Source organism: Cellulomonas chitinilytica, from assembly GCF_016862675.1.
GTDB classification, from domain to species: Bacteria; Actinomycetota; Actinomycetes; order Actinomycetales; family Cellulomonadaceae; genus Cellulomonas; species Cellulomonas chitinilytica.
This window is the reverse complement of the sequence record NZ_BONK01000001.1, coordinates 225,965-281,317: the sequence shown is the minus strand read 5'-3', so window position 1 is coordinate 281,317 and position 55,353 is coordinate 225,965. Positions and strand designations below refer to the sequence as shown.

The window sequence follows — 55,353 nt, the reverse complement described above, 5'->3', positions numbered from 1 at the left end:
GGACGTCGGCCTCGGCGGCCGCGACCCGCTCGGCCGCCTCGGACGCACCGCCGAAGTAGAGGGTCGGATGCGGCCGCCCGTCGCGCGGCTCGATGCGCGGGACGACGGTCGACCCGGTGACCTGGAAGTGCTCGCCCGCGTAGTCGACGTGCTCCTGCGTCCAGAGACGTCGGACGAGCTGGAGGAACTCCTGCGTGCGGTCGTAGCGCTGCGCCTGGTCGCCCTCGCTGTCGCCGTAGGCGCCGAGGTCGTCCTTGCCGGACACGACGTTCACGCGGACGCGGCCGCCGGTGAGGTGGTCCAGCGTGGCGGCGGCGGACGCGAAGTTCGCGGGCCGCCAGTAGCCGGGCCGGACCGCGACGAGCGGCTCGAAGGTGGTGGTGCGGGCGGCCAGCGCGGCGGCGACCGTGAACGTGTCGGGCCGTCCCCAGCCGGTGCCGAGCAGCGCACCGGTCCAGCCGTGGTCCTCGAGCGCGACGGCCTGCTCGGTGAGCGTGCGGAGGCTGTTGTGGTCCGCGGACACGGGCTCGCCGCGGTGCCCGGGGGTGACCTGGTTGGGGATGTACCAGAGGAACTCGGGGTTGCTCACGGGTCGTCCTTCGGTGGTGTGGGTCGACGGGCCGGTCAACGGGCCGGTCGACGGGCCGGTCAACGGGCCAGGTGGGCGAGCTGCGCGTGCCGGACGTCGGCGCTCTGCCCCTGCACCAGCACGAACAGGGCCGACCGGGCGTGCAGCTGGGCGGTGTCGTCGTCGGCCAGGCCGCGGCCCGAGCGGGCGACGACGAGGGCCCGGGTGAGCGTGGTGAGCGCGTCGCCGCTGGCGACCTTCGTGGCGAGCCGCTCGTCGAGGCGGTGGCGGCCACCGCCGGCGGCGGCCGCCTCGTCGGTCAGCGCGTACGCCCGGGCGCGGATCTCGGCGACCCGCGGCCGCCACGTGTCCGCGACGGCGTGCGCGAGGGCGTGCGGTGAGCGCTCCAGCTCGTCGAGCACGGTGGCGGCGAGACCGAAGTGGTGGCTGCGCGCGTCGCTGGCGGTGCCGAGGTCCTCGAACCGGGTCTGCTCGAGGGACTTCGTCGAGAGCACGTGGTCGTCGGGCACGAACACGTCGTCGAGCAGGACGCGCTCGGTCCGGCTGCCGCCGACGGCGGCCAGGGTCAGCGGTGCCGCGACCCGGGTGCGCTCGCCGACGACGACGAGCGCGGTGACGACCTGCTCGGTGCGGCGCTCCACGGCGGCGACGGTGAGCGCCGAGCTGAGGCCCCAGCCGCTCACCCAGGAGATCGTCCCGCTGAACGTCCAGCCGCCGGGGACCCGGGTGGCCGCGACGTAGTGCTCGGGGAAGCGGCGTACGTCGCTGATCCCCGCGCCGAGCAGGACCTCGCCGCGCAGGACGCGCTCGGCGATCTCGGGCAGAGGCCGGTCCTGCGTGAGGGGGTCGGCCAGCCGGCCGGCGAGCGGGGCGTGCTGCGCCCAGACGAGCCACGTGTTGAAGCAGGCACCGGCGACGATCTCGTGCAGCCGCCGGTCCGTGGCTCGGTCGACGGCGAGCCCGCCGTACCGGGCCGGTGCCAGGTGGTGGAGCAGGCCGAGCGCGGCGAGCTCGTCGACCCGCTGCGCCGTGACGCCCTCGCGGTCGGTCCGCAGGGCCGTCGGTCGCAGGACCTCGTCGGCGTACCGGCGGACCCGGACCACCAGCGGGTGCGCGTCCGCGGCGTCGACGTCGTCGGCCGGCGCCGTCGTTTCCGTGCTTGATACAGCCATCGCCTGGTGTCCCCCCGCTGGTCGCCCCGCGGCCCGTCCATCCGTCGAACGGCTCCGCCCGCATGTCGGGACACCGTACTAAAGCCGATAGACATACTCCACATTTCCTGTCACTCTCCGTGCCCCGCCGGACGACCCCTCCGGACGGCCACCGGACGACCCCTCCAGACAGGACGTGGAACCGCGATGAGAAGCACCCGACTCCGTTCGCTGCTGGCCTCCGCCGCAGCCGTCACCGCCCTCGCGACGGGTCTGGCCGGGTGTGGGGGCTCGACGCCCGAGGCGGCGACCGAGACCACGGGCGAGCCCGTCTCCGGCGGCACCCTCACGTTCTACGACCCCGTCGAGTACACCGCGTGGGCGCCGACGAACTCGATCTGGTCCAACTCGCAGGTGAGCGGCAACCTCGCCGAGCGCCTCGTGTGGCAGGACCCGAAGACCGGCGACTTCAAGCCGTGGCTCGCCGCGTCGTGGGAGATCAGCGACGACCACCTGACGTACACGTTCACGCTCAAGGACGGCATCACCTTCAGCAACGGCGACCCGCTCGACGCCGAGACCGTCAAGCTCAACTTCGACCAGCACGGCCTCGGCGACAAGGCGCTCGGCATCCCGGTCGACCCGTTCTGGGGCGACTACGCGGGCACCGACGTGGTCGACGCCCTCCACCTGCAGGTCCGGCTCACCAAGCCGAACGCTGGCTTCCTGCAGATCCTGTCGAACTACCGGGCCAGCTCGATCCTGGGCAAGCCGTTCCTCGCGCTCGACCTCAACGGCCAGGGCAAGCTCGAGAACTGGGTCGGCACCGGGCCGTTCGTCGTCGAGTCGGTCTCGGGGACGACGGGCGTGACGCTGACGCGCCGGGCCGACTACGACTGGGCGCCCGAGGGCTCGGCGCACCAGGGCGAGGCGTACCTGGAGAAGGTCGTCTTCAAGACCGTGCCCGAGGCCAGCACCCGCGTCGGCGCCCTGCAGTCGGGGGAGGCGCAGGTCTCGCGCAACATCGCGCCGTACGACGAGGAGACGGTGACCTCGGGCGGCGGCCAGCTCGTCGCGATCCCGATCCAGGGCCAGACGAACGCCCTCACGGTCCAGCTCGACGCGCACGCGCCGACGCTCGAGAAGGACGTGCGGCTCGCGCTGCAGGCGGCCACCGACCGTGAGGAGATCAACGCGACGGTGCTCTCGCCGAGCTACCCCGTGCCGACGAGCCTGCTCGTGCAGGGGACACCGCTGCGCGGCGAGTCGAGCGACCACCTCACCTACGACCTCGACAAGGCGAAGTCGCTGCTGGACAAGGCCGGCTGGAAGGCGGGGACAGACGGGATCCGCGAGAAGGACGGCCAGCGCCTGCACTTCGAGATCTGGGTGGCCCCGTACTACCAGGTCTCCCAGGCGGTGCTGGAGCTGCTCCAGTCGCAGTGGAAGAAGGCCGGCGTCGAGCTGCACATCAACAGCGCGTCGCTCACCGAGTACGAGGCCGTGCAGGCGGCCCGCGGCGACACGTGGACGTTCGCGCAGGGCCAGTCGTCGACCGCCGACCCGAGCGTCCTGCGTGCCGCGTACGCCAGCTACCGGCAGAACTCCACGCACAACCCCACGCCCGACGCGACCCTCGACGAGCTGCTCGGCGCCCAGGCGCTCGAGTTCGACCCGGAGAAGCGCAAGGCCGCCGTCCAGGACATCGAGGACTACGTCCTCGAGCAGGGCTACTCGATCCCGCTGTACGACGAGACGCAGGTCTTCGGCCTCGCCCCCGACGTGCACGGGTTCGCCACCGAGTCGACGGGCCGCTCGTGGCTGTACGACACGTGGATCGGGCAGTAGTCGTGGGCCGCTACCTCGCCCGGCGCGGCGCGCAGGCGGTACTCGTCCTCTGGGCCGCCTACACCCTGTCGTTCGTGCTGCTCAGCGCCCTCCCCGGGGACGCCGTCACCAACCGGATCCAGAACCCCGAGGCGAACATCTCGCCCGAGGGCGCCCGGACCCTGCTGGCGTACTACGGCCTCGACCGGCCGCTGTGGGAGCAGTACGCGCACAGCCTCGTCGGGGCGTCCCGCGGGGACCTCGGCTACTCGCTGACGACCGCGCAGCCCGTGCGGGAGCTCCTCGCGAGCGCGCTGCCGTCGACCCTGCAGCTGACGTCGCTGGGCCTGGTCTTCGGCGTGCTGATCGCCGCCGTGGTCGCGGTGGCGACGAACTACGCGCCGTGGCGGTGGCTGCGCACCCTGACGGCGTCCGGTCCTGCGCTGTTCGCCTCGGTGCCGACGTTCGTCGCCGGCATCGTGGCCCTGCAGTACCTCTCCTTCCGGTACGGGCTGATCCCGTCGGTCGACGACGGCACGTTCCGGGCGCTCGTGGCCCCCGCGGCGACCCTCGGGCTCGTCGTCGCGGCACCGCTGTCCCAGGTGTTCGCCACATCGATCCGCACCACCCGGAGCCAGCCGTTCGTGCACGTCCTGCACGCCAAGGGTGCGCGGGAGGGCTACATCTTCCGCAAGGACGTGCTGCGCAACTCCTCGCTGCCGGTGCTCACCCTGCTCGGGCTGGCCTTCGGCGAGCTGATCGCCGGCTCGGTGGTCACCGAGTCCGTGTACGCCCGCAGCGGCGTCGGGCAGCTCGTCGTGGGGGCGGTCAACACGCAGGACCTGCCCGTCGTGCAGGGCGTCGTGCTGCTGTCGACGGCCGCGTACGTGCTGATCAACCTGGTCGTGGACCTCGCGTACCCGTTCGTCGACCCGCGGATCCTCGTCGACGGCGCCCCGCGGGGCGCGACCCGCCGACGCGCCCGGCAGCGCAGCGTCGTCGTCGAGCCGGCCGCCCCGCGGCTGCTCCCGGCCGAGGTGGTGATGCCATGACCACGGTCGTCGACACCGGCAGCGTCACCCGCCCGGGCACGGACCCGGCACCGGCCCTCGAGCAGCCGGCCGCACGGGAGCGCCCGCTCCCCGTGCGGGCGCTGGCCTGGCTCGGCGGCCACTGGACGCTCGTGCTCGCGGTCGCCGTCGTCGCGCTCGTGCTCGCGTGGGCCGTCGTGCCCGGGGCGTTCGCGAGCCACGACCCGCTCGCCGTCGACCCGGCCGGCAAGCTCCGGGCCCCGTCGGCCGAGCACTGGTTCGGCACCGACCAGCTCGGGCGCGACCTGTACTCCCGGGTCGTCCACGGGGCGCGCGCGTCGCTCAGCGGCTCCGCGATCGCGGTCGCCGTCGGGGCCGTCGTCGGGTCGCTGCTCGGTGCGCTCGCGGGCTGGTTCGGGGGCGTCCTGGACGCGGCGATCGGCCGGGGGATCGACGTCCTGCTGTCGATCCCGGGCTTCCTGCTCGCCATCACGATCGTCGTGCTGCTGGGCTTCGGGATCGTGCAGGCGGCGGTCGCGGTGGGACTCACGATGACCGCGACGTTCGCCCGCCTGATCCGCTCCGAGGTGCTCCGGGCCCGGACCAGCACGTACGTCGAGGCGGCCACCACGAGCGGCGCGTCCACGTGGGACATCCTGCGCCGGCACGTGGTGCCCAACTCGATCGCGCCGACGCTCTCGCTGGTCACCGTCCAGCTCGGCATCGCGATCATCTGGATCGCGTCGCTGAGCTTCCTCGGGCTCGGGGCGCAGCCGCCGGACCCGGAGTGGGGCCGGCTCGTCTCCGACGGCCGGAACTACATCGCGAGCCGCGGCTGGCTGACGCTGTGGCCCGGGCTGACCGTCGTGGCCGTCGTCCTCGCGACCAACCACATCTCGCACCACCTCACCCGCAGGGACGCGTCATGACCGCCGTGCTGTCCGTCGAGAACCTCACCGTCGGCTACCGGACCCGCGGCACCCTCGTCCCGGTCGTGCACGACGTCTCCTTCGAGGTCGAGCCCGGCCAGGTGCTGGCGCTCGTCGGGGAGTCGGGCTCCGGGAAGACGACGACGGGCCACGCCGTGCTCGGCCTGCTGCCGGGCAACGGGCAGGTGACCGGTGGCCGGATCCGGTTCCGCGACCAGGTGCTCACCGAGCTCGGGCCGCGGGGCTGGCGCGACGTGCGGGGCCGGGCCGTCAGCCTGATCCCGCAGGACCCGGGGGTCTCGCTGGACCCCGTGCGGCGGGTCGGGCACCAGGTGGAGGACGTGCTGCGCCTGCACACCGACCTCGACGCCCGGGCCCGCCGGGACCGGGTCCTCGAGCTGTTCGAGCTCGTGGGCTTCACCGACGTCGAGCGTCGCTACCGGCAGTACCCGGGCGAGCTGTCCGGGGGGATGCGCCAGCGCGTCCTCATCGCCTCCGCCATCGCCGTCGAGCCCGACCTGATCATCGCGGACGAGCCGACGTCGGGCCTGGATGCGACGGTGCAGAAGCAGGTGCTCGACCTCATCGACGACCTGCGCGCCCGCAGCGGCACGAGCGTGGTGCTCGTGACGCACGACCTCGGGGTCGCGGCCGACCGGTCGGACCTCCTCGGGGTCATGCAGCACGGCCGTCTCGTCGAGACGGGCCCGACGGCGCAGGTGCTCGCCGACCCGCAGCACGACTACACGCGGCGCCTGCTCGACAGCGTCCCGGCCCGGCTCGCGTCCGCGCGCGAGCGGGTGGAGGTCCCGGCGAGCCGGGAGGTCGTGGTCGAGGTCGAGGACCTGCGCAAGGTGTACGGGGACGTCGCGGCGGTCGACGGCACGTCGTTCGAGGTCAGGCGCGGCGAGACGTTCTCGATCGTGGGGGAGTCCGGCAGCGGCAAGTCGACGACGGCGCGCGTCCTGACGGGCCTCACGCAGGCGACGTCGGGCCGCGTGCGGCTGCTCGGGACGGACGTCACCGGCCTCGGCCGACGTGGGTTCCGCCCGCTGCGCCGGGACGTGCAGATCGTCTACCAGAACCCGTACGCGTCGTTCGACCCCCGCTTCGACGTCTACCAGGTCGTCGAGGAGCCGCTGCGCTCGCTGCGGGACCGCCCGCCCGGGTCCGGCGGGCGGTTCAGTGGGCGGTTCAGTGGGCAGTTCAGCGGGCGGCTCGGCGGGCGCCGGCCGCACGAGGACGAGGTCGTCGCGGCGCTGGAGGCGGCGGCGCTGCCCGCCGACGTCGTCCACCGCCACCCGCGGGAGCTGTCCGGCGGGCAGCGGCAGCGCGTGGCGATCGCCCGCGCGCTCGTGCTGGAGCCGAAGATCGTGGTGCTCGACGAGCCGATCTCGGCGCTCGACGTGTCGGTCGCGGCCCAGATCCTCGAGCTGCTGCGCACGTTGCAGGCCGAGCGGGACCTCACGTACGTGTTCATCTCGCACGACCTGGCCGTCGTGCGCGCGATCTCCGACCGGGTCGCGGTCATGCGCGAGGGCCGCATCGTGGAGCACGGGCCCGTGGAGCGGGTGTTCTCCGCGCCCGAGACGGACTACACGGTGCAGCTGCTCGACGCGATCGCCGGCCGACGCCTCACGGCCGGGGTGCCCTGACGCGACGACGACGGCGGGGCACCCGTGGTGGGTGCCCCGCCGTCGGTGGGCGAGCGGTCGGGTGTCAGGAGGAGGTGGCGCAGGTGTACGTGCCCTGCGTCACCGAGATCGTGCCCTCGAAGAGGGTGTCGAACTTGCCGGCGTCCTCGGCGGTCGCGAACGCGACGCCGACGCCGAGCGGGTCCGCGTAGCCGGTGAGGCCGGCGAGCTGCTCCTCGGCCCCGCTCTGGCAGGACGGGTCCCACGGCAGGGTGTCGTAGCCGACCTCGCCGAGCTTCTCGATCGTCGGCTGGACCTTCTGCGTCGCGCCGTCGCCGTTCTCGACGACGTCGGTCCACACGACCCAGAACGCGTCGGTGGTGGTGGCCGGGTCGATGGCCGTCGGCCACTCGACGGTCGTGCCGGCGGCGGTGGGGCTGCTCGGCGGTGCGTCGTCGGCGTCGTCACCGCCTCCGGTGCAGGCGGCGGTCGCGAGGACGAGCGAGGCGGAGAGCAGGAGGGCAGCAGCGGTGCTGCGTCTGTGCGGGCGCATGGGCGGGATCGTGACATGTCGGACACGCGGCGAGCGACGACGCGAAACGATTAGGCAACCGGCTCTCACCGGGCCCTCACGCGAGCGGGTGACGCCCGACCGGCGCGCGATCATCGGCTTCGGGCCGGTCGCTCGGGCTCGATTTCGCAGCGACCCCAGGGCCCGTGTAACCTTGCTCGCGCTGCCCCGATAGCTCAGTCGGCAGAGCGTCTCCATGGTAAGGAGAAGGTCAAGGGTTCGATTCCCTTTCGGGGCTCTGTGGTGTGACGCGGTTCCCGTTCCCCTCCGGGGGGCGGGGCCGGCACATCGACAGTGGCGGGGTAGCTCAGGTGGTTAGAGCACACGGCTCATAATCGTGGTGTCGCGGGTTCGAGTCCCGCTCCCGCTACCGCCAGGTGAACACGGTGCGTCGGCCGGCGCGCTGCAACAAGATCGCAAGCGCCGCAGCGGCGCGAGAGGTGGCAAGACCATGGCCAGCAAGAGCGCGGACGTCCGCCCGAAGATCACGCTCGCGTGCACGGAGTGCAAGGAGCGGAACTACATCACGAAGAAGAACCGTCGGAACGACCCCGACCGTCTCGAGATGAAGAAGTTCTGCCCGCGCGACGGCCGTCACACGGTGCACCGCGAGACCCGCTGACGTCGGTCAGCACGAGTCAGCGGCGAGTCGTCGAGGATGCCCGTCGACACGAGCTACGCGGGGCGTGAGTACCCGCCGAACGCCGCCTACGACGTAGGCCGGGAGAAGCTCCGGGAGTTCGCGAGCGCCGTCGGTGCGACGCACCCGGCGCACCTCGACCCCGAGGCGGCGCGGGCGTTCGGCCACCCGGACGTCGTCGCACCGCCGACGTTCGCCGTCGTGGTCGCGCAGCGCGCCGAGGCCCAGCTCTTCGAGGACCCGGCCGCCGGGATCGACTTCAGCCGGGTCGTGCACGCCGACGAGCGGTTCACGCACCACCGGCCGATCCACGCCGGCGACCGCCTCGTCACCGTGCTCCACGTCGACTCGATCGTCGAGCGTGCGGGCCTCGCGATGATCACGACCCGCGCCGAGATCGCGTCGCAGGACGGCGAGGCCGTCGCGACCGTCGTCTCGACGCTCGCCGTCCGCCCGGAGGAGTCCTGATGGGCGACCGCCCGCAGCCGGCCGACCTCGAGGTCGGCCAGGAGGTCGGCCGCCGCGAGGTCACCGTCGACCGCGCCCGGCTCGTCCGGTACGCCGGGGCGAGCGGCGACTTCAACCCGATCCACTGGAACGACCGCGTCGCGCGCTCGGTCGGCCTGCCCGACGTCATCGCCCACGGCATGTGGACCATGGGGGCGGCCGTTTCGGTCGTCGTCGACTGGGCCGGCGACCCGGGCGCCGTCGTCGACTACCAGGTCCGTTTCACGCGCCCGGTGCCCGTGCCCGACCCGGGGAGCGCCACCGTCGAGGTCGTCGCGGTCGTCGGGGCGCTCGACGCCGAGGCCGGGACGGCGCGGATCGACCTCACGGTCACGCTCGACGGCGTCCGGGTGCTGGGCAAGGCGCAGGCGGTCGTCCGGCTGGGCTGAGCCCGCCCGCACGGACCAGCGGCTAGGCCGGCACCGGTCCGGTCGTCGTCCCGATCCGCAGGCTCACGGGAAGCTCCCGGTAGGGCGGCATCTCGCCCGCCAGCAGGTCCTCCACCGCGTGCGCGACGGCCGCGCCCTTCTCGGCGAGCGGCTGCGCGACGGTGGTGAGGACGTCGGGCGCCAGCCACGGCAGGTCGAGCCCGTCGAAGCCGAGCACGGAGACGTCCTCGGGGACGCGCAGGCCGAGCTCCCGGGCGGCGAGGACGACCCCGCCGGCCAGCAGGTCGGACTGGCACACGATCGCGGTCGGCCGGTCGGGTGCGGACAGCAGCGCACGTCCGGCGTCGGCTCCGTGCTCGACGAGCGACGCGGGGGTCTCGTAGACGGCGACGGGGGTCACGCCCGCGTCGGTGATCCCGGCGAGGCGCCGGCTGGTGATCTCCCAGTCGAGCGCGGTCATCCGCTCCTCGTCGGCGACGCCCTCGCGGCGCTCCCGGTTGAAGGGGAGCGTCACGGTCGCGATCCGGGTGTGCCCGAGCTCGAGCAGGTGCCGGGTCGCCGTCGCGACGCCGCCGCGGTCGTCGATCCCGACGGTCGCCATGTCGGTGAACTGCTTGCCCTCGACGAGGACGGTGGGGATGCCGCGGCGTCGCAGGGACGCGAGCACGGGGTCGTCGGTGGTGCCGCCCCAGAGCAGCACGGCGACGTCCATCGCCGCCGACTCGACGAGCGGGTCGACCGTCGCGGCGGTGAGCTCGTCCGCACCGGGGATGAGCAGCACGCCCAGGCCGAGCGGGCCGATGGTGCCGACGAGGCCGTCGAGCACCTGGACGGACACCGGGTCACGGAACGAGCGGCGCAGGGCGTCGCCCACGACGACGCCGACGATCCCCGAGCGGCCCTGGCGGAGCTGGCGTCCGAGGGGGTTCGGGCCGGAGTAGTCGAGCTCGGTCGCGGCGTCGAGGACGCGCTGCCGGGTGGCGGCGGCGATCGGTCCGGCGCCGGAGAAGGCCAGGGAGGCGGTCGAGACGGAGACCTTCGCGGCGGCGGCGACGTCCGCGAGGGTCGGGCGCTGGGTCGACAGGGTGCACCTCCGGGTCGGCGCTCCCGGCGTCGCGCGGTCGCTCGGGGCGACCGGGGGCCGGGTGCGGCGTGCTCTTGCTCTGGGGCGTCGGGACGCGGGTCGCGCTGCCGGGCGCGACGGAGTGCGCGTGTTTGACGCGACGGCCAGCGTACCCGCAGTATGGACGCCTCCATCAAAACGATTCGACATCCCGTTCAAACCCTGCTCGAATCGATTCGACCCTCTCTGTCACGTCACGTCCCGACCGGAGCCTGCGTTGTCCCACCCCGCCCTCGCCGGGCACGTCCCCGCCATCGCCCGCGCCCGCTGGCTCCTCATGGGCCTGTTCGCGCTCACCGGCATCACGTTCTCGAGCTGGCTCGCGCGCATCCCGACCGTCCGCGACGCCCTCGACCTCTCGACGGCCGAGCTCGGCGGGATCCTGCTCATCGGCTCGCTCGGCGCGCTCGTCACCGTGACGTTCTCCGGGATGATCGTGCAGCGCTGGGGCAGCCGCACCGGCATGCTCGCCGCGACGTTCGTGCTCGCCGCCGCGTACGTCCTCATGGGCGTCGGACCGACCGTGGGCTCCGTCGCGGTGCTGTCCGCGGGCATCTTCCTCAACGGCGTCGCGATCGCGCTCGGCAACGTGCCGCTCAACGTCGAGTCGTCGCGCATCGAGCGCGCGATGGGCCGGACCGTGATCCCGCAGTTCCACGCCGGGTTCTCGATCGGTGCCGTCCTCGGTTCCGCGCTCGGGGCCGCCGCGTCGCACGCGGACATCTCCGTCGCGCTCCAGTTCTCCGTGGTCGCCGCCGTCGCCGTGGTGTGGCGGCTCGCGTCGCTGCGCGGTGTCGTGCTCGACGACGCGATCACCCCGCGCCCGGTCCGGCAGGCGGCGACCCCGCTGGACGGGCAGGCCCGGGTGGGCCGCCGCCGCCGGATCGCGACCGCCCTCGACTCCTGGCGGGAGCCCCGCACGCTCCTCATCGGCGTCGTCATCATGGCCGCCGCCCTGTCCGAGGGCTCGGCCAACGACTGGCTGTCGCTCGCGGTCGTGGACGGGTTCGGCCGGTCGGAGGCCGTCGGGGGTGCCGTCCTCGGCGTCTTCGTCGGGGCGATGACCGTCGTCCGCCTCCTCGGCACCCGGCTCATCGACCGGTTCGGGCGGGTCGTCGTCCTGCGGGCGTCCGGCGCCGTCTCGATCGTCGGGCTCCTGCTGTTCGGGTTCGCCCCCTCGCTGACGCTCGCCGGGGTCGGTGTCGTCGCCTGGGGCTTCGGCGCCGCCCTCGCCGTGCCGATCGGCATCGCCGCCGCGTCCGACGACCCGCTGCGCGCCGCCGGGCGCGTCGCCGTCGTCTCGTCGTTCGCGTCCGTCGCGTCGATCGCCGCCCCGCCGCTGCTGGGGATCGCCGCCGGGGTGACCGGTGCCCGGCACGCGCTCGTGCTGATCGTCGTCGCGATGCTCGCGAGCGTGCTGCTCTCGCGCAGCGTCGCGCACCGGACCGAGCAGGCGGAGGCCATCCCGGCTCCGGTGCTCGACGACCTGCCTGCCCTCGTCCCCGCCGAGCCCGACAGCCTCGCGGTGCTCGTCGCCCGACGCGCGGCCGTCCGCCCGGGGGAGCACGCACCCGACGAGCGGGCGCACGCCGCGCACGCCTGCTGACCCCGCCCGCACGCCGCAACCCTGACATCCTCGAGGGGGACACCGATGACCGAGCCGCACGCCGGAGGGCCGATGACGACCGACGACCGGTCGGTACCGAGCCCAGGCCCGTCGCGACTGGTGCAGCGCGCGTCGCTGGCCGTGTTCGTGGTGTTCATCCTCAACGGGTTCAACTTCGCGACCTGGGCATCGCGGCTGCCGGCCATCCGTGACGGGCTGGGGTTCAGCCCGGGGGAGATGGGCGTGCTGCTGCTCGTCGCGTCGGTCGGGTCGCTCCTGTCGCTGCCCGTGTCCGGGCTCGTCGTCGAGCGTCTGGGCGCTCGCCGCACCGTGCTCGGCTTCGCGGTGCTCAACGCGACCGGGCTGGTCGTCGCGTCCGTCGGGGTGGCCATGGACCAGGTGGTCGTCGTCGGTCTCGGGCTCGTGCTGTTCGGCGTGGGCACCGGCGTGTGGGACGCCGCGATGAACCTCGAGGGCGCGGCCGTCGAGCAGGGCCTCGGTCGCACCGTCATGCCGCGGTACCACGCCGGCTTCTCGTTCGGCACGGTGGCCGCCGCCGCGATCGCCGCGGTCGCCGCCGGGCTGCACGTCCCCGTCGTGGTGCACATCCCGATCGCCGTGGTGCTCTCCGTCATCGGCGTCGCCTTCGCGGTCCGGTCCTTCCTGCCCGCCGACGACGAGCACCCCCACGCCGTCGCCGCCCCCAGCACGGGCACCACGGCCGACCCGTCCACCACGACGCCGCGCGGCGCGCGCGGGGCGCTCGCGGCGTGGCTCGAGCCGCGGACGCTGCTCATCGGGCTCGTCGTGCTCGCCGCCGCCCTCACCGAGGGGGCCGCGAACGACTGGGTGAGCCTCGCGGTCGTCGACGGCTTCGACACCGGCCACGCGCTCGGCGCCCTCGCGTTCGGCGTCTTCGTCGCCGCGATGACGGGGATGCGCTGGTTCGGCACCGCGCTGCTCGACCGGTTCGGGCGGGTCGCCGTGCTGCGCCTGTGCGCGGTCCTCGCGATCGTCGGCCTGCTCGTGTTCGGCCTGTCGGGCCAGCTGTGGGTCGCGCTGCTCGGCGTCGTCGCGTGGGGTGCCGGTGCGGCGCTCGGCTTCCCGGTCGGCATGAGCGCGGCGTCCGACGACCCGGCGCGTGCGGCGGCGCGGGTGAGCGTCGTGTCGACGATCGGGTACAGCGCGTTCCTCGCGGGGCCGCCGCTGCTCGGGCTGCTCGCCCAGCACGTCGGGTACCGCCACGCGCTGCTCGCGATCCTGGTGCCGATCGTGCTGGGCCTGCTCGTCGTGAACGCCGCCGCGCCGCTCAAGCGCCCCGCGACGGAGCAGGCGACGGCCGAGGACGGCGAGCCCGCGGTCTAGCCTGGTCCGGTGCAGCCCACGGCGACGAACTCGGTGACGACCTCGGTGACGACCTCGGTGACGACCTCGACGTCCACCCCCGCGCTCGCGGACCTCACCACCTTCCGGGTCGGTGGCCCCGCGTCGCGGTACGTGGAGACGACGACCGAGCGCGAGCTCGTCGAGGCGGTCCGGGCGGCGGACGACGCGGGCGAGCCGCTGCTCGTCGTCGGCGGCGGCTCGAACCTGCTCGTGTCGGACGCCGGGTTCGACGGGGTCGTGGTGCGGGACGTCCGCACGGGCATCGACGTCCCGGACCACTCGGCGTGCGCCGGCGTGACGTACACGGTCCCGGCGGGCACGCCGTGGGACGAGGTCGTCGAGCAGGCGGTGACGCACCGGCTGGTCGGCCTCGAGGCGCTGTCCGGCATCCCGGGCTCGACGGGCGCGACGCCCGTGCAGAACGTCGGCGCGTACGGCCAGGAGGTCGCGCAGACGATCTCGACCGTCCGCGTGTGGGACCGGGCGCGCGGCCGCGTGCGGACCCTGCCGCTCGTCGACCTGAAGTTCGGATACCGCACCTCGCTGCTCAAGCGGTCGATGCGCACGGTGGACCCGGCCGACCCGCGCTCGCCGTGGCACCCCACCCCGCGGTACGTCGTCCTCGACGTGACGTTCCAGCTCCGCCAGGGCACGCACACCCGGTCGATCGACTACCCGGAGCTCGCCCGGACGCTGGGCGTCGGCGTCGGGGAGCGAGCCCCGATCCTCGACGTGCGGGCCGCGGTGCTCGAGCTGCGCGGCCGCAAGGGCATGGTGCTCGACCCCGCCGACCACGACACCTGGAGCGCCGGGTCGTTCTTCACCAACCCCGTGCTGGCCGCGGAGTCGGTGCCGGAGGGCGCACCCCGGTTCCCCGCGACGGACGGGCTGGTCAAGACGAGCGCCGCCTGGCTCATCGAGCACGCGGGGTTCTCGCGCGGCTTCGGTGCCCCGGGGCCTGCCGCGCTCTCGGCCAAGCACACGCTCGCGCTGACCAACCGCGGGGGAGCGGACGCCGCCGACCTCGTCGCGCTCGCGCGTCAGGTGCGCGACGGGGTCCGCGAGGCGTTCGGCGTGGTCCTGGAGCCCGAGCCGGTGCTGGTGGGCGTCACGCTCTGAGGCGCGACGTCCTCGGGGCCGAGCAGCGCACCGCGGACGAGCGCGACCGCCTCGGCGTCGTCCAGCCCGGCGGCCCGCACAGCCGCGACGTACACCTGTGCCGCCCGACGGGCGACGTCCGTTGGCACGGACGCGCCCGCCGCCACCACCGTGCCCGCCCGGCGGCGCGTCTCGACGACCCCGTCGGCCTCCAGCTCGTGGAAGGCGCGGGCGACGGTGCCGGGGGCGAGGCCGAGATCGGTGGCGAGCGCCCGGATCGTCGGGAGCCGGTCGCCCGCGACGAGCCGCCCGGCGGCGACGTGCGCGACGACCTGCGCGCGGATCTGCTCGTACGCGGGGACGCCCGACGTCAGGTCGACCTCGAGCTGCGCCGTCATGAGACGCGCGGCCGCGCCGCGGCGGCGACGGCGGGACCGAGGCGGGGCGGGGCGTCGAGGCGTGGGGTGCGCGACGCACCGACCGCGACGACGACGGCGACGACCGGGATCGCCAGGGCGACCAGCAGCCCGGCGAGCGCGACGCCGGCCGAGCCGCCCAGGGCCTGCGTCCAGCGCGGCTCCACGCCGCGTACGCAGTTCGCCGCGAAGAACAGGCACCCGGCGAGGGTCCACGCGACGACGAGCTGCCCGCCCGCGAGGACCCGCCGGGCCGAGACGCGGCGCAGCGCCCAGTCGTCGGCGGGGTCCGTGTCGGCGACGGCGGCGCGCCGGACGACGAGGGCCAGCACGGCGACGCACAGCAGCACGACGACCGCGGTCGCCACGGCGATGACCTGCCCGTAGTACCAGCCGGGGAACGGGCCCCCCGTCGACCTCGAACCGTCGGCGTGCACCGCGGACAGCGACCGCCCGTCGGCCTCGGCGGCAGCGGCGCTGGTCGCGAGGAGCGCCGCCAGCAGGACCGTCCACGTGGCCGTCAGCGCGGTGAGCGCCCGCGGCGCGACGTCGCGGAACCCGCGCCGGACGAGCGGTGCCCGCCGGACCGCCCCGTGCGGGCGCGGCCAGGTGAGCTCGCCGACGAGATGGACGAGCAGGAACGCGGTGCCGGCGACGGCAGGGACGGTGCCGAGGAAGGCGCCGGTCGCGATCCCGTGGAGGTGGGGCGTCGTGGTCTTCGCCACCAGCACGGGGACGGGCACGAGCACGGCCCAGGCAACCACCGTGACCCGGTGGGCGTGCCGCTCGGCCGTCCCGAACGCCTCCGAGCGGGTGGCGGGCCCGGCCGTGCGGACCGGCCGGAGCACGACGGCGACACCGAGCAGGAGGACGAGCACGAGCAGCAGGGGCAGTGCGCCGGACATCGTCGCTCCTTGTGTCAATGAATCAACTGATTGACACAATCGCGCGCACGGCGGCCCGCCGTCAAGCGCTCAGCCAGTCGTTCACCCCGGCGAGCAGCCGCGCCCGCACGTCGTCCGACGCGCGGCTCGCTCGGATCGACGACCGCGCCAGGTCCGCGAGCAGCTCGTCCGTGAACCCGTGCACGTCCCGGGCGAGCTCGTACTGCGCGAGCAGCCGGGACCGGAACAGCAGCGGGTCGTCGGCCCCGAGAGCCACCTGCGCCCCCGCCTCGACGAGCACCGCGAGAGGGACCTCGTCGGCCGACCGGTACACGCCCAGCGAGACGTTCGACGCGGGGCACACCTCCAGCGCGACCCCCTCGTCCACGACCCGCCCCAGCACCCGCGGGTCCTCGACCGACCGCACCCCGTGCCCGAGCCGGTCCGGACGCAGGTGCTCGACGACGTCCTCGACGTGCGCCGGGCCGAGCAGCTCGCCGCCGTGCGGCACCGACGCCAGACCCGCACGACGGGCGATCGCGAACGCGGGCGCGAACTCGGAGGTCTCGCCGCGGCGCTCGTCGTTGGACAGCCCGAACCCGACCACCTGACCCGGTCCGTCGCCCGCGTGGTGGGCGGCCAGCCGCGCGAGCGTCCGCGCCTCGAGCGGGTGCCGCATGCGGGAGGCCGCCACGACCACGCCGACGTCGACACCGGTCGCGACCGACGCCTCCCGGGCGGCGTCCAGCACGATCTCGATCGCGGGCGTGAGCCCACCGACGAACGGCGCGTACGACGTCGGGTCGACCTGGATCTCCAGCCGCCCGGATCCTTCCGCGGCATCGTCGGCCGCCGCCTCGGCGACGATCCGGCGCATGTCGGCCTCCGACCGGACGCAGGCGCGCGCCGCGTCGTACAGCCGCTGGAACCGGAACCAGCCGCGCTCGTCGGCCGGCACGTGCAGCGGGTCGTCCTCGAGCAGCGCGGCCGGCAGGCGGATGCCGTGCTCCGCCGCGAGCTCGGCGAGCGTCGCCGGCCGCATCGAGCCCGTGAAGTGAAGGTGCAGGTGAGCCTTCGGCAGCAGGGCCAGGTCGCGCATCGGGACAGTGTGCCAGCGGTGCGCCCCGGGGCGGCTCAGGCTCAGGCCGTCGCGTCCACCAGCCGGTACCCGACCCCACGGACCGTGTCGAAGTGCTCCGGACCCACCTTGCGGCGCAGGTACCGCACGTACACGTCGACGACGTTGCTGCCCGGGTCGAAGTCGTACCCCCACACCTCGGACAGCAGGCGCTCCCGGGTCAGCACGTCGCCGGGGTGGCGCAGGAAGGTCTCCGCGAGCGCGAACTCCCGCGCGGACAGGTCGACCTCCTGGCCGCCGACCCGGATCCGCCGGGTGCGCAGGTCGAGCTGCAGCGGACCGTGGGACAGCACCGACGGCTCGCCCGCCACCGCCGACGGCTGGGCCCGCAGCCGCAGCCGCACCCGGGCCAGGAGCTCCTCGAAGCGGAACGGCTTGGCCATGTAGTCGTCGGCCCCCGACTCGAGGCCGGTGACGGTGTCCGTCACGGACGAGCGCGCCGTCAGCACGATGACCGGGACCGTGCGGCCCGACTCCCGGAGCCGGCGCAGCACTTCGAACCCGTCCATGTCGACGAGCCCGAGGTCGAGCACGAGCAGGTGCACGCCGCCGGCCTCGACCCGCGCGATCGCCTCGGCGCCGGACGTCACCGCGGTCGCCTCGTACCCGGCGGCCCGCAGGCCCTTGGCGACGAACGCGGCGATCCGCTCCTCGTCCTCCGCGATCAGGATGTGGGTCATCGGTTCTCCACGAGCTGGGGGACGGGTGGGGTCTCGCCGTCGACGAGGTCGACGGCCGGGAGGTCGAGCACGAACACCGCACCCGGGCCGGCGTGCGGCGGCGGGTGCTCGAGGAAGACGCGGCCGTGGTGGGCCCGTGCGATGGCGGCGACGATCGGCAGGCCGAGCCCGGCGCCGTGCGGGTTGCGGTCCGCCTGCCCCCGGTGGAAGCGCTCGAACACACGCTCCTCCTCCTCGGGCGGCACGCCGGGGCCCTCGTCGCGGACCCACAGCAGCAGCCGGTCGCCCGCGACCTCGCTGCCCAGCCGGACCACGGAGCCCGGGACGGTGAAGCGGTGCGCGTTGGCGAGGAGCTGCAGCCAGGCCTGGGTGACCCGCTGGGCGTCGAGCTGCACCGTCACGTCGGCCCGCGCCACGACGACCCACTGCCGGTTCCCGAGCACGCGCGCCTTGTCGTGCACGTCGTCGGTCAGCCGGCCGACGTCCGTGGGTGCGAGCCGCACGAAGTCGGGACGGTCCGCGGTCGCCAGCGTCATCAGGTCGTCGACGAGGCGGTGCATCCGGTCGAGCTCGTCGAGCGTGAGGGCCTGCGTGGCGCGCACGTCGCTCGCGTCCTCGGGGTCCATGAGCTCCAGGTGGCCGCGCACGATCGTGAGCGGCGTCCGCAGCTCGTGCCCGACGTCGTCGAGCAGCTCCCGCTGCGACCCGAACGCCAGCTGGAGCCGGTCGAGCATCGCGTTCACGGTGCGTGCGAGGTCGGACAGGTCGTCCTTCCCGCTGACGTCGATGCGCTCCGACAGGTCGGACTCGGTGACCCGGCGGGCGGTGTCCCGCAGCAGGCGCACCGGCCGCAGCAGGCGCCCGACGACGAACCACGCGACCACCGTCGTGAGCGCGAGCGCCGCGATCCCGACCTCGACGTACGACACGTACGTCTCGCGCAGGGCGCGCATCTCGGCACCGCGGTCGAACGCGACGACGAACAGCCCGCGCCCGGGGGAGTGCGACACGTGCACGGGCACCGCGACGAACCGGTACTCGGCGGTCGCCGTCCGCAGGGTCCGCGGAGCGATGTCCGGGCCGAACCAGCGGGTCGCCAGGTAGTCGACGAGCTCCTCGTCCTGCCCGAGGGGGAGCGCCTGCGTCTCGGGCGCCGCCTGCCACACGAGCTCGTCGTCCACCAGCGTGACGACCCCCTCGTTCCGGCCGGGCACGCGGGTCCGGACCGACTCCTTGAGCAGCGCGTTGAGGTCCATCGCCGGGTGGTCCGTGCTCGACCCGGCCGCCTCCTCGACGGTCCGCAGCGCGGTGACGGCCCGGGCGAGCGAGTTGTCGATCCGGGCGTCGACCTGCCGGACCTGCAGCCCGTAGGCGGTGCCGCCCGCGATCAGCACGGTGAGCCCGGCGAGCGCCACCACGGCCGTGAGGATCCGGGCCCGGACGGTGAGGTGGGCGCGCGGGTTGGCCGGCACCGAGGCGTCCCCGGTGCGGGGTTCCCCCTCGACGTCCGCGCGCACGGGGGACAGTATGGCCCGCCCGTTTCACCCGGTGAAGGCCGTGGCCCGGGGCCGCGCCGGACGTTCGCCCGGTCGGCCCTGGGCCGTCCGTCGGCTCAGCCGGCCTCGGACAGCAGCTTCTGGATCCGCCCGACGCCCTCGACGAGGTCCTCGTCGGCGAGCGCGTACGAGAGCCGCAGGTACCCGCTCGGACCGAACGCCTCGCCCGGCACGACCGCCACCTCGACCTCGTCCAGGATCAGCGCCGCGAGCTCGGCCGACGTCCGCGGCGTGACGCCCCGGATGGTGCGGCCCAGCACGCCCTCGACCGACGGGTAGACGTAGAACGCGCCCTGCGGGGCGGGGATCGTCACGCCGTCGATCGCGCCGAGCATCTCGACGATCGTCCGGCGGCGCCGGTCGAACGCGAACCGCATCTCCTCGACCGCGGCGAGGTCGCCGGACACGGCGGCGATCGCGGCCCGCTGCGACACGTTCGCGACGTTCGACGTGAGGTGCGACTGCAGGTTGGTCGCCGCGGCGATGACGTCCTTCGGCCCGATCATCCAGCCGACCCGCCAGCCGGTCATCGCGTACGTCTTCGCGACACCGTTGAGCACGATCGTCGTGTCGGCGAGCTCCGGCACCACCCGCACGATCGGCGTGAACACCGAGTGGTCGTACGTGAGGTGCTCGTAGATCTCGTCGGTGATGACCCAGATGCCGTGCTCGAGCGCCCACCGGCCGATCGCCGCGGTCTGCTCGGGCGAGTACACGGAGCCCGTCGGGTTCGACGGCGAGCAGAACAGCAGCACCTTGGTGCGGGGCGTCCGCGCCGCCTCGAGCTGCTCGACGGTCACGAGGTAGTCCTGCTCGACGCCCGCGAACACCTCGACGGGCACGCCGCCCGCGAGCCGGACGGCCTCCGGGTACGTGGTCCAGTACGGCGCCGGCAGCAGCACCTCGTCGCCCGGGTCCACGATCGCGGCGAACGCCTGGTAGACGGCCTGCTTGCCGCCGTTCGTCACGAGGACCGACGACGGCGCGACCTCGTACCCGGAGTCGCGCAGCGTCTTGGCGGCGATCGCCTCGCGCAGCGCGGGCAGGCCGGCGGCCGGGGTGTACCGGTGGTTCGCGGGGTCCTTCGCGGCGGCGACGGCGGCGTCGACGATGTACGACGGCGTCGGGAAGTCCGGCTCGCCGGCGCCGAACCCGATCACCGGCCGGCCGGCGGCCTTCAGCGCCTTCGCCTTCGCGTCGACCGCGAGCGTCGCCGACTCGGCGATCGCGGCGAGGCGTGCGGAGACGCGGGGACGGGGGGCGGACGGCTCGGTCTGGGCGCTCACGGCGTCCATAGTGGCAGAGGTCACGCGTCGTCGTCGGCGCCATATCGACGGCTGATCGGGCGCGGTTCGACCGAGGGGCGCTCGTCGCGTACAGTGGTCCCCCGGCGGTTGACGTCCGCCATGATGAGCCGTGCCCGAGCGGGGTCCGTGGATCCCGGGGGAACGTCCGTCGGACCCCCAGCGGGAGCACTCCGACGGTCGGTGCGCGGACCGTCGTGGCGGTGAAGGCCGTCGTAGGGCAGTGGCGCAATTGGTAGCGCAGCGGTCTCCAAAACCGCAGGTTGCAGGTTCGAGTCCTGTCTGCCCTGCGCACGCGGTCCGACCCGAACGGGTCGGCAGCGAGCAGGATCGCCGGACGGTCCGGCGCGACGCGTCGGCCGTCCGTCCGCCGGGTCCCGCACGGGGCCGGGCGGTCACCACGAGACGTAGGGGCCTGACGTGAGCGAAACAGCACCGGCTGCGGCGTCCGACGCCGAGGGTTCGGCGTCGCGCACCCGCGCGCCGAAGGCGGCCGGCAAGGACACCAAGCGCGGGCTGTTCTCGCGCATCGGGCTGTTCAACCGTCAGGTGATCGCCGAGCTCAAGAAGGTCGTGCGTCCCACGCGCTCGGAGCTCATCACCTACACGAGCGTCGTGCTCGTGTTCGTCGCGGTCATCATGGCGTTCGTCACCGTGGTCGACCTGGGCGTCGGCAAGCTGACCTTCTGGGTCTTCGGGGCCTGACGTCGTCGCGGCCCTCCGGCCGCCGGGCAGCGGGCGTGTCGCCGCGCCACCCACAAGCACAAAAGGCTGAGAAAGCAGGTTCGCACGTGTCGCAGGAGTCGCAGGAGCCCACCACGGCTGCCGAGACAGAGCTCGAGGACGCCCTGGCGTCGGTCGAGGCGGTCGAGGTGCCCGCAGGTGACAGCGACGTCGCCGACGTCGCCACCGACGAGGTGGACGCCGACGAGGCTGCCGACGCCGTCGCGGACGCCGAGGACGCGGAGGACGTCGCGGACACCGAGGACGTCGCGGACGCCGAGGACGTCGTCGACCCCGACGAGGACCCGGTCGCCGCGTTCAAGGCCCAGCTCCGCCGGCTGCCCGGCGAGTGGTACGTCATCCACTCGTACGCCGGCTACGAGAACCGCGTGAAGGCGAACCTCGAGAACCGCACGCAGAGCCTCAACATGGAGGACTTCATCTACCAGGTGGAGGTCCCCATGGAGGAGGTCGTGGAGATCAAGAACGCGCAGCGCAAGGTCGTCAAGCGCGTCCGGATCCCCGGCTACGTCCTGGTCCGCATGGACATGACCGACGAGTCGTGGGGCGCAGTCCGCCACACGCCGGGCGTCACGTCGTTCGTCGGCCACACCCACCAGCCGGTCCCGCTGACGCTCGACGAGGTCTTCTCGATGCTCGCGCCGGTGCTGGCCCCCAAGACCCCCGCGGCCGCCGCCACCACCAAGGCCGCCTCGCAGATCCAGGTCGACTTCACGGTCGGCGAGTCCGTCACGGTCACCGACGGCCCGTTCGACACGCTGCCCGCGACGATCTCCGAGATCAACGCCGAGAACCAGAAGCTCAAGGTCCTCGTCTCCATCTTCGGCCGGGAGACCCCGGTCGAGCTCTCGTTCAGCCAGGTCGCCAAGATCTGAGCCTGAGCACCTCCCCGCTCCGCGGGGAAGTCGTTTGCAACCGGGTCATCGCCCACGGCGTCGGCCCACGAGAAGGACGGAAGGCATCATGCCCCCGAAGAAGAAGGTCACCGGCCTGATCAAGCTCCAGATCAAGGCCGGCGCCGCCACCCCCGCGCCGCCGATCGGTCCGGCGCTGGGTCAGCACGGCGTCAACATCATGGAGTTCTGCAAGGCGTACAACGCGGCGACCGAGGCCCAGCGCGGCAACGTCATCCCCGTCGAGATCACGGTGTACGAGGACCGCTCGTTCACCTTCATCACGAAGACGCCGCCCGCCGCGGAGCTCATCAAGAAGGCCGCCGGTGTCGCCAAGGGCTCGCCCACGCCGCACACCGTCAAGGTCGCCACGCTGACCAAGGCGCAGATCAGCGAGATCGCGAGCACCAAGCTCGAGGACCTCAACGCGAACGACCTGGCCGCCGCCGAGAAGATCATCGCGGGCACCGCCCGTTCGATGGGCATCAAGGTCGAGGGCTGACGTACCTCGCGTCTTGCACGACCCCCGGTCCGAGCATGCTCGGACCGGGGCGCACGAACAGCGAGCCGACCAGGACCGCTGAGAAGTGAGTGGCAGGGCCGTGTGCGGCCCGCAGACCACGGCTGCTGAACAAGGAGAACAAGCAGATGGCCAAGCACAGCAAGGCGTACCGCAACGCCACCGAGAAGATCGAGGCCGGCAAGGTCTACAGCCCCCTCGAGGCCGTCCGACTGGCGCAGGCCACGTCGACGACCAAGTACGACGCGACCGTCGAGGTGGCCTTCCGCCTCGGTGTCGACCCCCGCAAGGCGGACCAGATGGTTCGTGGCACGGTCAACCTGCCGCACGGCACGGGCAAGACCGCGCGCGTCATCGTGTTCGCCACGGGTGAGCGCGCCGAGCAGGCCCTCGCGGCCGGCGCCGACGAGGTCGGTGGCGACGAGCTCATCGACAAGGTGGCCAAGGGCTACACGGACTTCGACTCCGCCGTCGCGACGCCGGACCTCATGGGCAAGGTCGGTCGACTGGGCAAGGTCCTCGGCCCGCGCGGTCTCATGCCGAACCCGAAGACCGGCACCGTGACGATGGACGTGGCCAAGGCCGTGTCGGACATCAAGGGCGGCAAGATCGAGTTCCGCGTGGACCGTCACGCGAACCTGCACTTCATCATCGGCAAGACGTCGTTCTCCGACGTCAACCTGGTGGAGAACTACGCCGCGGCGCTCGACGAGATCCTGCGTCTGAAGCCGTCCGCCTCGAAGGGTCGCTACATCACGAAGGCGACCGTCTCGACGACGAACGGCCCCGGCATCCCGCTGGACCAGAACAAGACCCGGAACCTCACGTCCGAGGACGACGCCGCCTGACGCAGCGTCTCCCCGGCGCGTGACGCGCCGGACCGTGCGGTCGACGAAGGCCCGATCCCCCCTGCGGATCGGGCCTTCGTCGTCTGACCGTGCTGGTCCTGAGGCGGTGCGACCGGGTTCATCGCCGGCCGGCGAGCTCCAGGGGCCGGGTCCACAGGCCGGTGAGCCACGCCTGCACCTCGGGGCCCTCGGGACCGGCCAGTGCGAGCTGCGCACTCCACTCGATCGCGGTGGCGACGGTGCGGGCGACGGCCATCGTCGGGGTGGGGACGGCGTTGCCGCCGAGCGCGAGGTACTCGTCGAGGAACAGAGCGACCGGGTCGAGGCGCCACACCGGGTCGAGCGCGGGTCCGAGCGCGATCGCGACCCAGTCGAGGGCCGTCGCGACGTCCCACCGTGGGTCGCCGGTGCCGCTGCGAGGCTGCCCGCACGGCGGCTCCTGCTCGGCGTCCTCATGGTGCGCGGCGCCGAGCAGGGTGGCGCGCGTGATGCCGTGCCGGCGGGTGACGACGACCTCGTCGCCCGTCGGGTCGCCGTGCGTCCACTGGGCCGCGGTCCAGTCCGCCCGTGTGCGGCGCAGCGCGCGCAGGACGCCGGGGTGGGCCCGGACGGCCCAGATCGGGCCGGTCTCGGCGGGCAGGGTGTCGAGCCAGTCAGGCAGGGGCTCCGTGAGGACCCAGGGGACGTCGGCCACCGGGGTGGCCGGGGTGACCGGTGTGCGGTGCAGCCGGACGAGCGCCGCGGCCCAGGCCCCGAGCAGCGCGCGCAGGTCCGACTGCAGCGCGAGCAGCGGGCCGTAGTGCGCCATCCGGGCGACGACGGCCTCGAGCTCGCGGACGAGCGGTTGGGGCTCGGCCTCGGCGAGGTCGTCCGCCGGAGGGACGAGCGCGTGCCGGGCGGGGTGCTCGCCCGGACCGTCGCACACCCGGTCGGGTCGCGCCTGGACCGCTCCGGGCTGGTCGACGAGGGCGACGACCTCGGGCGACGGGCCTGCGGCGGCGTGCCGGCCGACCACGGGCTCGAGCGCCTCGACCCGCGCGGGCCGACGGCGGTCCACCCAGGGCCCTTCGACGACGACGGACGTCACGTGCGTACCTCCTCGATCGTGGTCCCGCCGGCGCCCGACGGGCGGGCGCCGGCGGGGGCTGGTCAGCGCCGGCGACCCCGGCCCAGTGCGGTGACGTACCCGGCCCAGAACGCCTCCCGGGCCTGGCGGGCGGCGACGGCCCGGGCACGCTGGACGGCTGCGGCCCGTGCTCGGGCGACGTAGGCCGCGCGGACGCGGGCGACGTACGCCTGGATGTGCTGCTGGGTGTACGGCTCGGTGAACGGTTCCGTGAACGGCTCGGTGAACGGTTCGGTGAAGGGGTTGGCGCCGAGTGCCTCGGTGAACGGCTCGGTGAACGGCTCGGTGAACGGTTCGGTGAAGGGCCCCGTGAACGGCTCGGTGAACGGTTCGGTGAAGGGGTTGGCGCCGAGTGCCTCGGTGAACGGCCCCGTGAAGGGCTCCGTGAAGGGCTCCGTGAACGGCTCCGTGAACGGCTCGGTGAACGGTTCGGTGAACGGGTTGGCGCCGAGTGCCTCGGTGAAGGGCTCCGTGAACGGTTCGGTGAACGGCTCGGTGAAGGGCTCCGTGAAGGGCTCGGTGAACGGTTCGGTGAAGGGGTTGGCGCCGAGTGCCTCGGTGAACGGCTCCGTGAACGGCTCGGTGAACGGCTCGGTGAACGGCTCCGTGAACGGCTCGGTGAACGGGTTGGCGCCCAGCGCCTCGGTGAAGGGCTCCGTGAACGGCTCGGTGAAGGGCTCCGTGAACGGTTCGGTGAACGGCTCGGTGAAGGGCTCGGTGAACGGCTCGATCGACGCCCGGCCGGCGCCACCCGTCGGCCGCCGCCGCACCGTGGTCGGCCGCTGCTGACCCGCACGACCCGCCCCCGCCCCTGCCCCCGCAGTGCCGGTCACGCCGCCCGTCGCACGGGCGGCGGCCCCGTTCCCGGCTGCGCGTGCGCCGGTCCCCGCCCGCCCGGCCGCCGCTGCCCGCCACCCGGCGGCGAACGCGGCGTTCACGGTCGCGGACGAGCCGCCCCACCCGGCGCTGCGCGGGTCGAGGAGGCGGCGGGCGGCCAGGGCGCGTTCGCGCCGGGCCCGGGCGAGTCGGCTCGCGGCCGCGGCGCGGGCGCTGGCGACGGTCGCGACGTCGACCCCGAGGGTGTCGAGCACCGCGGAGATCGGGCTCGCGACGGCGTAGGAGCCGTCGTCCTCCCCGGCCCACAGCAGGGCGACGACGCGGCCGTGCTCGTCGACGACGGCCGACCCGGAGTCGCCCTCGGCGGAGAACGCCTCGGCGCCCTCGTCGGGTTCGATGCGGACCTGGTCGCGCAGCGTCCGCCACCCGGTGCCGGGTCCGAAGTCCACGGAGGTCGTGTAGTCGGTCGACACGACGCGGCCGCTGCGCAGGCCCGTCGTGCGCCCGTACTTGCGGACGACGCCGTCCTCGACGGCGGCGCCGGCGCCGGTCACGGCCCCGATGCCGACGATGCCCGGCACCCACGGCGCGCCGGGTGCGAGGGCGACGACCGCGGCGTCGATCGTGTCGGTCAGGGCGCCGCGGACGAGCGCGCCGACACGGTCGCGGCGGGGGTCTCCGCCGTCGGCGAGCGCGGGCTGGATCCAGGTGCTGCCGGCGTCCTCGAGGCCGTCCCCGGCGGCGACGTGCCAGTTCGTGAGGCCGAGCGCGCGCCCGCTGAGGCGGTCGGTGACGACGACCCCGAGCGTCCCGTTGACGGAGCGCCGCTGCGCGTGGCCGTCGACGGGCACGGTGACCGGGTCGGCCGGTCCGACGCTCAGACCCCCGGCGAGCGGCCGGACGCGGCCGCGCACGACGTCGCGCTCGCCGACGGCCGAGGACGAGCCGAGCAGCCGCACCCGGTGCTCGACGACGTCCGTGGGGACGCCGTCGATGGTCGCCGGGATCCGGTCCTGCTCCGCGAGGTCGCCGTCCGCGAGCTTGCGTTCGACGTGCACGACGATCGCCTGCCGGCCTGTGGGGCGGCCGTCGGACCACTTCTCCCCGATGTCCACGCCGACGACGCCGGCGCGGGCGATGAGGGCGTTCTCGATGTTTCGCTTGGTCGGGCGGATCTGCTCGCGCGTGAGGTCCTGCGGCGTGCGGTCCTGCTCGGTCATGTCGCGTGTCTCCTCGAATCGGTCAGAACGGGTCGTCCGACAGCCTTCCGGCGGCCCCCGGCGCAGGGAAGGACGAAGTCGGGCGGGTGATGGGCAGGAGCGCCCCGGACCTGCCCTGATACACGCTCGTGGAGGAAGTTTTCTGCGAGACGTATCTGGCGGTGGGACCGCGGCTCCTGACGGTCGATCCCGAAGGCGGGGGATCACGCGCGGGTGCGCGAGGACCTGGTCCTGGACGTGCGCCCGAGACGTGGTTCGTCGTTCTTGTCGGGGTTGTTCCGGGCCGCCTACTGTGTCAGTGGCGGCCGCCCGACGAGGCCGCCTGTGAGGGGTCCATGATGAGTGACGACCTGGTGGAGCCGGTGGACACCGCGCTCCGCGGCCAGGGCGAAGGGTTGGCCGACAGGGCCGCCCGAGCCGTGGTCGCCTACCGCGACGGGGACCGGGAGCCCCTCGCAGCGCTGGTGCAGGTGATGACGCCGTTGCTGTGGCACACCGTGCGCGCTCAGGGGGCGGACACGGAGACGGCCCAGGACGTGGTCCAGAACGTGTGGCTCACGCTGGTGCGCGACATCGACTCGATCCGCGACCCGCGCGCGACGCTGCAGTGGATGCTGGTGACCGCGAAGCGGGCCGCCTGGCGTTCCGTGCGCCGGTCCCGCGAGGACCTGGTCCGCCACGAGCAGGACGAGCACGTCACCGACTGGCTCGCGGCTCCGGTCGACGACCGGCCGGACACCGTGGCGGTCCGTTCCGAGCGGGACCAGATCCTGTGGGAGCACGTGTCGTCGCTGCCGGACCGCTGCCGGCGCCTGCTGGGCCTGGTGGCGCTGGTCGACCGGCCGGACTACACCGTGGTGTCGAGGGCGCTCGGCATGCCGGTCGGCAGCATCGGTCCCACGCGTGGCCGGTGCCTCGCCAAGCTGCGCCTCGCCCTCTCCTCCGACCCCGCCTGGAGCGTGTCATGACCACCGACGAGAGCACGCTCGCCCTGGTCGCCGCCGGCGGCCTGGACGTGGACGACCGCGAGATCCTGCGCAGGATCGCCCTGCTGGTCGAGGCCGCGGACCCGGTCCCGGCCGGGCTGGTGGACAGCATCGGCATGGCCCTGACGATCGAGGCCCTGCACGCCGAGCTCGCCGAGCTGCACCTGGTCGGGGAGCCCGAGCTGGCTCGCCGCGCCGACGAGACGAGCATCGAGGCCGGCACGATCACGTTCACGACGGACGTTCTCACGGTGATGATCTCGGTGCACCCGGAGGCGGGCCGTGTCCGGGTCGACGGGTGGGCGGCCCCGGCCGGCGAGCTGTCGGTCGAGCTGCACCAGTCGGGCGACGTGACGACCACGACGTCGGACTCGGACGGCCGGTTCTCGTTCACGGACGTGGAGCACGGGCCGGCGCGGCTCGTCCTGCGACGTCCGTCGGACCCGACGGTGCCGATCGTCACGCCGCAGATCGAGCTCTAGGGCGACATGTCGGACCAGGGCGGCCCGGCGGCGACCGGGCCGCCCTCCTTCGACGTTCTCGTCGAGGCGGTGCAGCGGGCGGAGACGGAGAACGCGGAGGGTCGGCCGACCCGGGCGCGTCGTCGCCTGCGGCCGGTGCTGCGTGAGCTCGCGGCGATGGAGCCGACCCCGGGTGCGGTCCGCCTGCGGGCACGTTCACTGATCGAGCTCGCGAAGGCGGACTTCGAGACGCGAGGCGGTCCGCGTGCGGCGCTGGACGAGCTCGACGCGATGCTCGCCGCGCAGGAGGTCGACCCCCGGCTCCGCTGGCGCGGCCTCGAGCCCGCCGTCGCGGGCCTGCGGGGTCTGCTGGCGCTGCGTGCGGGCCGGCACGACGAGGCGCTGCGCTGGCTCGACGAGGCGGTCGCGTCGATCGACGAGGCCGAGCCGATCGACGGCTGCCGGAGCCTGCTGAACCGCGGGGTGCTGCACTCGGAGCTGCACCACGTGGCGCAGTCGCGTGCCGACTACGCCGAGTGCGCGCGCCGCTCCCGGCAGGCGGGGTTCGCGCGGCTGACGTTCAAGGCGGAGCACAACCTCGGCTACCTGGCGTTCGTCGAGGGCAAGCTGCCGGACGCGCTGGCGCGGATGGAGGTCGCGGCCCGCACGCTGCCGGGGCCGCCGCACCCGATCCAGATGCTCGACCGGGCGCGGGTGCTGCTGGAGGCGGGACTCGTGGGTGTGGCGGACACGACGTTCGCGGAGGCGGCGGCGCTGTTCGAGGCGCAGCACCTGCCCCGGGACGTGGCGGAGTGCGAGCTGGGCCGCGCGGAGTGCGCGATGCTGCGCGGCGACGTGTCGGCGGCGCGCCGGTTCGTCGCGTCGTCGGAGCGCCGGTTCCGCCGTCGCGGCGACGAGGCGTGGGTGGTGCGCACGTCCCTGCTCGCGCTGCAGGCGGACGCGGTCACGTACGCGAGCGCGCACGACGACGACCCGCGCACGCGTGTGCTGTGGGCGGGCCTGTCCCGTCGGGCGGCGAAGCTGGAGCGGATGTGCCGGGCGACCGGCCGGACCGTCTGGGAGGGGGCCGCGGCGTACGTGCGCATCGAGGCGGACCTGTGCCGCGGTGCGCTGGACGACCCGGCGGCGGTGCTCGAGGAGCTGGGCACGGTGCGAGGGAGCGACCCGGTGACGGTGCGGCTGCACGGCCGGTGGATCCGCGCGATGCTCGCGCTGGCGGCGGGGGACCGGCCGCGGGCCGGCCGCTACGTCCGTGCGGGTCAGCGGGACCTGGCGCTGCACCGCTCGCGGTTCGGGTCGCTCGACCTGCGCACGGCGGGCGCGGTGCACGGCCGTGCGCTCGCGGACCTGGACGTCCGCCTGGCGCTGGCCGTCGACCGCCCGTCGGCGGTGCTCGACGCTGCGGAGCGTGCCCGTGCGGTGATCGGCGGCACCCCGCGGGTCAACCCGCCGGACGACCCGACGTCGGCCGAGCTGCTCACGCAGCTGAGGCGGCTGATCGACGAGAACCGGGGCGTGCCGCAGCGGGCGGGCGCGGACCCGCAGCGGATCCGGATGATCCGTGAGGCGCAGCGGCTCAAGCACGAGATCCTGGCCCGGTCCTGGCACGAGCGCGGGCGGGTGGGCGACGACCGGCCGGGTCGCGCGGTCGAGGTCCGGCGGATGCTCGAGCAGCGCCCGGGCAGCACGGTGCTCGACGTGCTGATCCACCGTGGGCAGGTCCTCGCGGTGGAGATGGGCCACGGCCGCAGCACGGTGCACCACCTGGGGGACTCGTCGGCGGTGGCGGAGCTGGTCCGCCGGGTGCACGCCGACCTCGAGGTCACGTCGAACACGCTCGTGCCGGCGGACCTGCGGGAGGTCGCCCGCCGGTCGCTGCTGCACGGCATGACGGACCTGGAGAAGCGTCTCGCGCCCGCGCTGGGCGCTCCGGGCGAGCTCGTCGTCGTCGCGACGGGCTGGCTCGGCGTCCTGCCGTGGTCGATGCTCTCGTCCCGGCTGGGCCGCCCGACGGTCGTCGCGCCGTCGGTGCACCACTGGATGACGTTCGCGGGCTCGGCGCCGCAGACGCCGGTGCGGGTGACCGCGGCCGCGGGTCCGGGGCTGCGGCACGCCGACGCGGAGGCCCGCGAGATCGCGGCCCTGTGGTCGGGGGGCGAGGCCGTCGTCGGCGACGACGCGACGGTGGCCCGGATGATCGAGGTGCTCGGCTCGCCGGGCGTGGTGCACCTGGCCGCGCACGGTCGGCACGAGCCGGACAACCCGTTGTTCTCGTCGGTCCGGATGGCCGACGGCCCGCTGTTCGCGCACGAGCTGGACGCGGGGGGCCAGACGCCCGACCTCGTGGTGCTGTCGAGCTGCGAGGTCGGTCGGGCGAGCATCCGGGCCGGCGGGGAGGCGCTCGGCATGGCCAGCGTGCTGCTCCGGCGCGGGGTCGGCTGCGTGGTGGCCGCGGTCGCTCCGCTGCCCGACGACACCGCGATGCGGGTCATGACGCGCACGCACGCGCTGCTGCGCTCCGGACGGCCGGTCGCGGAGGCCGTGGCGACGGCGGTGGCGGAGGACGCGCAGGTCACCGGGGTCGTGGCGCCGCTGATGTGCTTCGGCGCCCCCGTGTGACCGCCGGGCCGGACGACGCCGGATTTGGTCCGCCACGTCGGGTGCCGTAGTCTCGTGGGGCCCAAGACCGCCGGTCGTCGGAGTCACCCCGTGTGAGTCCGCCCGAAGTCCCGCAGCAGCGGAGGCCAGCGCAGGTGAGTGTTCCCGGACGGACCGGCATGCCGTGTCCTGAAGTCGAGCCCCGCGCCTGCGCGGGGCTCTTGTCATTTCTGATGACGTCTCTGCGGGCCTGACGACCGGTGGCACCACCATCGGAAGGATTGCCATGGCGAGGCCGGACAAGGCAGCCGCTGTCGCAGAGCTCACGGACCTGTTCCGTGAGTCGAACGCGGCCGTGCTGACCGAGTACCGCGGGCTCACCGTCGCGCAGCTCAAGCGGCTGCGCAAGGCGCTCGGCGGTAACGCAACCTACGCCGTGGTGAAGAACACGCTGACCGCGATCGCGGCCAAGGACGCCGGACTGACTGGCCTCGACGACGCGCTCGCGGGCCCGTCGGCGATCGCCTTCGTCACCGGCGACCCGGTCGAGGCCGCGAAGGGTCTGCGTGACTTCGCCAAGGCGAACCCCGCACTGGTCATCAAGGGGGGCGTCCTCGACGGCCGCACCCTGACCGCTGCGGACGTCACCAAGCTCGCGGACCTCGAGTCCCGCGAGGTGCTGCTGGCCAAGGCGGCCGGCGCGATGAAGGCCAAGCTCTACCAGGCTGCGTACGTCTTCACCGCGAACACCGCCCAGGCCGCCCGTGTCATCGATGCCCTGCGCCAGAAGCAGGAATCGGAAGGCGCAGCCGCCTGACCCTGTCCTGACGGGCAGCCAGTCGACGCGCACAACCCACACCCTGCTCCGGCGCTGGGGGACGACCCCCGCCGGGCACCAACGAAAGGAACGCCGATCATGGCGAAGCTCAGCACCGACGAGCTCATCGAGCAGTTCAAGGGCCTCACCCTCATCGAGCTCTCCGAGTTCGTGAAGGCGTTCGAGGACGTCTTCGAGGTCACCGCCGCCGCTCCCGTCGCCGTCGCGGCCCCCGCCGCCGGTGGCGCGGGCGCCGAGGTCGAGGCCGAGGAGGAGAAGGACTCGTTCGACGTCGTCCTCGAGGCCGCTGGTGACAAGAAGATCCAGGTCATCAAGGAGGTGCGCGCGCTCACCTCGCTCGGCCTCAAGGAGGCCAAGGACCTCGTGGACGAGGCCCCCAAGGCCGTCCTGGAGGGCGTGAACAAGGAGGCGGCCGAGAAGGCGAAGGCCGCTCTCGAGGGCGCCGGCGCCACGGTCACCCTCAAGTGATCCGACCTCCGGCGCGGTCCTGACCGCCGCCGGAGGGACTGCTCGACGCGCGAAGGCCCGCATCCCGACAGGGGTGCGGGCCTTCGTCGTCGGCGGGTGTCCGCGCAGGTGGGGAGGGGTGACGGCGTGCCGCCGGCGCTGCACGGGTGGCGGGCGTCGGGGGCCGGACTTTCACAGGAGGCGTGACGTGTGCCACCATGGCGCCCGGCGACAACGTGGTCGCCCGTCGGGCGTCACCGTCCGGTCGAGCCGGGCGTCCGGGCCGGGGAACCCACCTGCGGGGGTTCTTCGAGCGAAGGGCGTCGTCACCGGGTAGACGTTCGTGCCCCGGGCGGGTATGCTAGCGCTTTGCGCTGGCCTGTGCCCGCGATCCCGTATAACCCGAGCAGTGGACGTCGTACGTGCGCGACGTCCCTGGCTCAGAGGCCGGGGGGTCGCGCTTAGCCGGGCCGGTTGCAGCGTGCACTCGATCCGCAGGGAAGGACCCCTCTTGGCTGCCTCGCGCACCCCTTCTGCACCCTCCGCCGACGCCATCGCGAACCGCACCGCCTCTCGCCGCATCTCCTTCGCCAAGATCCACGAGCCCCTCGAGGTCCCCGACCTGCTCGGTCTGCAGACCGAGAGCTTCGACTGGCTGCTCGGGAACGAGCGCTGGCAGGGTCGCGTCGCGAAGGCCCTCGAGGCCGGTCGCCAGGACGTCCCGGAGACCGCTGGTCTCGAGGAGATCTTCGAGGAGATCTCCCCGATCGAGGACTTCGGCGGCTCCATGTCGCTCTCCTTCCGCGAGCACCGCTTCGAGCCGCCGAAGTACACGGCCGAGGAGTGCAAGGAGAAGGACTTCACGTTCGCCGCGCCGCTGTTCGTCACGGCCGAGTTCGTCAACTACACGACCGGTGAGATCAAGAGCCAGACGGTCTTCATGGGCGACTTCCCGCTCATGACGGAGCGCGGCACGTTCATCATCAACGGCACCGAGCGCGTCGTCGTCAGCCAGCTCGTCCGCAGCCCCGGCGTCTACTTCGAGCGCATCGCCGACAAGACGTCCGACAAGGACATCCTCACGGCCAAGGTCATCCCGAGCCGTGGCGCGTGGCTCGAGTTCGAGATCGACAAGCGCGACAACGTCGGCGTCCGCGTCGACCGCAAGCGCAAGCAGAACGCCACGGTGCTGCTCAAGGCGCTCGGCATGACGGAGTCGGAGATCCGCGAGGAGTTCGCGGCGTACCCGGCCGTCATCGACACCCTCGAGAAGGACCACGTCCAGACGCAGGACGAGGCGCTGCTCGACCTCTACCGCAAGATCCGCCCGGGCGAGCCGCCCACGGTCGAGGCCGGCCGCGCGCTGATCGAGAACTTCTACTTCAACCCGAAGCGCTACGACCTCGCGAAGGTCGGCCGCTACAAGCTGAACAAGAAGCTCGGCCTGGACGTCCCGCTCGCGGACTCGGTGCTGTCCAAGGACGACGTCGTCGCGACGATCAAGTACCTCGCGTCGCTGCACATCGACCTGCCGACCCTGCCCGGCACGCGCGCCGGCGAGGCGGTCGAGATCCGCGTCGAGACCGACGACATCGACCACTTCGGCAACCGTCGCATCCGCGCGGTCGGCGAGCTCATCCAGAACCAGGTCCGCACGGGCCTGTCCCGGATGGAGCGCGTCGTGCGCGAGCGCATGACGACGCAGGACGTCGAGGCCATCACGCCGCAGACGCTCATCAACATCCGTCCCGTCGTCGCCTCCATCAAGGAGTTCTTCGGGACGAGCCAGCTGTCGCAGTTCATGGACCAGAACAACCCGCTCGCGGGCCTGACGCACAAGCGGCGTCTGTCGGCCCTCGGCCCGGGTGGTCTGTCCCGCGACCGCGCCGGCATGGAGGTCCGTGACGTCCACCCGTCGCACTACGGCCGCATGTGCCCGATCGAGACCCCTGAGGGCCCGAACATCGGTCTGATCGGCTCGCTCGCGACGTACGGGCGGATCAACCCGTTCGGCTTCGTCGAGACCCCGTACCGCAAGGTCGAGGCCGGCCGCGTCACGGACGAGGTCCACTACCTCACGGCCGACGACGAGGACCGCCACGTCATCGCCCAGGCCAACGCGCCGCTCAAGGCGAACGGCGTCTTCGAGGAGGACCGCGTCCTGGTCCGCGTCAAGGGCGGCGAGATCGAGTACGTCGCCGGCGAGAACGTCGACTACATGGACGTCTCCCCGCGCCAGATGGTGTCCGTCGCGACGGCCCTCATCCCGTTCCTCGAGCACGACGACGCGAACCGTGCCCTCATGGGCGCGAACATGCAGCGCCAGGCCGTGCCGCTGGTCCGCTCCGAGGCGCCGCTCGTCGGCACCGGCATGGAGCGCCGTGCGGCCGTCGACGCGGGCGACGTCATCGTCGCGTCGAAGCCGGGTGTCGTCACCGAGGTGTCGGCGGACCTGATCACGGTCGCGAACGACGACGCCACGACGACGACGTACCGCGTCGCGAAGTTCCGTCGCTCGAACCAGGGCACGTCCTACAACCAGCGCGTGCTGGTCGACCAGGGCGCGCGCGTCGAGGTCGGCTCGGTGCTCGCCGACGGCCCGGCGACGGACGAGGGCGAGCTCGCGCTCGGCCGCAACCTGCTCGTCGCGTTCATGTCGTGGGAGGGCCACAACTACGAGGACGCGATCATCCTGTCGCAGCGCCTCGTGCAGGACGACGTCCTGTCCTCGATCCACATCGAGGAGCACGAGGTCGACGCCCGCGACACGAAGCTCGGCCCCGAGGAGATCACGCGGGACATCCCGAACGTCTCCGAGGAGGTCCTCGCGGACCTCGACGAGCGCGGCATCATCCGCATCGGTGCCGAGGTCGCGGCGGGCGACATCCTCGTCGGCAAGGTCACCCCGAAGGGCGAGACCGAGCTGACCCCCGAGGAGCGCCTGCTCCGCGCGATCTTCGGCGAGAAGGCGCGCGAGGTCCGCGACACGTCGCTCAAGGTGCCCCACGGCGAGTCCGGCACGGTCATCGAGGTCCGCACGTTCAGCCGGGACGACGGCGACGAGCTGCCCGCCGGTGTCAACGAGCTGGTCCGCGTGTACATCGCGCAGCGCCGCAAGATCACCGACGGTGACAAGCTCGCCGGCCGTCACGGCAACAAGGGCGTCATCTCGAAGATCCTCCCGGTCGAGGACATGCCGTTCCTCGCGGACGGCACGCCGGTCGACGTCGTGCTCAACCCGCTGGGTGTGCCCGGTCGAATGAACGTCGGGCAGGTCCTCGAGACGCACCTCGGGTGGGTCGCGAAGCAGGGCTGGGACATCTCGCTCGCCGAGGGCGACGTGTCGTGGCGCGACGGCGTCCCGGCGATCGCCGCGTCCTCGCCGGCCGGCAACCCGGTCGCGACGCCCGTGTTCGACGGTGTGCCGGAGGAGACCCTCACCGGTCTGCTGGGCAGCACGCTGCTCAACCGCGACGGCGTCCGCACGGTCGGCGGCGACGGCAAGGGCCGCCTGTTCGACGGGCGTTCCGGCGAGCCGTTCCCGGACCCGGTGGCGGTCGGCTACATGTACATCCTCAAGCTGCACCACCTGGTCGACGACAAGATCCACGCCCGTTCGACCGGCCCGTACTCGATGATCACGCAGCAGCCGCTGGGTGGTAAGGCGCAGTTCGGTGGCCAGCGGTTCGGCGAGATGGAGGTGTGGGCCCTCGAGGCGTACGGCGCTGCCTACACGCTGCAGGAGCTCCTCACCATCAAGTCGGACGACGTGCCGGGCCGCGTCAAGGTGTACGAGGCGATCGTCAAGGGCGAGAACATCCCCGACTCGGGCATCCCGGAGTCGTTCAAGGTCCTGCTCAAGGAGATGCAGTCGCTCTGCCTGAACGTCGAGGTGCTGTCCTCGGACGGCGTCTCCATCGACATGAAGGAGAACGACGACGAGGTCTACCGCGCCGCGGAGGAGCTCGGCATCGACCTGTCGCGTCGCCCCAACGCCAGCAGCATCGAAGAGATCTGACGTCGAGCCCCGGTCCGGCTGCCGTGAGGAGGCCGGACCGGGTGCCCGCACCCTTTAGCAACATTTCCGTCCGCCGGGGACCTGTCACAGAGCAGGCCGGCAAGCGAAGGAAGTAGGACCCCCCTTGCTCGACGTCAACGTCTTCGACGAGCTTCGTATCGGCCTCGCCACGGCCGACGACATCCGTGCCTGGTCGCACGGTGAGGTGAAGAAGCCCGAGACCATCAACTACCGGACCCTGAAGCCGGAGAAGGATGGCCTGTTCTGCGAGAAGATCTTCGGTCCCACCCGGGACTGGGAGTGCTACTGCGGCAAGTACAAGCGCGTCCGCTTCAAGGGCATCATCTGCGAGCGCTGCGGTGTCGAGGTCACGCGCTCCAAGGTGCGTCGTGAGCGCATGGGCCACATCGAGCTCGCCGCTCCGGTCACCCACATCTGGTTCTTCAAGGGCGTCCCGTCGCGCCTCGGCTACCTGCTCGACCTGGCCCCGAAGGACCTCGAGAAGGTCATCTACTTCGCGGCCTACATGATCACGTGGGTCGACGTGGACGGTCGCCAGGAGGACCTCCCGAACCTCCAGAACGAGATCGACCTGGAGAAGAAGGAGATCTCGGACCGCCGCGACAACGACATCAACACCCGCGCGCAGAAGCTCGAGGCCGACCTGGCCGAGCTCGAGGCCGAGGGTGCCAAGGCCGACGCGCGCCGCAAGGTCCGCGACTCGGCCGAGCGTGAGATGGCGCAGATCCGCAAGCGCGCGGACCTGGACCTCGAGCGTCTCGAGAACGTGTGGGACCGGTTCAAGAACCTGAAGGTCGCGGACCTCGAGGGTGACGAGCTGCTCTACCGCCAGCTGCAGGACCGCTACGGCAACTACTTCGAGGGCTCGATGGGCGCCGCGGCGATCCAGAAGCGCCTCGAGGCGTTCGACCTGGAGGCGGAGTCGGAGAACCTGCGCGAGATCATCAAGACGGGCAAGGGCCAGCGCAAGACGCGTGCCCTCAAGCGTCTGAAGGTCGTCAACGCGTTCCTCACGACGAGCAACTCGCCGACCGGCATGGTGCTCGACGCCGTCCCGGTGATCCCGCCGGACCTGCGTCCGATGGTCCAGCTCGACGGTGGCCGCTTCGCCACCTCCGACCTGAACGACCTGTACCGCCGCGTCATCAACCGGAACAACCGCCTCAAGCGGCTGCTCGACCTCGGCGCGCCCGAGATCATCGTCAACAACGAGAAGCGGATGCTCCAGGAGGCCGTCGACTCGCTGTTCGACAACGGCCGCCGCGGTCGTCCGGTGACGGGTCCGGGCAACCGCCCGCTCAAGTCCATCTCGGACATGCTCAAGGGCAAGCAGGGCCGGTTCCGCCAGAACCTGCTCGGCAAGCGCGTCGACTACTCGGGCCGTTCGGTCATCGTCGTCGGCCCGCAGCTCAAGCTGCACCAGTGCGGTCTGCCCAAGCAGATGGCGCTCGAGCTGTTCAAGCCGTTCGTGATGAAGCGCCTCGTGGACCTGAACCACGCGCAGAACATCAAGTCGGCCAAGCGCATGGTCGAGCGCGCGCGCCCGGTCGTGTGGGATGTGCTCGAGGAGGTCATCACCGAGCACCCGGTGCTGCTGAACCGTGCGCCCACGCTGCACCGTCTGGGCATCCAGGCGTTCGAGCCGCAGCTCGTCGAGGGCAAGGCGATCCACCTGCACCCGCTCGTCTGCGCCGCGTTCAACGCGGACTTCGACGGTGACCAGATGGCCGTCCACCTGCCCCTGAGCGCGGAGGCGCAGGCCGAGGCCCGCATCCTCATGCTCTCGAGCAACAACATCCTCAAGCCGTCGGACGGCCGTCCGGTGACCATGCCCTCGCAGGACATGATCATCGGCCTGTTCCACCTGACGTCGGACCGGCTCGAGGGTGCCGAGGGCGCAGGCCGGTCGTTCAGCTCGGTGTCCGAGGCGATCATGGCGTTCGACCAGGGCAGCCTGGACCTCAACGCCGTCGTCAAGATCCGCTTCGACGACCTGGTCCTGGCCGAGGCCGACGCGCCCGAGGGCTGGACCGAGGGCGACACGCTGATCTTCGAGACGACCCTGGGTCGTGCGCTGTTCAACGAGCTGCTGCCCGTCGACTACCCGTACGAGAACGGCGTCGTCGACAAGAAGCGTCTCTCGGTCATCGTCAACGACCTCGCCGAGCGCTACCCGAAGGTCGCCGTCGCGGCGTCCCTCGACGCGCTCAAGGAGGCCGGCTTCCGGTGGGCCACGCGTTCCGGCGTGACCATCTCGATCTCCGACGTCGCGACCCCGGCCGCGAAGAAGGGGATCCTCGAGGAGCACGAGGGTCGCGCGGCGAAGGTGCAGGGCCAGTACGAGAAGGGCCTCATCACCGACGACGAGCGTCGCCAGGAGCTCATCGAGATCTGGACGCAGGCCACCGACAAGGTCGCCAAGGCGATGCAGGAGAACTTCCCTGCGCGCAACACCGTCTACCGCATGGTCGGCTCCGGTGCCCGTGGTAACTGGATGCAGGTCCGGCAGATCGCCGGTATGCGTGGTCTGGTCGCCAACCCGAAGGGCGAGATCATCCCTCGTCCGATCAAGGCGAACTACCGCGAGGGCCTGTCCGTCCTCGAGTACTTCATCGCGACGCACGGTGCCCGCAAGGGTCTGGCGGACACCGCTCTGCGGACCGCCGACTCGGGCTACCTGACCCGTCGTCTGGTGGACGTCTCGCAGGACGTCATCGTCCGCGAGGACGACTGCGGCACCGAGCGTGGCCTGACGATGCCGATCGGCGTCCCGACGGCCGACGGCACGCTGCGTCGCCACGACAAGGTCGAGACCAGCGTCTTCTCGCGGACCCTCGCGACGGACGCCGAGATCGACGGCGAGGTCATCGGCCGCTCGGGCGACGACATCGGCGACGTGCTGCTCGACCGTCTCCTCGAGGCGGGCGTCACGGAGCTCAAGGTCCGCTCGGTCCTCACGTGCGAGTCGCGCGTCGGCACCTGCGCCCGTTGCTACGGCCGCTCGCTGGCCACCGGCAAGCTCGTCGACATCGGCGAGGCCGTCGGCATCATCGCGGCCCAGTCGATCGGTGAGCCCGGCACGCAGCTGACGATGCGTACCTTCCACACCGGTGGTGTGGCGTCGGCCGACGACATCACGCAGGGTCTGCCGCGTGTCCAGGAGCTCTTCGAGGCCCGTACCCCCAAGGGTGAGGCGCCGATCGCGGAGTTCAGCGGCCGGATCGTCATCGAGGAGGGTGACCGTTCGCGGCGCATCGTCCTGACGCCGGACGACGGCTCGGAGGAGATCGCCTACCCGATCACCAAGCGGTCGCGTCTGCTCGTCTCCGACGGCGACCACGTCCAGGTCGGCACCCAGCTCGTCCAGGGCGCCGTCGACCCGAAGAAGGTGCTGCGCATCCTCGGCCCGCGGGCCACGCAGAAGCACCTGGTCGACGAGGTGCAGGAGGTCTACCGCTCCCAGGGCGTGGACATCCACGACAAGCACATCGAGGTCATCGTGCGGCAGATGCTGCGCCGCGTGACGGTCCTCGACTCCGGCACCACGGACCTGCTGCCCGGCGAGCTCGCCGAGCGTGGCCGGTTCGAGGACGCCAACCGCGGTGCGATGTCCGAGGGCGGCCAGCCGGCCTCGGGTCGTCCGGAGCTCATGGGCATCACGAAGGCGTCGCTCGCGACGGACTCGTGGCTCTCGGCGGCCTCCTTCCAGGAGACCACCCGGGTGCTCACCGAGGCCGCGATGTCGGGTCGGTCCGACCCGCTGCTCGGCCTCAAGGAGAACGTCATCCTCGGCAAGCTCATCCCCGCCGGGACGGGCCTGCCGCGCTACGGCAACATCGCCGTGGAGCCGACGGAGGAGGCGAAGGCTGAGCTGTACCCGACCTTCGGCTACGACGAGATCGACTTCCCCGCCCTGGGCCTCGGCTCGGGCGAGGCGATCCCGCTCGAGGACATCGACTTCGGCGACTACCGCTGACGTCACCTGCCTCACCGACCCGAGGGGGTCCACCGTCATGGTGGGCCCCCTCGGGCGTGGGGGCCTGGTTGCCCGGCGCTGCGCTGAGCAGCGTGTGCACCGTCTCTTTGACGGTGCTACGGGGCGCCAGGTAACGTAGGACACCGTGCCCGCGCCGTCGGGCTCTCGCGCATGCACTCGGAAGTGGTTCCCCGGTGGGGGAGCGCGCCGAGCGTGCCAGGTGGTCCCCCATCCACTGCGCAGCCTTCCGTCTCAGGTCATGCTGGACGGAGAGCGCCGCAGAAGACCGGGGCGACACGCCCGGGCGCGGGGGTCGGTTCGGGACTCAAGTGAAGCGAGGCAGTCGCGCGACGGGCGACGATCCTCCACCATGCCGGCCGTCCAGGGTGACGGGGTCCGGTCGACCAGAGCTCATCCAACAGACGGAGACGTAGTGCCTACGATCCAGCAGCTGGTCCGCAAGGGCCGGCAGGCGAAGACGAACAAGTCGAAGACGCCTGCCCTCAAGGGCAGCCCCCAGCGACGCGGTGTGTGCACCCGCGTCTACACCACGACCCCGAAGAAGCCGAACTCGGCCCTCCGCAAGGTGGCCCGCGTGCGTCTCTCGAGCCAGGTCGAGGTCACCGCGTACATCCCCGGTGTCGGCCACAACCTGCAGGAGCACTCGATCGTGCTCGTGCGCGGCGGTCGTGTGAAGGACCTCCCGGGTGTCCGGTACAAGATCGTCCGCGGCGCTCTCGACACGCAGGGCGTCAAGAACCGCAAGCAGGCGCGCAGCCGCTACGGCGCGAAGAAGGTGGGCTGATGCCTCGCAAGGGTCCGGCCCCGAAGCGGCCGCTCATCGTCGACCCCGTCTACGGGTCCCCGGTCGTCACGCAGCTGATCAACAAGGTCCTGCTCGACGGCAAGAAGTCCGTCGCCGAGGCGATCGTCTACGGCGCCCTCGAGGGCGTCCGTGAGAAGACGCAGGGCGACCCGGTCGTCGTGCTCAAGCGCGCGCTGGACAACGTCCGCCCGTCGCTCGAGGTGCGTTCGCGCCGCGTCGGTGGTGCGACCTACCAGGTCCCCGTCGAGGTGCGCCCGGTCCGCCAGACCACGCTCGCGCTGCGCTGGCTCACCGACTACTCGCGCGCCCGTCGTGAGAAGACGATGACCGAGCGCCTGATGAACGAGATCCTCGACGCCTCCAACGGCCTGGGCGCCGCCGTGAAGCGTCGCGAGGACATGCACAAGATGGCCGAGTCGAACAAGGCCTTCGCGCACTACCGCTGGTAATCACCGGCCGGCCGCTGCCGGCCCGCGGACCCGCCCCAGGGCGGTGACCCGGGCCGGCAGCGCCACCCAAAGCCAACCGACAAGGGGCAACTCACGTGGCACTGGACGTGCTGACGGACCTCACGAAGGTCCGCAACATCGGCATCATGGCGCACATCGATGCTGGCAAGACGACGACCACCGAGCGGATCCTGTTCTACACCGGGGTCAACTACAAGATCGGTGAGACGCACGACGGCGCGTCGACGATGGACTGGATGGAGCAGGAGCAGGAGCGCGGCATCACGATCACGTCCGCCGCGACGACCTGCTACTGGAAGAACAACCAGATCAACATCATCGACACCCCCGGTCACGTGGACTTCACGGTCGAGGTGGAGCGCTCGCTGCGCGTCCTCGACGGTGCCGTCGCCGTGTTCGACGGCAAGGAGGGCGTCGAGCCCCAGTCCGAGACGGTGTGGCGCCAGGCCGACAAGTACGACGTGCCGCGCATCTGCTTCGTCAACAAGATGGACAAGCTGGGCGCCGACTTCTACTTCACGGTGAAGACGATCGTGGACCGCCTCAAGGCGAAGCCGCTCGTCATCCAGCTCCCCATCGGCTCCGAGAACGACTTCATCGGTGTCGTGGACCTGGTCGAGATGCGTGCCCTCGTGTGGCGCGGCGAGACGGCCCTCGGCGAGAAGTACGAGATCGAGGACATCCCGGCCGACCTCGTCGAGAAGGCGGAGCAGTACCGCGCCGAGCTCCTCGAGGCCGTCGCCGAGACGGACGACGAGCTGCTCGAGAAGTTCCTCGGCGGCGAGGAGCTGACGGTCGCCGAGATCAAGGCGGGCATCCGCAAGCTCACGGTCTCCTCGTCGGCCTACCCGGTCCTGTGCGGCTCGGCGTTCAAGAACAAGGGCGTGCAGCCCATGCTCGACGCCGTCATCGACTACCTGCCGACGCCCCTGGACGTCCCGGCCGTCGAGGGCCACGACATGAAGGACCCGGAGCTCGTCGTCGAGCGTCACCCCGACGCCACGGAGCCGTTCTCCGCGCTGGCCTTCAAGGTCGCGGCGCACCCGTTCTTCGGCAAGCTGACCTACGTCCGGGTGTACTCCGGCAAGGTCTCGCAGGGCGCCCAGGTGCTCAACTCGACGAAGGGCAAGAAGGAGCGCATCGGGAAGCTCTTCCAGATGCACTCCAACAAGGAGAACCCCGTCGAGGACGCGACGGCCGGCCACATCTACGCGTTCATCGGCCTGAAGGACGTCACCACCGGTGACACCCTGACGGACCCGAGCGCGCCGGTCGTGCTCGAGTCGATGACGTTCCCCGAGCCGGTCATCGACGTCGCGATCGAGCCGAAGACGAAGGGTGACCAGGAGAAGCTCTCCACGGCCATCCAGAAGCTCGCCGAGGAGGACCCGACCTTCCGCGTCAAGCTCGACGAGGAGACCGGCCAGACCGTCATCGGCGGCATGGGCGAGCTCCACCTCGACATCCTCGTCGACCGCATGCGTCGCGAGTTCAAGGTCGAGGCCAACGTCGGCAAGCCGCAGGTCGCGTACCGCGAGACGATCCGTCGTTCGGTCGAGAAGATCGACTACACGCACAAGAAGCAGACCGGTGGCTCCGGCCAGTACGCCAAGGTCCAGATGACCTTCGAGCCGCTGGACCCCGCCGAGGGCGAGCTGTACGAGTTCGAGAACAAGGTCACCGGTGGCCGCATCCCGCGCGAGTACATCCCGTCGGTCGACGCCGGTATCCAGAGCGCGATGCAGCTCGGTGTCCTCGCGGGCTTCCCGCTCGTGGGCGTCAAGGCGATCCTGCTCGACGGCGCGTCGCACGACGTCGACTCCTCGGAGATGGCGTTCAAGATCGCCGGCTCGATGATCCTCAAGGAAGCGGTCCGCAAGGCCGACCCGGTCCTCCTGGAGCCGGTCATGGCCGTCGAGGTCCGCACCCCCGAGGACTACATGGGCGACGTCATCGGCGACATCAACTCGCGTCGCGGCATGATCCAGTCCATGGAGGACGCGACGGGCGTGAAGGTCATCCGCGCCCAGGTGCCGCTCTCCGAGATGTTCGGGTACGTGGGTGACCTGCGGTCGAAGACCCAGGGCCGCGCCGTGTACTCGATGCAGTTCGACAGCTACGCCGAGGTTCCTCGCAACGTGGCCGAAGAGATCATCAAGAAGACCCGGGGCGAGTAGTCCCACAGGTCGACACCTGTAGTTCCATCACACAAACCGACCCGTAGGACCGCACGCCTGGCAGGTACCGTCCGGTACCGGCAGACGGGCAATCTCTACCAAGTCCTGAGGAGGACACCCAGTGGGCAAGGCGAAGTTCGAGCGGACGAAGCCGCACGTCAACATCGGGACCATCGGTCACGTCGACCACGGCAAGACGACGCTGACCGCTGCCATCTCGAAGGTCCTGCACGACAAGTACCCGGACCTGAACCCCTTCACGCCGTTCGACGAGATCGACAAGGCGCCGGAGGAGAAGCAGCGCGGTATCACGATCAACATCGCGCACGTCGAGTACCAGACGGAGAAGCGTCACTACGCTCACGTCGACGCTCCGGGTCACGCGGACTACATCAAGAACATGATCACGGGTGCGGCGCAGATGGACGGCGCCATCCTCGTGGTCGCCGCGACGGACGGCCCGATGGCCCAGACGCGTGAGCACGTCCTGCTCGCCCGTCAGGTCGGCGTCCCGTACCTGCTCGTCGCGCTGAACAAGTCCGACGTCGTGGACGACGAGGAGATCCTCGAGCTCGTCGAGGTCGAGGTCCGCGAGCTGCTCTCGGCTCAGGGCTTCGCCGGCGACGACGTCCCGGTCGTGCGCGTCTCGGGCCTCAAGGCTCTCGAGGGCGACCCGGTCTGGGTCAAGTCCGTCGAGGACCTGCTGGACGCCGTCGACGAGAACGTGCCGGACCCGGTGCGCGACATCGACAAGCCGTTCCTCATGCCGATCGAGGACGTCTTCACGATCACCGGCCGTGGCACGGTCGTCACCGGCCGTGTCGAGCGTGGCCGCCTCAAGGTGAACGAGGAGGTGGAGATCGTCGGCATCAAGGAGAAGGCGATCAAGACCACGGTCACCGGCGTCGAGATGTTCCGCAAGCTGCTCGACTACGCCGAGGCCGGCGAGAACGTCGGTCTGCTCCTGCGTGGCACGAAGCGCGAGGAGGTCGAGCGCGGCCAGGTCGTCGTCAAGCCCGGCTCGATCACGCCGCACACCGAGTTCGAGGGCCAGGTCTACATCCTGGCCAAGGACGAGGGTGGCCGTCACAACCCGTTCTACGGGAACTACCGCCCGCAGTTCTACTTCCGTACCACCGACGTCACCGGCGTCATCACGCTGCCCGAGGGCACCGAGATGGTCATGCCCGGCGACAACACGGAGATCCACGTCAACCTCATCCAGCCCATCGCGATGGAGGAGGGCCTCGGCTTCGCCATCCGCGAGGGTGGCCGCACCGTCGGCTCGGGCCGGGTCGTGAAGATCCTCAAGTGATCACCGCCCCTCGGGGCTGATCCTTCGCGCAGGGCCCGGGAGCTTCGGCTCCCGGGCCCTGCGTCGTCCCCGGCGCGTGTGCGGCCCGACGTGCCGGCGACGTGTGGGCGAACGCACAGCCTGGCCGGATTGGAGTATCTCGGTCAGGTCTGGCACACTGTTCAGGTTGCCCTTTCCGGGGTGGTGCGCTCGCGCGCGCTGTGCACGGAAGGGCGGGAAACGTGTGGAGAGCCGCCGGACCTCGGGGAGCACCCGATGGTGGTCGGTTCGACAACAACCAACGGCCCTCGTACCGCCACGGTACGCAGCAGGGTGGTGTGCCGCTCTACGCGACACGCCCGAGTGCGGGGGTCGGATGGACCGGTTCGAGAGAGAGAAGTAGACGACGCCATGGCGGGACAGAAGATCCGCATCAGGCTCAAGTCCTACGACCACGAAGTCATCGACAGCTCGGCGCGCAAGATCGTCGACACGGTGACTCGCGCTGGTGCGTCGGTCGTGGGTCCGGTGCCGCTGCCGACGGAGAAGAACGTCTTCTGCGTCATCCGGTCGCCCCACAAGTACAAGGACAGCCGCGAGCACTTCGAGATGCGTACGCACAAGCGGCTCATCGACATCATCGATCCCACGCCGAAGGCCGTCGACTCGCTCATGCGTCTCGACCTGCCTGCGGACGTGAACATCGAGATCAAGCTCTGACGCTGGGAAGGAACTGATCTTCATGGTTACCCAGCAGAACGCGCGCCCCGTCACGGCGCTGCTCGGCACGAAGCTCGGCATGACGCAGGTCTGGGACGACAACGGTCGTCTCGTGCCCGTCACCGTGGTCGCCGTCGGCACGAACGTCGTGACGCAGGTCCGCTCCGCTGAGACCGACGGTTACGCCGCTGTGCAGCTCGCCTACGGCGAGATCAAGCCGACCAAGGTCACCAAGCCGCTCAAGGGCCACTTCGAGAAGGCCGGCGTCACGCCGCGCCGGCACGTGGCCGAGATCCGTACGTCCGACGCCTCCGAGTTCACGCTCGGCCAGGAGATCACCGCGGCCGCCTTCGAGGCCGGCGCGGTCGTCGACGTCATCGGTACGACCAAGGGCAAGGGCACCGCCGGTGTGATGAAGCGTCACGGCTTCCACGGCGTCGGCGCCTCCCACGGTGCGCACCGCAACCACCGCAAGCCCGGCTCGATCGGTGGGGCCTCCACCCCGTCGCGAGTCTTCAAGGGCCTCAAGATGGCCGGTCGGATGGGTGTCGCCCGTCAGACCACCCAGAACCTGACCGTGCACGCGGTCGACGCCGAGCGGGGTCTCATCCTCGTCAAGGGTGCCGTTCCCGGCCCCAAGGGCGGCGTCGTCGTCGTGCGTTCCGCTGCGAAGGGTGCGTGACCGCATGAGCGACACGCTGACCGTCGACGTCCTCGACGCCTCGGGCAAGAAGGCCGGCCAGGCCGAGCTGCCCGCGGACGTCTTCGACGTGCAGACCAACGTTCCGCTGATCCACCAGGTCGTCGTCGCGCAGCTTGCTGCGGCGCGCCAGGGCACCCACGACACGAAGTCGCGTGGCGAGGTCCGCGGTGGCGGCAAGAAGCCGTACAAGCAGAAGGGCACCGGCCGCGCCCGTCAGGGTTCGACGCGTGCTCCGCAGTTCGCCGGTGGTGGCGTCGTCCACGGCCCCACGCCGCGTGACTACTCCCAGCGCACCCCGAAGAAGATGAAGGCCGCGGCGCTCCGCGGTGCTCTCTCGGACCGCGCCCGTGCCGGCCGCGTGCACGTCGTCTCGGGCTTCGCCCCGGGCACCGCGCCGTCGACCAAGTCCGCTCTCGCGGTGCTGGACAACCTGTCCGGCCGCAAGAACGTCCTGGTCGTCGTCGAGCGCTCGGACGAGATCACGTGGAAGTCGCTGCGGAACGTCGAGCGGGTGCACCTGCTGGTCTCCGACCAGCTCAACACCTATGACGTCCTGATCTCGGACGATGTCGTGTTCACGCAGGGCGCGCTCGACGCGTTCCTCGCGGGTCCGCCGAAGGGCGCCTCCGCCGTGGCCACGTCCTCCGAGGCAGAGCTGGAGGACACCAAGTGAGCGACATCGGCAAGAACCCGCGCGACATCCTCGTCGCGCCCGTCGTCTCCGAGAAGAGCTACGGCCTGCTCGACGAGGGGAAGTACACCTTCCTCGTCGACCCGCGCGCCAACAAGACCGAGATCAAGATCGCCGTCGAGCAGGTGTTCGGCGTCAAGGTCGAGTCGGTCAACACGGCGAACCGCAAGGGCAAGGCTCGTCGGACCCGTTTCGGCATCGGCCGCCGCAAGGACACGAAGCGTGCGATCGTCACCCTCCGCGAGGGAACGATCGACATCTTCGGCGGTCCGGTCGGCTGAGCGAAGGACTGAGAACTCATGGGTATTCGTAAGTACAAGCCGACAACGCCGGGCCGTCGTGGCTCGAGCGTGGCCGACTTCGTCGAGATCACGCGCTCCACGCCGGAGAAGTCGCTGGTCCGTCCGCTGCACAAGACGGGTGGCCGCAACTCCACCGGTCGCGTGACGACCCGTCACCAGGGTGGCGGTCACAAGCGTGCGTACCGCGTCATCGACTTCCGTCGCCACGACAAGGACGGCGTGCCCGCCAAGGTCGCTCACATCGAGTACGACCCCAACCGCACGGCGCGCATCGCGCTCCTGCACTACGCGGACGGCGAGAAGCGCTACATCATCGCGCCGAACAAGCTGGCGCAGGGTGACGTCATCGAGAACGGCCCCGGCGCCGACATCAAGCCCGGCAACAACCTGCCGCTGCGGAACATCCCGACCGGTACGGTCATCCACGCCATCGAGCTGCGGCCCGGCGGCGGTGCGAAGATCGCCCGCTCGGCTGGTTCGTCGGTGCAGCTCGTCGCCAAGGACGGCCCGTACGCGCAGCTCCGGCTGCCGTCCGGCGAGATCCGCAACGTCGACCTGCGCTGCCGCGCGACGGTCGGCGAGGTCGGCAACGCCGAGCAGTCGAACATCAACTGGGGCAAGGCCGGCCGCATGCGCTGGAAGGGCAAGCGCCCGACCGTCCGTGGTGTCGCCATGAACCCGATCGACCACCCGCACGGTGGTGGTGAGGGCAAGACGTCCGGCGGTCGTCACCCGGTCAGCCCGTGGGGTCAGCCCGAGGGTCGCACCCGTCGTCCGAACAAGCCGAGCGACAAGCTCATCGTGCGCCGTCGGCGCACCGGCAAGAAGCGCTGATAGGAGCCTGAGATGCCACGCAGCCTGAAGAAGGGCCCGTTCGTCGACGGTCACCTGCAGAAGAAGGTCGACGTCCAGAACACGGCCGGCACGAAGAACGTCATCAAGACGTGGTCGCGCCGTTCCGTCATCACCCCGGACTTCCTCGGCCACACCTTCGCCGTGCACGACGGGCGCAAGCACACCCCGGTGTTCGTGACGGAGTCGATGGTCGGGCACAAGCTCGGCGAGTTCGCTCCGACCCGGACGTTCCGCGGCCACGAGAAGGACGACCGGAAGGGTCGTCGCCGCTGACCCCCGGGTCAGCCAGGCGACGCCCTCACCGGCAGAGACAAGAAGGCAGGACAGCAATGGAAGCCAAGGCGAAGGCGCGGTTCGTCCGCGTCACGCCCCAGAAGGCCCGGCGCGTCGTGGACCTCATCCGTGGCAAGCAGGCCGGCGAGGCCGTGGCGGTGCTGAAGTTCGCGCCGCAGGCGGCCGCGGAGCCCGTCCTCAAGACGGTGCAGTCGGCGATCGCGAACGCGGTCGAAGGGGCCAAGCGCAACAGCCAGCGTCTGGACGAGCAGGACCTCTACATCTCCGAGGTCTTCGTCGACGAGGGCCCGACGCTCAAGCGGTTCCGGCCGCGGGCGCAGGGTCGGGCGAGCCAGATCCTCAAGCGCACGAGCCACATCACCGTGGTCGTCGCTGAGCGTGAGACGAAGGGAAGGGCCCGATAGTGGGACAGAAGGTCAACCCGCTCGGGTACCGCCTGGGCATCACGACGGACCACCGCTCGCGCTGGTTCGCGGACTCGACGAAGCCGGGTCAGCGCTACCGCGACTACGTCCGCGAGGACGTGCAGATCCGCAAGCTCATGAGCACGGGTCTCGAGCGCGCGGGCATCGCGAAGGTCGAGATCGAGCGCACGCGTGACCGCGTCCGCGTCGACATCCACACCGCCCGCCCGGGCATCGTCATCGGGCGTCGTGGCGCGGAGGCCGACCGCATCCGCGGCGAGCTCGAGAAGCTCACGGGCAAGCAGGTCCAGCTGAACATCCTCGAGGTCAAGAACGCCGAGATCGAGGCTCAGCTGGTCGCCCAGGGCATCGCCGAGCAGCTCGCGAGCCGCGTCTCGTTCCGCCGTGCCATGCGCAAGGGCATCCAGTCGGCTCAGCGCGCCGGTGCCAAGGGCATCCGCGTGCAGGTCTCCGGCCGCCTCGGTGGCGCGGAGATGAGCCGCACGGAGTTCTACCGCGAGGGTCGTGTGCCGCTGCACACGCTCCGCGCGAACATCGACTACGGCTTCTTCGAGGCCCGCACGACCTTCGGGCGCATCGGCGTCAAGGTGTGGGTCTACAAGGGCGACATGACCGAGAAGGAGTTCGCCCGCGACCAGGCGACCCAGGCCCCGCGCCCGGCTCGTGGTCCGCGTGGCGAGGGCGGTCGTGGCGAGCGTGGCGACCGTGGCCCCCGTTCGGGTGCCCCGCGTCGTGAGCGTTCGGACGCCCCCGTCGAGGCCACCGAGGCTCCGGCCGCCGAGGCCGCTGCCCCTGAGACCGGAACGGAGGCCTGAGCCGTGCTGATCCCGCGCAGGCTGAAGCACCGCAAGCAGCACCACCCGGGGCGCTCCGGCGCCGCGACCGGTGGTACGTCGATCTCGTTCGGTGAGTACGGCATCCAGGCTCTCGAGCCCGCCTACGTCACGAACCGGCAGATCGAGGCTGCTCGTATCGCCATGACCCGCCACATCAAGCGTGGTGGGAAGGTCTGGATCAACATCTACCCGGACCGTCCCCTCACCAAGAAGCCCGCCGAGACCCGCATGGGTTCCGGCAAGGGCTCGCCCGAGTGGTGGATCGCCAACGTCAAGCCCGGCCGAGTGATGTTCGAGCTCGCCGGCGTCCCGGAGCCGCTGGCTCGCGAGGCCATGCGCCGCGCGCAGCACAAGCTCCCGATGAAGACCCGTTTCGTGGTTCGCGAGGGTGGTAACTGATGGCTATCGGAACCAAGGACCTGGCTCCCACCGAGCTGGACACCTTCGACGACGAGAAGCTGGTCGCCGAGCTGAAGAAGTCCAAGGAGGAGCTGTTCAACCTCCGCTTCCAGTCGGCCACCGGTCAGCTCGAGAGCCACGGGCGTCTCAAGGCCGTGCGCCGCGACATCGCGCGGATCTACACGATCCTGCGTGAGCGCGAGCTCGGCATCCGTACCGCCCCGAGCGCGAGCGAGTGAGTCTGATGAGCGACGAGAAGAACGAGAAGACGACTGCGGTGGCCGAGGCTCGGCCGTACCGCAAGACCCGCCGCGGCTACGTCGTGAGCGACAAGATGGACAAGACCGTCGTGGTCGAGGTCGAGGACCGGGTCAAGCACCCGCTCTACGGCAAGGTCATCCGGCGGACGAGCAAGGTCAAGGCGCACGACGAGCAGGGCTCGGCGGGCATCGGTGACCTGGTCCTGATCATGGAGACCCGGCCGCTGTCGGCCACCAAGCGGTGGCGTCTGGTCGAGGTCCTCGAGAAGGCCAAGTAAACCCAGCATCACCCCAGTTGCCCACGGGCGGCGGGTGCCGACGCAAGACGACACCCGCCGCGACGTGTGCATCACGGCAACTACGTGCGGCCAGGCTCGCCCCAGCTCGGGGTGAGAACCCGCCGGACGACAGGAGTAGGTCATGATCCAGCAGGAGTCGCGACTGCGTGTCGCTGACAACACGGGTGCCAAGGAGATCCTCTGCATCCGTGTGCTCGGCGGCTCCGGCCGCCGGTACGCCGGCATCGGCGACATCATCGTCGCCACCGTCAAGGACGCCATCCCCGGCGGGAACGTCAAGAAGGGCGACGTCGTCAAGGCCGTCGTCGTGCGCACCCGCAAGGAGCGCCGCCGTCCGGACGGTTCTTACATCAAGTTCGACGAGAACGCCGCCGTGATCCTCAAGAACGACGGGGAGCCCCGTGGCACGCGCATCTTCGGCCCCGTGGGCCGCGAGCTGCGCGACAAGAAGTTCATGAAGATCATCTCGCTGGCGCCGGAGGTGCTCTGACCATGGCGAAGATCAAGAAGGGCGACCTCGTCCTCGTCATCTCGGGCCGCGACAAGGGCCGTCAGGGCCGTGTCCTCGAGGTGCTCACCGAGACGCAGCGTGTCGTCGTCGAGGGCGTGCAGCGCGTGCAGAAGCACGTGAAGGCCGGCCAGACGGCCCGCGGCACCCGCACCGGCGGCATCGAGACCGTCGAGGCCCCCATCCACATCAGCAACGTGATGCTCGTGGACCCGGAGACCAAGAAGGGCACCCGGGTCGGCTACCGCACCGAGCAGGTCGAGCGCGACGGCCGTACCCGCACCGTCCGGGTCCGCGTCGCCAAGCGCTCCGGTAAGGACATCTGATGACCGAGATCACCGCTCCGGCGCAGCCCCGGCTCAAGACTCGTTACAACGACGAGATCAAGCCGGCCCTCTTCGAGCAGTTCAGCCACGCGAACATCAACCAGACCGCGCGTCTGGTGAAGATCGTCGTGAACATGGGCGTCGGCGAGGCCGCCAAGGACTCCAAGCTCATCGACGGCGCGATCCGCGACCTGACCCAGATCACGGGCCAGAAGCCGCAGGTCACCAAGGCCCGCAAGTCCATCGCGCAGTTCAAGCTGCGCGAGGGCATGCCGATCGGCGCCCACGTGACGCTGCGCGGCGACCGTGCCTGGGAGTTCCTGGACCGCCTGCTGTCGACCGCGCTGCCGCGCATCCGCGACTTCCGCGGCCTGTCGCCCAAGCAGTTCGACGGCCACGGCAACTACACCTTCGGCCTCACGGAGCAGTCGATGTTCCACGAGATCGACCAGGACAAGATCGATCGCGTCCGCGGCATGGACATCACGATCGTGACGACGGCCGACACCGACGACGAGGGTCGCGCTTTCCTCAAGCTCCTCGGCTTCCCGTTCAAGGAGAACTGACATGGCGAAGACCGCCCTCAAGAACAAGGCCGCCGCGAAGCCGAAGTTCGCGGTGCGTGGCTACACGCGCTGCCAGCGTTGCGGCCGGCCCCACTCGGTGTACCGCAAGTTCGGCCTGTGCCGGATCTGCGTGCGGGAGATGGCCCACCGTGGCGAGCTCCCCGGCGTCACCAAGAGCAGCTGGTAATTCTGAAACCTGTACCAACGATCGTCGGTAGGTCTGCGCCGCCCGCCATCACGGATGGCGGCGCAGATACCCCGGCGAGAGAGGGCTGAAGCCCCATGACCATGACTGACCCCATCGCAGACCTGCTCACGCGGCTGCGTAACGCGAACTCGGCGCACCACGACTCGGTGTCGATCCCGTTCTCGAAGCTGAAGTCCCACATCGCGGAGATCCTCCAGGCGGAGGGCTACATCGCGGGCTGGAAGGTCGAGGACGCCGTCGTCGGCAAGAACCTCGTCATCGAGCTCAAGTACGGCCCCAACCGTGAGCGTGCGCTCGCCGGTGTGAAGCGCGTGTCCAAGCCGGGCCTGCGCGTGTACGCGAAGTCGACCAACCTGCCCAAGGTGCTCGGTGGCCTCGGCGTGGCGATCCTGTCCACGTCCTCGGGTCTCCTGACCGACAAGCAGGCCGCCAAGAAGGGCGTGGGTGGGGAAGTCCTCGCCTACGTCTGGTAAGTCCGAGACGGAAAGGAGCAAGCCATGTCTCGAATCGGCAGAATCCCCGTCCCGGTCCCGGCCGGCGTGGACGTCAGCATCGACGGTGCCCTCGTGTCGGTGAAGGGCCCCAAGGGGACCCTCACGCACACGGTCGCCGCCCCCATCGAGGTCGCGCGCGACGAGGCCGGTGCCCTGGTGGTCACCCGCCCGAACGACGAGCGCCTCTCGCGCTCGCTGCACGGCCTCACCCGCACGCTCCTGGCGAACCTCGTCACGGGTGTGACGGAGGGCTACACCAAGAAGCTCGAGATCGTCGGCACCGGTTACCGCGTGACGGCCAAGGGCACGGACCTCGAGTTCGCCCTCGGCTTCAGCCACCCGGTCGTCGTGACGCCGCCCGAGGGCATCACGTTCGTCGTGGAGGCCCCGACCCGCTTCTCGGTGCAGGGCATCGACAAGCAGCAGGTCGGCGAGGTCGCCGCGAACATCCGCAAGATCCGCAAGCCCGAGCCGTACAAGGGCAAGGGTGTGCGTTACGCGGGCGAGAACGTGCGCCGCAAGGTCGGAAAGGCTGGGAAGTAAGCCATGGCGATCAAGATCATCGGCAAGGGCAAGCGCATTGCCCGTCAGCGTCGTCACCTGCGTCTTCGCAAGAAGGTCGCGGGCTCGGCCGCTCGTCCCCGCCTCGTCGTGACCCGGTCCGCCCGGCACATCACGGCGCAGGTCGTCGACGACGGCATCGGCCAGACGCTCGCGTCCGCGTCGACGCTCGAGGCGGACCTGCGTGCCGCGAACGGCGACAAGACGGCCAAGGCCCGCAAGGTCGGCGAGCTCGTCGCCGAGCGCGCCAAGGCTGCCGGCGTCTCCGCCGTCGTGTTCGACCGCGGCGGCAACAAGTACCACGGCCGGGTGGCAGCTGTCGCCGACGGGGCCCGCGAGGGCGGACTCTCCCTGTGACGACCACGACCATCCCCGCATCGAAGAAGAGGACTCACTGATGGCTGCTCCTCAGCGCAGCAACACCGGGGCGCCCGCGGGCGGCACCGGCGGCGGCGACCGCCGCGACGGCGGTCGTGGCCGTGACGGCGGCGGCCGCGGTCGCGACGCCGCAGAGAAGAGCGCGTTCCTCGAGCGCGTCGTCACGATCAACCGCGTGGCCAAGGTCGTCAAGGGCGGCCGGCGCTTCAGCTTCACCGCGCTCGTCGTGGTGGGCGACGGCGACGGCACCGTCGGTGTCGGCTACGGGAAGGCCAAGGAGGTGCCCGCGGCGATCGCCAAGGGTGTCGAGGAGGCCAAGAAGAACTTCTTCAAGGTCCCGCGCATCCAGGGCACCATCCCGCACCCCATCCAGGGTGAGGCCGCTGCCGGTGTCGTCTTCCTGCGTCCGGCGTCGCCGGGTACCGGTGTGATCGCCGGTGGTCCGGTGCGCGCCGTGCTCGAGTGCGCCGGCATCCACGACGTGCTGAGCAAGTCGCTCGGTTCGTCGAACGCGATCAACATCGTCCACGCGACGGTCGCGGCCCTCCGCGGTCTCGAGCGTCCGGAGGCCGTGGCCGCGCGCCGTGGGCTCCCGGTCGAGCACGTGGTCCCGGCTGCGCTCCTGCGGGCGCAGGCCGCCGGCCTGGCTGCCGCTGCGGGCGCGAAGGCAGGTGCCTGATGGCTCGTCTCAAGGTGACGCAGAAGCGTTCCGGCATCGGTGGCAAGCAGAACCAGCGCGACACGCTGCGCACGCTGGGCCTGAAGCGGATCGGCGACGTCGTCGTCAAGGAGGACCGTCCTGAGATCCGCGGCATGGTCAAGACCGTGCAGCACCTGGTCGCGGTCGAGGAGGTCGAGTGACCATGGCTGACGACAAGAAGGCCGACGCGACGGCCGAGGAGGTGACGGCCCCCAAGGCCGCCGCCAAGAAGGCTCCCGCGAAGAAGGCGCCTGCCAAGGCTGAGGCCACGGAGGCCGCCCCGAAGACGACCAAGGCCAAGGCCGCGGCGTCCGAGAAGGTGGAGCCGAAGGCCGACGCGAAGGCGGAGAAGGCCGAGACGAAGGCCGCCCCGGCGAAGGCCAAGGCGGCTCCCGCGAAGAAGGCTGCCCCGGCGAAGTCCGAGGCCGCCGTCAAGGCGGCCGAGGCCGCTGCCGAGCCCGGCGCCGGTGGCACCCTCAAGGTGCACCACCTGCGTCCGGCCCCCGGCGCCAAGACCGCCAAGACCCGCGTGGGTCGTGGTGAGGCGTCGAAGGGCAAGACGGCCGGTCGTGGCACCAAGGGCACCAAGGCCCGCTACCAGGTGCCGGACCGCTTCGAGGGCGGGCAGATGCCGCTGCACATGCGGCTGCCCAAGCTCCGCGGCTTCAAGAACCCGTTCCGCGTCGAGTACCAGGTCGTCAACCTGGACAAGCTCTCGGCGCTGTACCCGGACGGTGGCGACGTGACGGTCGCCGACCTGGTCGCGAAGGGTGCGGTCCGCAAGGGCCAGCCCGTCAAGGTGCTCGGCACCGGCGACCTCACGGTCAAGGTCTCGGTCGCGGTCGACGCCTACTCGGCGTCCGCGAAGGAGAAGATCGTGGCTGCCGGCGGAAGCGTCGCGCAGGACTGATTCACGGACGGGGCCGGTGGGGCCGACAGGACTCCCACCGGCCCCGTTCCGCATGCTGGGGGGCATCGGTTAGGGTGCCCCGTTGCCTGCAATGATTCGCGGGCGTTCACGGCCGGAACGGACCGGTCGTACGAGATG

General features: G+C 71.5%; 58 protein-coding genes and 3 tRNA genes (1 of these 61 running past the window's edge). 49 read left to right on the top strand and 12 right to left on the bottom strand.

From position 1 onward, the window contains the following. On the bottom strand, window positions 1-589 hold the 5' portion of the coding sequence (locus Cch01nite_RS01360) for an LLM class flavin-dependent oxidoreductase (RefSeq protein ID WP_203747576.1). 479 nt of this gene lie to the left of the window's left edge; 589 of the gene's 1,068 nt are visible here — the first part of the coding sequence; it begins with the start codon at window positions 587-589; its stop codon lies beyond the left edge, outside the window. Between the two features lie 59 nt (window positions 590-648). Next, window positions 649-1,761 (bottom strand): acyl-CoA dehydrogenase family protein, encoded by a 1,113-nt coding sequence (locus tag Cch01nite_RS01355; protein WP_203747573.1) that lies wholly within the window; start codon window positions 1,759-1,761, stop codon window positions 649-651. Between the two features lie 186 nt (window positions 1,762-1,947). Here Cch01nite_RS01355 and Cch01nite_RS01350 point away from each other — a divergent pair, with 186 nt between their 5' ends. Genes Cch01nite_RS01350 through Cch01nite_RS01335 form a run of 4 tightly spaced genes read left to right on the top strand, consistent with a single transcriptional unit; the run spans window position 1,948 to window position 7,182 of the window. After that, window positions 1,948-3,588: an ABC transporter substrate-binding protein gene (locus tag Cch01nite_RS01350; RefSeq protein WP_203747570.1), complete on the top strand. Its 1,641-nt coding sequence runs from the start codon at window positions 1,948-1,950 to the stop codon at window positions 3,586-3,588. A 2-nt stretch (window positions 3,589-3,590) separates the two neighbouring features. Further along, complete coding sequence (locus tag Cch01nite_RS01345) at window positions 3,591-4,619, top strand: ABC transporter permease (RefSeq protein WP_203747568.1); 1,029 nt, start codon at window positions 3,591-3,593, stop codon at window positions 4,617-4,619. Continuing rightward, window positions 4,616-5,527 carry an ABC transporter permease gene (locus Cch01nite_RS01340; protein WP_203747566.1) on the top strand — a complete coding sequence of 304 codons (912 nt, stop codon included), beginning with the start codon at window positions 4,616-4,618 and terminating at the stop codon, window positions 5,525-5,527. The genes Cch01nite_RS01345 and Cch01nite_RS01340 overlap by 4 nt, the downstream gene beginning before the upstream one ends. Further along, window positions 5,524-7,182, top strand: coding sequence for a dipeptide ABC transporter ATP-binding protein (locus tag Cch01nite_RS01335; protein WP_203747564.1), 1,659 nt, complete (start codon window positions 5,524-5,526; stop codon window positions 7,180-7,182). The genes Cch01nite_RS01340 and Cch01nite_RS01335 overlap by 4 nt, the downstream gene beginning before the upstream one ends. 64 nt (window positions 7,183-7,246) lie before the next feature. On the opposite strand, the gene Cch01nite_RS01330 is transcribed toward Cch01nite_RS01335, so the two are convergent. After that, window positions 7,247-7,714: a hypothetical protein gene (locus Cch01nite_RS01330; protein ID WP_203747562.1), complete on the bottom strand. Its 468-nt coding sequence runs from the start codon at window positions 7,712-7,714 to the stop codon at window positions 7,247-7,249. 183 nt (window positions 7,715-7,897) lie between these two features. Between Cch01nite_RS01330 and Cch01nite_RS01325 the strand changes: the two genes are divergently transcribed. From Cch01nite_RS01325 to Cch01nite_RS01305, 5 genes are all read left to right on the top strand, one after another. Further along, window positions 7,898-7,970: transfer RNA gene (locus tag Cch01nite_RS01325), tRNA-Thr, on the top strand. A gap of 58 nt (window positions 7,971-8,028) precedes the next feature. Then, window positions 8,029-8,102, top strand: a tRNA-Met gene (locus tag Cch01nite_RS01320). Window positions 8,103-8,183: 81 nt separating this feature from the next. Next, entirely contained in the window at window positions 8,184-8,354 is a 171-nt protein-coding gene (gene rpmG, locus Cch01nite_RS01315; RefSeq protein WP_203747560.1) for a 50S ribosomal protein L33, read from the top strand. A 36-nt stretch (window positions 8,355-8,390) separates the two neighbouring features. Beyond that, entirely contained in the window at window positions 8,391-8,840 is a 450-nt protein-coding gene (locus Cch01nite_RS01310; protein ID WP_203747558.1) for a MaoC family dehydratase N-terminal domain-containing protein, read from the top strand. Next, window positions 8,840-9,268 carry a MaoC family dehydratase gene (locus Cch01nite_RS01305; protein ID WP_203747556.1) on the top strand — a complete coding sequence of 143 codons (429 nt, stop codon included), beginning with the start codon at window positions 8,840-8,842 and terminating at the stop codon, window positions 9,266-9,268. The genes Cch01nite_RS01310 and Cch01nite_RS01305 overlap by 1 nt, the downstream gene beginning before the upstream one ends. A 22-nt stretch (window positions 9,269-9,290) precedes the next feature. Here Cch01nite_RS01305 and Cch01nite_RS01300 read toward each other — a convergent pair whose 3' ends face one another. Continuing rightward, window positions 9,291-10,352, bottom strand: a complete 1,062-nt coding sequence (locus tag Cch01nite_RS01300) for a LacI family DNA-binding transcriptional regulator (protein WP_239069768.1) — start codon at window positions 10,350-10,352, stop codon at window positions 9,291-9,293. Window positions 10,353-10,608: 256 nt separating this feature from the next. Between Cch01nite_RS01300 and Cch01nite_RS01295 the strand changes: the two genes are divergently transcribed. The 3 genes from Cch01nite_RS01295 to Cch01nite_RS01285 all read left to right on the top strand — a co-directional run bounded on the left by Cch01nite_RS01295 (window position 10,609) and on the right by Cch01nite_RS01285 (window position 14,502). Beyond that, the gene (locus tag Cch01nite_RS01295) at window positions 10,609-11,997 is read left to right on the top strand and encodes an MFS transporter (protein ID WP_239069712.1); all 1,389 of its coding nucleotides are present in this window, start codon (window positions 10,609-10,611) and stop codon (window positions 11,995-11,997) included. Window positions 11,998-12,069: 72 nt separating this feature from the next. Further along, window positions 12,070-13,362, top strand: coding sequence for an MFS transporter (locus tag Cch01nite_RS01290; protein ID WP_203747551.1), 1,293 nt, complete (start codon window positions 12,070-12,072; stop codon window positions 13,360-13,362). Window positions 13,363-13,419: 57 nt separating this feature from the next. Further along, window positions 13,420-14,502: a UDP-N-acetylmuramate dehydrogenase gene (locus Cch01nite_RS01285; protein WP_203748105.1), complete on the top strand. Its 1,083-nt coding sequence runs from the start codon at window positions 13,420-13,422 to the stop codon at window positions 14,500-14,502. Here the strand turns inward: Cch01nite_RS01285 and Cch01nite_RS01280 are convergent. From Cch01nite_RS01280 to Cch01nite_RS01255, 6 genes are all read right to left on the bottom strand, one after another. After that, window positions 14,424-14,879 carry a GntR family transcriptional regulator gene (locus Cch01nite_RS01280; RefSeq protein ID WP_203747548.1) on the bottom strand — a complete coding sequence of 152 codons (456 nt, stop codon included), beginning with the start codon at window positions 14,877-14,879 and terminating at the stop codon, window positions 14,424-14,426. The genes Cch01nite_RS01285 and Cch01nite_RS01280 overlap by 79 nt on opposite strands. Continuing rightward, window positions 14,876-15,802, bottom strand: a complete 927-nt coding sequence (locus Cch01nite_RS01275; RefSeq protein WP_203747545.1) for a hypothetical protein — start codon at window positions 15,800-15,802, stop codon at window positions 14,876-14,878. The genes Cch01nite_RS01280 and Cch01nite_RS01275 overlap by 4 nt, the downstream gene beginning before the upstream one ends. Window positions 15,803-15,863: 61 nt before the next feature. Continuing rightward, the gene (locus Cch01nite_RS01270; RefSeq protein ID WP_203747544.1) at window positions 15,864-16,880 is read right to left on the bottom strand and encodes an adenosine deaminase; all 1,017 of its coding nucleotides are present in this window, start codon (window positions 16,878-16,880) and stop codon (window positions 15,864-15,866) included. A 41-nt stretch (window positions 16,881-16,921) separates the two neighbouring features. Continuing rightward, window positions 16,922-17,599 carry a response regulator transcription factor gene (locus Cch01nite_RS01265; protein WP_203747541.1) on the bottom strand — a complete coding sequence of 226 codons (678 nt, stop codon included), beginning with the start codon at window positions 17,597-17,599 and terminating at the stop codon, window positions 16,922-16,924. Then, window positions 17,596-19,116 carry a sensor histidine kinase gene (locus tag Cch01nite_RS01260; RefSeq protein ID WP_203747538.1) on the bottom strand — a complete coding sequence of 507 codons (1,521 nt, stop codon included), beginning with the start codon at window positions 19,114-19,116 and terminating at the stop codon, window positions 17,596-17,598. Before Cch01nite_RS01260 ends, Cch01nite_RS01265 begins: the two co-directional genes overlap by 4 nt. A gap of 95 nt (window positions 19,117-19,211) precedes the next feature. Then, entirely contained in the window at window positions 19,212-20,450 is a 1,239-nt protein-coding gene (locus tag Cch01nite_RS01255) for a pyridoxal phosphate-dependent aminotransferase (protein WP_203748102.1), read from the bottom strand. 226 nt (window positions 20,451-20,676) lie between these two features. Here Cch01nite_RS01255 and Cch01nite_RS01250 point away from each other — a divergent pair. From Cch01nite_RS01250 to rplA, 5 genes are all read left to right on the top strand, one after another. Then, window positions 20,677-20,749: transfer RNA gene (locus tag Cch01nite_RS01250), tRNA-Trp, on the top strand. 130 nt (window positions 20,750-20,879) lie between these two features. Then, window positions 20,880-21,164, top strand: a complete 285-nt coding sequence (secE, locus tag Cch01nite_RS01245; protein WP_203747535.1) for a preprotein translocase subunit SecE — start codon at window positions 20,880-20,882, stop codon at window positions 21,162-21,164. 86 nt (window positions 21,165-21,250) lie between these two features. Beyond that, window positions 21,251-22,078, top strand: coding sequence for a transcription termination/antitermination protein NusG (nusG, locus tag Cch01nite_RS01240; protein ID WP_203747532.1), 828 nt, complete (start codon window positions 21,251-21,253; stop codon window positions 22,076-22,078). Window positions 22,079-22,166: 88 nt separating this feature from the next. Beyond that, window positions 22,167-22,598, top strand: coding sequence for a 50S ribosomal protein L11 (rplK, locus tag Cch01nite_RS01235; RefSeq protein ID WP_055912123.1), 432 nt, complete (start codon window positions 22,167-22,169; stop codon window positions 22,596-22,598). Window positions 22,599-22,744: 146 nt separating this feature from the next. Next, window positions 22,745-23,464, top strand: a complete 720-nt coding sequence (gene rplA, locus Cch01nite_RS01230; RefSeq protein ID WP_203747530.1) for a 50S ribosomal protein L1 — start codon at window positions 22,745-22,747, stop codon at window positions 23,462-23,464. Window positions 23,465-23,582: 118 nt separating this feature from the next. On the opposite strand, the gene Cch01nite_RS01225 is transcribed toward rplA, so the two are convergent. Both Cch01nite_RS01225 and Cch01nite_RS01220 read right to left on the bottom strand, forming a co-directional pair. Continuing rightward, the gene (locus Cch01nite_RS01225; protein WP_203747528.1) at window positions 23,583-24,551 is read right to left on the bottom strand and encodes a phosphotransferase; all 969 of its coding nucleotides are present in this window, start codon (window positions 24,549-24,551) and stop codon (window positions 23,583-23,585) included. 62 nt (window positions 24,552-24,613) lie between these two features. Next, on the bottom strand, window positions 24,614-26,647 hold the full coding sequence (locus Cch01nite_RS01220; protein ID WP_203747525.1) for a chymotrypsin family serine protease: 2,034 nt from the start codon (window positions 26,645-26,647) through the stop codon (window positions 24,614-24,616). Window positions 26,648-26,985: 338 nt separating this feature from the next. Here Cch01nite_RS01220 and Cch01nite_RS01215 point away from each other — a divergent pair, with 338 nt between their 5' ends. The 32 genes from Cch01nite_RS01215 to rplO all read left to right on the top strand — a co-directional run bounded on the left by Cch01nite_RS01215 (window position 26,986) and on the right by rplO (window position 55,215). Further along, window positions 26,986-27,615, top strand: a complete 630-nt coding sequence (locus Cch01nite_RS01215) for an RNA polymerase sigma factor (protein ID WP_239069711.1) — start codon at window positions 26,986-26,988, stop codon at window positions 27,613-27,615. Continuing rightward, entirely contained in the window at window positions 27,612-28,115 is a 504-nt protein-coding gene (locus tag Cch01nite_RS01210; RefSeq protein WP_203747519.1) for a carboxypeptidase regulatory-like domain-containing protein, read from the top strand. Before Cch01nite_RS01215 ends, Cch01nite_RS01210 begins: the two co-directional genes overlap by 4 nt. A gap of 6 nt (window positions 28,116-28,121) precedes the next feature. Next, window positions 28,122-30,734 (top strand): CHAT domain-containing protein, encoded by a 2,613-nt coding sequence (locus Cch01nite_RS01205; protein WP_203747516.1) that lies wholly within the window; start codon window positions 28,122-28,124, stop codon window positions 30,732-30,734. A 265-nt stretch (window positions 30,735-30,999) separates the two neighbouring features. After that, window positions 31,000-31,530 (top strand): 50S ribosomal protein L10, encoded by a 531-nt coding sequence (gene rplJ / locus Cch01nite_RS01200; protein ID WP_203747513.1) that lies wholly within the window; start codon window positions 31,000-31,002, stop codon window positions 31,528-31,530. 99 nt (window positions 31,531-31,629) lie between these two features. Beyond that, window positions 31,630-32,019: a 50S ribosomal protein L7/L12 gene (rplL, locus tag Cch01nite_RS01195; protein WP_203747510.1), complete on the top strand. Its 390-nt coding sequence runs from the start codon at window positions 31,630-31,632 to the stop codon at window positions 32,017-32,019. Between the two features lie 490 nt (window positions 32,020-32,509). Continuing rightward, complete coding sequence (gene rpoB / locus Cch01nite_RS01190; protein ID WP_203747508.1) at window positions 32,510-36,016, top strand: DNA-directed RNA polymerase subunit beta; 3,507 nt, start codon at window positions 32,510-32,512, stop codon at window positions 36,014-36,016. 124 nt (window positions 36,017-36,140) lie between these two features. Further along, window positions 36,141-40,013 (top strand): DNA-directed RNA polymerase subunit beta', encoded by a 3,873-nt coding sequence (locus Cch01nite_RS01185; RefSeq protein ID WP_203747506.1) that lies wholly within the window; start codon window positions 36,141-36,143, stop codon window positions 40,011-40,013. A 433-nt stretch (window positions 40,014-40,446) separates the two neighbouring features. Then, entirely contained in the window at window positions 40,447-40,818 is a 372-nt protein-coding gene (gene rpsL, locus Cch01nite_RS01180; protein WP_013770160.1) for a 30S ribosomal protein S12, read from the top strand. Further along, on the top strand, window positions 40,818-41,288 hold the full coding sequence (rpsG, locus tag Cch01nite_RS01175; protein ID WP_203747503.1) for a 30S ribosomal protein S7: 471 nt from the start codon (window positions 40,818-40,820) through the stop codon (window positions 41,286-41,288). The genes rpsL and rpsG overlap by 1 nt, the downstream gene beginning before the upstream one ends. Window positions 41,289-41,383: 95 nt before the next feature. Then, a complete protein-coding gene (gene fusA, locus Cch01nite_RS01170) occupies window positions 41,384-43,486 on the top strand; it encodes an elongation factor G (RefSeq protein WP_203747500.1) in 2,103 nt (700 codons plus the stop codon). 121 nt (window positions 43,487-43,607) lie between these two features. Continuing rightward, window positions 43,608-44,801: an elongation factor Tu gene (gene tuf / locus Cch01nite_RS01165; protein ID WP_203747497.1), complete on the top strand. Its 1,194-nt coding sequence runs from the start codon at window positions 43,608-43,610 to the stop codon at window positions 44,799-44,801. A gap of 390 nt (window positions 44,802-45,191) precedes the next feature. After that, window positions 45,192-45,500, top strand: a complete 309-nt coding sequence (gene rpsJ / locus Cch01nite_RS01160; protein WP_013117879.1) for a 30S ribosomal protein S10 — start codon at window positions 45,192-45,194, stop codon at window positions 45,498-45,500. 22 nt (window positions 45,501-45,522) lie between these two features. After that, entirely contained in the window at window positions 45,523-46,182 is a 660-nt protein-coding gene (gene rplC, locus Cch01nite_RS01155) for a 50S ribosomal protein L3 (RefSeq protein ID WP_203747495.1), read from the top strand. 4 nt (window positions 46,183-46,186) lie between these two features. Continuing rightward, window positions 46,187-46,876: a 50S ribosomal protein L4 gene (gene rplD / locus Cch01nite_RS01150; protein ID WP_203747492.1), complete on the top strand. Its 690-nt coding sequence runs from the start codon at window positions 46,187-46,189 to the stop codon at window positions 46,874-46,876. Beyond that, entirely contained in the window at window positions 46,873-47,175 is a 303-nt protein-coding gene (gene rplW, locus Cch01nite_RS01145) for a 50S ribosomal protein L23 (protein WP_203747490.1), read from the top strand. The genes rplD and rplW overlap by 4 nt, the downstream gene beginning before the upstream one ends. A gap of 18 nt (window positions 47,176-47,193) precedes the next feature. Further along, window positions 47,194-48,030, top strand: a complete 837-nt coding sequence (rplB, locus tag Cch01nite_RS01140) for a 50S ribosomal protein L2 (protein WP_203747488.1) — start codon at window positions 47,194-47,196, stop codon at window positions 48,028-48,030. A 12-nt stretch (window positions 48,031-48,042) separates the two neighbouring features. Next, entirely contained in the window at window positions 48,043-48,324 is a 282-nt protein-coding gene (gene rpsS / locus Cch01nite_RS01135; protein ID WP_028045064.1) for a 30S ribosomal protein S19, read from the top strand. Window positions 48,325-48,380: 56 nt separating this feature from the next. Then, window positions 48,381-48,749 (top strand): 50S ribosomal protein L22, encoded by a 369-nt coding sequence (rplV, locus tag Cch01nite_RS01130; protein ID WP_203747486.1) that lies wholly within the window; start codon window positions 48,381-48,383, stop codon window positions 48,747-48,749. Continuing rightward, window positions 48,749-49,585 carry a 30S ribosomal protein S3 gene (rpsC, locus tag Cch01nite_RS01125; protein WP_203747484.1) on the top strand — a complete coding sequence of 279 codons (837 nt, stop codon included), beginning with the start codon at window positions 48,749-48,751 and terminating at the stop codon, window positions 49,583-49,585. Before rplV ends, rpsC begins: the two co-directional genes overlap by 1 nt. Before the next feature lie 3 nt (window positions 49,586-49,588). Beyond that, complete coding sequence (gene rplP, locus Cch01nite_RS01120; protein ID WP_013770172.1) at window positions 49,589-50,005, top strand: 50S ribosomal protein L16; 417 nt, start codon at window positions 49,589-49,591, stop codon at window positions 50,003-50,005. After that, the gene (gene rpmC, locus Cch01nite_RS01115; RefSeq protein ID WP_239069710.1) at window positions 50,005-50,244 is read left to right on the top strand and encodes a 50S ribosomal protein L29; all 240 of its coding nucleotides are present in this window, start codon (window positions 50,005-50,007) and stop codon (window positions 50,242-50,244) included. Before rplP ends, rpmC begins: the two co-directional genes overlap by 1 nt. 5 nt (window positions 50,245-50,249) lie before the next feature. Further along, window positions 50,250-50,543 (top strand): 30S ribosomal protein S17, encoded by a 294-nt coding sequence (gene rpsQ, locus Cch01nite_RS01110; RefSeq protein ID WP_203747482.1) that lies wholly within the window; start codon window positions 50,250-50,252, stop codon window positions 50,541-50,543. Between the two features lie 142 nt (window positions 50,544-50,685). Then, window positions 50,686-51,054, top strand: a complete 369-nt coding sequence (gene rplN / locus Cch01nite_RS01105) for a 50S ribosomal protein L14 (protein WP_203747480.1) — start codon at window positions 50,686-50,688, stop codon at window positions 51,052-51,054. Between the two features lie 2 nt (window positions 51,055-51,056). After that, a complete protein-coding gene (gene rplX / locus Cch01nite_RS01100) occupies window positions 51,057-51,398 on the top strand; it encodes a 50S ribosomal protein L24 (RefSeq protein WP_203747477.1) in 342 nt (113 codons plus the stop codon). After that, the gene (gene rplE / locus Cch01nite_RS01095) at window positions 51,398-51,964 is read left to right on the top strand and encodes a 50S ribosomal protein L5 (RefSeq protein ID WP_203747474.1); all 567 of its coding nucleotides are present in this window, start codon (window positions 51,398-51,400) and stop codon (window positions 51,962-51,964) included. Before rplX ends, rplE begins: the two co-directional genes overlap by 1 nt. Before the next feature lies 1 nt (window position 51,965). Continuing rightward, window positions 51,966-52,151, top strand: coding sequence for a type Z 30S ribosomal protein S14 (locus tag Cch01nite_RS01090; RefSeq protein ID WP_028045055.1), 186 nt, complete (start codon window positions 51,966-51,968; stop codon window positions 52,149-52,151). Between the two features lie 95 nt (window positions 52,152-52,246). Next, window positions 52,247-52,645 (top strand): 30S ribosomal protein S8, encoded by a 399-nt coding sequence (rpsH, locus tag Cch01nite_RS01085; RefSeq protein WP_203747471.1) that lies wholly within the window; start codon window positions 52,247-52,249, stop codon window positions 52,643-52,645. A 24-nt stretch (window positions 52,646-52,669) separates the two neighbouring features. After that, on the top strand, window positions 52,670-53,209 hold the full coding sequence (rplF, locus tag Cch01nite_RS01080) for a 50S ribosomal protein L6 (RefSeq protein WP_203747468.1): 540 nt from the start codon (window positions 52,670-52,672) through the stop codon (window positions 53,207-53,209). A gap of 3 nt (window positions 53,210-53,212) precedes the next feature. Then, a complete protein-coding gene (gene rplR, locus Cch01nite_RS01075) occupies window positions 53,213-53,584 on the top strand; it encodes a 50S ribosomal protein L18 (protein WP_203747465.1) in 372 nt (123 codons plus the stop codon). A 40-nt stretch (window positions 53,585-53,624) separates the two neighbouring features. Further along, a complete protein-coding gene (gene rpsE / locus Cch01nite_RS01070; protein ID WP_203747462.1) occupies window positions 53,625-54,284 on the top strand; it encodes a 30S ribosomal protein S5 in 660 nt (219 codons plus the stop codon). Then, window positions 54,284-54,466: a 50S ribosomal protein L30 gene (gene rpmD / locus Cch01nite_RS01065; RefSeq protein WP_048342543.1), complete on the top strand. Its 183-nt coding sequence runs from the start codon at window positions 54,284-54,286 to the stop codon at window positions 54,464-54,466. The genes rpsE and rpmD overlap by 1 nt, the downstream gene beginning before the upstream one ends. A gap of 2 nt (window positions 54,467-54,468) precedes the next feature. After that, window positions 54,469-55,215: a 50S ribosomal protein L15 gene (rplO, locus tag Cch01nite_RS01060; RefSeq protein ID WP_203747459.1), complete on the top strand. Its 747-nt coding sequence runs from the start codon at window positions 54,469-54,471 to the stop codon at window positions 55,213-55,215. Window positions 55,216-55,353 lie beyond the last annotated feature (138 nt).

Excerpts from the sequence above, each read along its gene's own strand:
- Cch01nite_RS01355 (WP_203747573.1), bottom strand. The coding sequence starts at position 1,761 with ATGGCTGTATCAAGCACGGAAACGACGGCGCCGGCCGACGACGTCGAC.
- Cch01nite_RS01350 (WP_203747570.1), top strand. The coding sequence starts at position 1,948 with ATGAGAAGCACCCGACTCCGTTCGCTGCTGGCCTCCGCCGCAGCCGTC.
- Cch01nite_RS01340 (WP_203747566.1), top strand. The coding sequence starts at position 4,616 with ATGACCACGGTCGTCGACACCGGCAGCGTCACCCGCCCGGGCACGGAC.
- Cch01nite_RS01335 (WP_203747564.1), top strand. The coding sequence starts at position 5,524 with ATGACCGCCGTGCTGTCCGTCGAGAACCTCACCGTCGGCTACCGGACC.
- Cch01nite_RS01330 (WP_203747562.1), bottom strand. The coding sequence starts at position 7,714 with ATGCGCCCGCACAGACGCAGCACCGCTGCTGCCCTCCTGCTCTCCGCC.
- rpmG (WP_203747560.1), top strand. The coding sequence starts at position 8,184 with ATGGCCAGCAAGAGCGCGGACGTCCGCCCGAAGATCACGCTCGCGTGC.
- Cch01nite_RS01310 (WP_203747558.1), top strand. The coding sequence starts at position 8,391 with ATGCCCGTCGACACGAGCTACGCGGGGCGTGAGTACCCGCCGAACGCC.
- Cch01nite_RS01305 (WP_203747556.1), top strand. The coding sequence starts at position 8,840 with ATGGGCGACCGCCCGCAGCCGGCCGACCTCGAGGTCGGCCAGGAGGTC.
- Cch01nite_RS01290 (WP_203747551.1), top strand. The coding sequence starts at position 12,070 with ATGACGACCGACGACCGGTCGGTACCGAGCCCAGGCCCGTCGCGACTG.
- Cch01nite_RS01280 (WP_203747548.1), bottom strand. The coding sequence starts at position 14,879 with ATGACGGCGCAGCTCGAGGTCGACCTGACGTCGGGCGTCCCCGCGTAC.
- Cch01nite_RS01275 (WP_203747545.1), bottom strand. The coding sequence starts at position 15,802 with ATGTCCGGCGCACTGCCCCTGCTGCTCGTGCTCGTCCTCCTGCTCGGT.
- Cch01nite_RS01270 (WP_203747544.1), bottom strand. The coding sequence starts at position 16,880 with ATGCGCGACCTGGCCCTGCTGCCGAAGGCTCACCTGCACCTTCACTTC.
- Cch01nite_RS01265 (WP_203747541.1), bottom strand. The coding sequence starts at position 17,599 with ATGACCCACATCCTGATCGCGGAGGACGAGGAGCGGATCGCCGCGTTC.
- Cch01nite_RS01255 (WP_203748102.1), bottom strand. The coding sequence starts at position 20,450 with ATGGACGCCGTGAGCGCCCAGACCGAGCCGTCCGCCCCCCGTCCCCGC.
- rplK (WP_055912123.1), top strand. The coding sequence starts at position 22,167 with ATGCCCCCGAAGAAGAAGGTCACCGGCCTGATCAAGCTCCAGATCAAG.
- rplA (WP_203747530.1), top strand. The coding sequence starts at position 22,745 with ATGGCCAAGCACAGCAAGGCGTACCGCAACGCCACCGAGAAGATCGAG.
- Cch01nite_RS01220 (WP_203747525.1), bottom strand. The coding sequence starts at position 26,647 with ATGACCGAGCAGGACCGCACGCCGCAGGACCTCACGCGCGAGCAGATC.
- Cch01nite_RS01215 (WP_239069711.1), top strand. The coding sequence starts at position 26,986 with ATGAGTGACGACCTGGTGGAGCCGGTGGACACCGCGCTCCGCGGCCAG.
- Cch01nite_RS01210 (WP_203747519.1), top strand. The coding sequence starts at position 27,612 with ATGACCACCGACGAGAGCACGCTCGCCCTGGTCGCCGCCGGCGGCCTG.
- Cch01nite_RS01205 (WP_203747516.1), top strand. The coding sequence starts at position 28,122 with ATGTCGGACCAGGGCGGCCCGGCGGCGACCGGGCCGCCCTCCTTCGAC.
- rplJ (WP_203747513.1), top strand. The coding sequence starts at position 31,000 with ATGGCGAGGCCGGACAAGGCAGCCGCTGTCGCAGAGCTCACGGACCTG.
- rplL (WP_203747510.1), top strand. The coding sequence starts at position 31,630 with ATGGCGAAGCTCAGCACCGACGAGCTCATCGAGCAGTTCAAGGGCCTC.
- rpsG (WP_203747503.1), top strand. The coding sequence starts at position 40,818 with ATGCCTCGCAAGGGTCCGGCCCCGAAGCGGCCGCTCATCGTCGACCCC.
- rpsJ (WP_013117879.1), top strand. The coding sequence starts at position 45,192 with ATGGCGGGACAGAAGATCCGCATCAGGCTCAAGTCCTACGACCACGAA.
- rplC (WP_203747495.1), top strand. The coding sequence starts at position 45,523 with ATGGTTACCCAGCAGAACGCGCGCCCCGTCACGGCGCTGCTCGGCACG.
- rplD (WP_203747492.1), top strand. The coding sequence starts at position 46,187 with ATGAGCGACACGCTGACCGTCGACGTCCTCGACGCCTCGGGCAAGAAG.
- rplB (WP_203747488.1), top strand. The coding sequence starts at position 47,194 with ATGGGTATTCGTAAGTACAAGCCGACAACGCCGGGCCGTCGTGGCTCG.
- rpsS (WP_028045064.1), top strand. The coding sequence starts at position 48,043 with ATGCCACGCAGCCTGAAGAAGGGCCCGTTCGTCGACGGTCACCTGCAG.
- rplV (WP_203747486.1), top strand. The coding sequence starts at position 48,381 with ATGGAAGCCAAGGCGAAGGCGCGGTTCGTCCGCGTCACGCCCCAGAAG.
- rpmC (WP_239069710.1), top strand. The coding sequence starts at position 50,005 with ATGGCTATCGGAACCAAGGACCTGGCTCCCACCGAGCTGGACACCTTC.
- rpsQ (WP_203747482.1), top strand. The coding sequence starts at position 50,250 with ATGAGCGACGAGAAGAACGAGAAGACGACTGCGGTGGCCGAGGCTCGG.
- rplN (WP_203747480.1), top strand. The coding sequence starts at position 50,686 with ATGATCCAGCAGGAGTCGCGACTGCGTGTCGCTGACAACACGGGTGCC.
- rplX (WP_203747477.1), top strand. The coding sequence starts at position 51,057 with ATGGCGAAGATCAAGAAGGGCGACCTCGTCCTCGTCATCTCGGGCCGC.
- rplE (WP_203747474.1), top strand. The coding sequence starts at position 51,398 with ATGACCGAGATCACCGCTCCGGCGCAGCCCCGGCTCAAGACTCGTTAC.
- Cch01nite_RS01090 (WP_028045055.1), top strand. The coding sequence starts at position 51,966 with ATGGCGAAGACCGCCCTCAAGAACAAGGCCGCCGCGAAGCCGAAGTTC.
- rpsH (WP_203747471.1), top strand. The coding sequence starts at position 52,247 with ATGACCATGACTGACCCCATCGCAGACCTGCTCACGCGGCTGCGTAAC.
- rplF (WP_203747468.1), top strand. The coding sequence starts at position 52,670 with ATGTCTCGAATCGGCAGAATCCCCGTCCCGGTCCCGGCCGGCGTGGAC.
- rplR (WP_203747465.1), top strand. The coding sequence starts at position 53,213 with ATGGCGATCAAGATCATCGGCAAGGGCAAGCGCATTGCCCGTCAGCGT.
- rpsE (WP_203747462.1), top strand. The coding sequence starts at position 53,625 with ATGGCTGCTCCTCAGCGCAGCAACACCGGGGCGCCCGCGGGCGGCACC.
- rpmD (WP_048342543.1), top strand. The coding sequence starts at position 54,284 with ATGGCTCGTCTCAAGGTGACGCAGAAGCGTTCCGGCATCGGTGGCAAG.
- rplO (WP_203747459.1), top strand. The coding sequence starts at position 54,469 with ATGGCTGACGACAAGAAGGCCGACGCGACGGCCGAGGAGGTGACGGCC.